45 protein-coding genes (1 of these 45 running past the window's edge) are annotated in these 57,671 nt (G+C 71.9%); 17 read left to right on the forward strand and 28 right to left on the reverse strand.

Annotated elements, in window-relative coordinates; genetic code table 11:
* Positions 1 to 140 precede the first annotated feature (140 nt).
* Positions 141 to 878, forward strand: a complete 738-nt coding sequence (locus ACFFR3_RS31960) for a FadR/GntR family transcriptional regulator (protein ID WP_345408956.1) — start codon at positions 141 to 143, stop codon at positions 876 to 878.
* 17 nt (positions 879 to 895) lie between these two features.
* Here the strand turns inward: ACFFR3_RS31960 and ACFFR3_RS31965 are convergent, their stop codons facing one another.
* Positions 896 to 3,676: a glycosyl hydrolase family 95 catalytic domain-containing protein gene (locus ACFFR3_RS31965; protein ID WP_345408958.1), complete on the reverse strand. Its 2,781-nt coding sequence runs from the start codon at positions 3,674 to 3,676 to the stop codon at positions 896 to 898.
* A gap of 653 nt (positions 3,677 to 4,329) precedes the next feature.
* On the opposite strand from ACFFR3_RS31965, the gene ACFFR3_RS31970 reads away from it, so the two are divergent.
* From ACFFR3_RS31970 to ACFFR3_RS31980, 3 genes are read left to right on the forward strand one after another with little or no spacing between them, the layout of a single operon-like run.
* A complete protein-coding gene (locus ACFFR3_RS31970) occupies positions 4,330 to 7,050 on the forward strand; it encodes a beta-L-arabinofuranosidase domain-containing protein (protein WP_364380768.1) in 2,721 nt (906 codons plus the stop codon).
* 26 nt (positions 7,051 to 7,076) lie between these two features.
* Entirely contained in the window at positions 7,077 to 8,891 is a 1,815-nt protein-coding gene (locus ACFFR3_RS31975; RefSeq protein WP_379484350.1) for a family 43 glycosylhydrolase, read from the forward strand.
* Between the two features lie 30 nt (positions 8,892 to 8,921).
* A complete protein-coding gene (locus ACFFR3_RS31980; protein WP_364380774.1) occupies positions 8,922 to 10,544 on the forward strand; it encodes a glycoside hydrolase family 27 protein in 1,623 nt (540 codons plus the stop codon).
* A gap of 45 nt (positions 10,545 to 10,589) precedes the next feature.
* Here the strand turns inward: ACFFR3_RS31980 and ACFFR3_RS31985 are convergent, their stop codons facing one another.
* Both ACFFR3_RS31985 and ACFFR3_RS31990 read right to left on the reverse strand, forming a co-directional pair.
* The gene (locus ACFFR3_RS31985; RefSeq protein ID WP_379484351.1) at positions 10,590 to 11,786 is read right to left on the reverse strand and encodes an NAD(P)/FAD-dependent oxidoreductase; all 1,197 of its coding nucleotides are present in this window, start codon (positions 11,784 to 11,786) and stop codon (positions 10,590 to 10,592) included.
* Positions 11,787 to 12,176: 390 nt separating this feature from the next.
* A complete protein-coding gene (locus ACFFR3_RS31990) occupies positions 12,177 to 13,313 on the reverse strand; it encodes a winged helix DNA-binding domain-containing protein (RefSeq protein ID WP_364380780.1) in 1,137 nt (378 codons plus the stop codon).
* Positions 13,314 to 13,345: 32 nt separating this feature from the next.
* Here ACFFR3_RS31990 and ACFFR3_RS31995 point away from each other — a divergent pair, with 32 nt between their 5' ends.
* On the forward strand, positions 13,346 to 13,738 hold the full coding sequence (locus tag ACFFR3_RS31995; protein ID WP_345408970.1) for a hypothetical protein: 393 nt from the start codon (positions 13,346 to 13,348) through the stop codon (positions 13,736 to 13,738).
* On the opposite strand, the gene ACFFR3_RS32000 is transcribed toward ACFFR3_RS31995, so the two are convergent.
* From ACFFR3_RS32000 to ACFFR3_RS32010, 3 genes are read right to left on the reverse strand one after another with little or no spacing between them, the layout of a single operon-like run.
* The gene (locus tag ACFFR3_RS32000; protein ID WP_345408972.1) at positions 13,665 to 14,540 is read right to left on the reverse strand and encodes a pentapeptide repeat-containing protein; all 876 of its coding nucleotides are present in this window, start codon (positions 14,538 to 14,540) and stop codon (positions 13,665 to 13,667) included. The two genes, ACFFR3_RS31995 and ACFFR3_RS32000, sit on opposite strands and share 74 nt — an antisense overlap.
* 16 nt (positions 14,541 to 14,556) lie before the next feature.
* The gene (locus tag ACFFR3_RS32005; protein ID WP_345408974.1) at positions 14,557 to 15,171 is read right to left on the reverse strand and encodes a class I SAM-dependent methyltransferase; all 615 of its coding nucleotides are present in this window, start codon (positions 15,169 to 15,171) and stop codon (positions 14,557 to 14,559) included.
* Between the two features lie 27 nt (positions 15,172 to 15,198).
* Entirely contained in the window at positions 15,199 to 15,909 is a 711-nt protein-coding gene (locus tag ACFFR3_RS32010) for a TetR/AcrR family transcriptional regulator (protein WP_345408976.1), read from the reverse strand.
* A 190-nt stretch (positions 15,910 to 16,099) separates the two neighbouring features.
* Here ACFFR3_RS32010 and ACFFR3_RS32015 point away from each other — a divergent pair, with 190 nt between their 5' ends.
* Entirely contained in the window at positions 16,100 to 16,840 is a 741-nt protein-coding gene (locus ACFFR3_RS32015; protein WP_364380791.1) for a siderophore-interacting protein, read from the forward strand.
* A gap of 17 nt (positions 16,841 to 16,857) precedes the next feature.
* Positions 16,858 to 17,100: a hypothetical protein gene (locus tag ACFFR3_RS32020; protein WP_379484352.1), complete on the forward strand. Its 243-nt coding sequence runs from the start codon at positions 16,858 to 16,860 to the stop codon at positions 17,098 to 17,100.
* A gap of 61 nt (positions 17,101 to 17,161) precedes the next feature.
* Here ACFFR3_RS32020 and ACFFR3_RS32025 read toward each other — a convergent pair whose 3' ends face one another.
* Complete coding sequence (locus ACFFR3_RS32025; RefSeq protein ID WP_345408984.1) at positions 17,162 to 19,015, reverse strand: extracellular catalytic domain type 1 short-chain-length polyhydroxyalkanoate depolymerase; 1,854 nt, start codon at positions 19,013 to 19,015, stop codon at positions 17,162 to 17,164.
* A gap of 188 nt (positions 19,016 to 19,203) precedes the next feature.
* Between ACFFR3_RS32025 and ACFFR3_RS32030 the strand changes: the two genes are divergently transcribed.
* On the forward strand, positions 19,204 to 19,677 hold the full coding sequence (locus tag ACFFR3_RS32030) for a MarR family winged helix-turn-helix transcriptional regulator (protein WP_364380797.1): 474 nt from the start codon (positions 19,204 to 19,206) through the stop codon (positions 19,675 to 19,677).
* Here the strand turns inward: ACFFR3_RS32030 and ACFFR3_RS32035 are convergent.
* Positions 19,658 to 20,731 (reverse strand): zinc-binding dehydrogenase, encoded by a 1,074-nt coding sequence (locus ACFFR3_RS32035; RefSeq protein WP_379484353.1) that lies wholly within the window; start codon positions 20,729 to 20,731, stop codon positions 19,658 to 19,660. The genes ACFFR3_RS32030 and ACFFR3_RS32035 overlap by 20 nt on opposite strands.
* A gap of 114 nt (positions 20,732 to 20,845) precedes the next feature.
* Here ACFFR3_RS32035 and ACFFR3_RS32040 point away from each other — a divergent pair, with 114 nt between their 5' ends.
* On the forward strand, positions 20,846 to 21,607 hold the full coding sequence (locus ACFFR3_RS32040; RefSeq protein ID WP_345408986.1) for a helix-turn-helix transcriptional regulator: 762 nt from the start codon (positions 20,846 to 20,848) through the stop codon (positions 21,605 to 21,607).
* A 49-nt stretch (positions 21,608 to 21,656) separates the two neighbouring features.
* Here the strand turns inward: ACFFR3_RS32040 and ACFFR3_RS32045 are convergent, their stop codons facing one another.
* Positions 21,657 to 22,250, reverse strand: a complete 594-nt coding sequence (locus tag ACFFR3_RS32045) for a TetR/AcrR family transcriptional regulator (RefSeq protein WP_379484354.1) — start codon at positions 22,248 to 22,250, stop codon at positions 21,657 to 21,659.
* A gap of 101 nt (positions 22,251 to 22,351) precedes the next feature.
* Between ACFFR3_RS32045 and ACFFR3_RS32050 the strand changes: the two genes are divergently transcribed.
* Complete coding sequence (locus ACFFR3_RS32050) at positions 22,352 to 23,101, forward strand: SDR family oxidoreductase (RefSeq protein WP_345408990.1); 750 nt, start codon at positions 22,352 to 22,354, stop codon at positions 23,099 to 23,101.
* 11 nt (positions 23,102 to 23,112) lie between these two features.
* Here the strand turns inward: ACFFR3_RS32050 and ACFFR3_RS32055 are convergent, their stop codons facing one another.
* The 3 genes from ACFFR3_RS32055 to ACFFR3_RS32065 form a co-directional block, all read right to left on the reverse strand.
* On the reverse strand, positions 23,113 to 24,144 hold the full coding sequence (locus ACFFR3_RS32055) for a hypothetical protein (RefSeq protein WP_345408992.1): 1,032 nt from the start codon (positions 24,142 to 24,144) through the stop codon (positions 23,113 to 23,115).
* Positions 24,141 to 24,977, reverse strand: a complete 837-nt coding sequence (locus ACFFR3_RS32060) for a hypothetical protein (protein ID WP_345408994.1) — start codon at positions 24,975 to 24,977, stop codon at positions 24,141 to 24,143. Before ACFFR3_RS32060 ends, ACFFR3_RS32055 begins: the two co-directional genes overlap by 4 nt.
* A gap of 79 nt (positions 24,978 to 25,056) precedes the next feature.
* Positions 25,057 to 25,695 carry a TetR/AcrR family transcriptional regulator gene (locus ACFFR3_RS32065; protein ID WP_379484355.1) on the reverse strand — a complete coding sequence of 213 codons (639 nt, stop codon included), beginning with the start codon at positions 25,693 to 25,695 and terminating at the stop codon, positions 25,057 to 25,059.
* 24 nt (positions 25,696 to 25,719) lie between these two features.
* On the opposite strand from ACFFR3_RS32065, the gene ACFFR3_RS32070 reads away from it, so the two are divergent.
* The 3 genes from ACFFR3_RS32070 (at position 25,720) to msrA (ending at position 29,331) form a co-directional block, all read left to right on the forward strand.
* Positions 25,720 to 27,186 carry an FAD-dependent monooxygenase gene (locus ACFFR3_RS32070; RefSeq protein WP_379484356.1) on the forward strand — a complete coding sequence of 489 codons (1,467 nt, stop codon included), beginning with the start codon at positions 25,720 to 25,722 and terminating at the stop codon, positions 27,184 to 27,186.
* Positions 27,187 to 27,306: 120 nt separating this feature from the next.
* A complete protein-coding gene (locus ACFFR3_RS32075; RefSeq protein ID WP_345409001.1) occupies positions 27,307 to 28,815 on the forward strand; it encodes a sensor histidine kinase in 1,509 nt (502 codons plus the stop codon).
* Positions 28,816 to 28,824: 9 nt separating this feature from the next.
* Entirely contained in the window at positions 28,825 to 29,331 is a 507-nt protein-coding gene (msrA, locus tag ACFFR3_RS32080) for a peptide-methionine (S)-S-oxide reductase MsrA (protein WP_364380827.1), read from the forward strand.
* 51 nt (positions 29,332 to 29,382) lie between these two features.
* On the opposite strand, the gene ACFFR3_RS32085 is transcribed toward msrA, so the two are convergent.
* On the reverse strand, positions 29,383 to 30,012 hold the full coding sequence (locus ACFFR3_RS32085; protein WP_345409003.1) for a TetR/AcrR family transcriptional regulator: 630 nt from the start codon (positions 30,010 to 30,012) through the stop codon (positions 29,383 to 29,385).
* Positions 30,013 to 30,214: 202 nt separating this feature from the next.
* Here ACFFR3_RS32085 and ACFFR3_RS32090 point away from each other — a divergent pair, with 202 nt between their 5' ends.
* Complete coding sequence (locus tag ACFFR3_RS32090; RefSeq protein ID WP_345409005.1) at positions 30,215 to 31,132, forward strand: NADP-dependent oxidoreductase; 918 nt, start codon at positions 30,215 to 30,217, stop codon at positions 31,130 to 31,132.
* A 122-nt stretch (positions 31,133 to 31,254) separates the two neighbouring features.
* Here ACFFR3_RS32090 and ACFFR3_RS32095 read toward each other — a convergent pair whose 3' ends face one another.
* Entirely contained in the window at positions 31,255 to 31,779 is a 525-nt protein-coding gene (locus ACFFR3_RS32095; protein WP_345409007.1) for an MFS transporter, read from the reverse strand.
* Positions 31,779 to 32,237, reverse strand: a complete 459-nt coding sequence (locus ACFFR3_RS32100) for an MFS transporter (protein ID WP_345409009.1) — start codon at positions 32,235 to 32,237, stop codon at positions 31,779 to 31,781. Before ACFFR3_RS32100 ends, ACFFR3_RS32095 begins: the two co-directional genes overlap by 1 nt.
* Before the next feature lie 223 nt (positions 32,238 to 32,460).
* Between ACFFR3_RS32100 and ACFFR3_RS32105 the strand changes: the two genes are divergently transcribed.
* Together ACFFR3_RS32105 and ACFFR3_RS32110 are read left to right on the forward strand one after the other, a co-directional pair.
* Positions 32,461 to 33,087, forward strand: a complete 627-nt coding sequence (locus tag ACFFR3_RS32105; protein ID WP_345409011.1) for a ClpP family protease — start codon at positions 32,461 to 32,463, stop codon at positions 33,085 to 33,087.
* Positions 33,084 to 33,674, forward strand: coding sequence for a ClpP family protease (locus ACFFR3_RS32110; protein ID WP_355425154.1), 591 nt, complete (start codon positions 33,084 to 33,086; stop codon positions 33,672 to 33,674). Before ACFFR3_RS32105 ends, ACFFR3_RS32110 begins: the two co-directional genes overlap by 4 nt.
* A 7-nt stretch (positions 33,675 to 33,681) precedes the next feature.
* Here the strand turns inward: ACFFR3_RS32110 and ACFFR3_RS32115 are convergent, their stop codons facing one another.
* Entirely contained in the window at positions 33,682 to 34,044 is a 363-nt protein-coding gene (locus tag ACFFR3_RS32115) for a helix-turn-helix domain-containing protein (protein ID WP_345409013.1), read from the reverse strand.
* 225 nt (positions 34,045 to 34,269) lie between these two features.
* Positions 34,270 to 35,394: an ROK family transcriptional regulator gene (locus ACFFR3_RS32120; RefSeq protein WP_345409015.1), complete on the reverse strand. Its 1,125-nt coding sequence runs from the start codon at positions 35,392 to 35,394 to the stop codon at positions 34,270 to 34,272.
* 72 nt (positions 35,395 to 35,466) lie between these two features.
* On the opposite strand from ACFFR3_RS32120, the gene ACFFR3_RS32125 reads away from it, so the two are divergent.
* Positions 35,467 to 36,687, forward strand: coding sequence for a Gfo/Idh/MocA family protein (locus ACFFR3_RS32125; protein WP_345409017.1), 1,221 nt, complete (start codon positions 35,467 to 35,469; stop codon positions 36,685 to 36,687).
* A gap of 11 nt (positions 36,688 to 36,698) precedes the next feature.
* On the opposite strand, the gene ACFFR3_RS32130 is transcribed toward ACFFR3_RS32125, so the two are convergent.
* The 11 genes from ACFFR3_RS32130 to ACFFR3_RS32180 all read right to left on the reverse strand — a co-directional run.
* Entirely contained in the window at positions 36,699 to 37,391 is a 693-nt protein-coding gene (locus ACFFR3_RS32130; RefSeq protein ID WP_379484357.1) for a hypothetical protein, read from the reverse strand.
* Positions 37,388 to 37,921, reverse strand: a complete 534-nt coding sequence (locus tag ACFFR3_RS32135) for a hypothetical protein (protein WP_345409019.1) — start codon at positions 37,919 to 37,921, stop codon at positions 37,388 to 37,390. The genes ACFFR3_RS32130 and ACFFR3_RS32135 overlap by 4 nt, the downstream gene beginning before the upstream one ends.
* Before the next feature lies 1 nt (position 37,922).
* Complete coding sequence (locus tag ACFFR3_RS32140; RefSeq protein WP_345409021.1) at positions 37,923 to 39,239, reverse strand: hypothetical protein; 1,317 nt, start codon at positions 39,237 to 39,239, stop codon at positions 37,923 to 37,925.
* A 79-nt stretch (positions 39,240 to 39,318) separates the two neighbouring features.
* Complete coding sequence (locus tag ACFFR3_RS32145; protein ID WP_379484358.1) at positions 39,319 to 40,290, reverse strand: AraC-like ligand-binding domain-containing protein; 972 nt, start codon at positions 40,288 to 40,290, stop codon at positions 39,319 to 39,321.
* A complete protein-coding gene (locus tag ACFFR3_RS32150) occupies positions 40,287 to 41,693 on the reverse strand; it encodes a condensation domain-containing protein (RefSeq protein ID WP_379484359.1) in 1,407 nt (468 codons plus the stop codon). Before ACFFR3_RS32150 ends, ACFFR3_RS32145 begins: the two co-directional genes overlap by 4 nt.
* Complete coding sequence (locus ACFFR3_RS32155; protein WP_345409029.1) at positions 41,690 to 41,944, reverse strand: acyl carrier protein; 255 nt, start codon at positions 41,942 to 41,944, stop codon at positions 41,690 to 41,692. The genes ACFFR3_RS32150 and ACFFR3_RS32155 overlap by 4 nt, the downstream gene beginning before the upstream one ends.
* On the reverse strand, positions 41,941 to 42,144 hold the full coding sequence (locus tag ACFFR3_RS32160) for an MbtH family protein (protein WP_364380867.1): 204 nt from the start codon (positions 42,142 to 42,144) through the stop codon (positions 41,941 to 41,943). The genes ACFFR3_RS32155 and ACFFR3_RS32160 overlap by 4 nt, the downstream gene beginning before the upstream one ends.
* 1 nt (position 42,145) lies before the next feature.
* Complete coding sequence (locus tag ACFFR3_RS32165) at positions 42,146 to 47,698, reverse strand: non-ribosomal peptide synthetase/MFS transporter (protein ID WP_379484360.1); 5,553 nt, start codon at positions 47,696 to 47,698, stop codon at positions 42,146 to 42,148.
* A gap of 76 nt (positions 47,699 to 47,774) precedes the next feature.
* Positions 47,775 to 53,903, reverse strand: coding sequence for a non-ribosomal peptide synthetase (locus ACFFR3_RS32170; protein ID WP_379484361.1), 6,129 nt, complete (start codon positions 53,901 to 53,903; stop codon positions 47,775 to 47,777).
* 23 nt (positions 53,904 to 53,926) lie between these two features.
* Entirely contained in the window at positions 53,927 to 55,411 is a 1,485-nt protein-coding gene (locus tag ACFFR3_RS32175) for a class I adenylate-forming enzyme family protein (RefSeq protein WP_379484362.1), read from the reverse strand.
* Between the two features lie 237 nt (positions 55,412 to 55,648).
* A protein-coding gene (locus ACFFR3_RS32180) for a hypothetical protein (protein WP_379484363.1) crosses the window boundary here: on the reverse strand, positions 55,649 to 57,671 show its 3' portion. Its footprint extends 53 nt past the window's final position; the window shows 2,023 of its 2,076 coding nt (coding positions 54-2,076); its start codon lies off the right edge, out of view — the gene reads right to left on this strand; it ends in the stop codon at positions 55,649 to 55,651.

Genomic DNA, 57,671 nt, shown 5'->3' on the forward strand with positions numbered 1-57,671 from the left:
GCGGGCCTATTCACGTCGGTCGCTCAGCTGTAGTGCGTTCACCTGCGCGGATTTCACCGGCTCCGCAATGAACGTTTCATATGTGTCGTACTTATCCGGCATCGGTCATACTCAGGCAGAAGCGGCGAGGAAGGAGCACGGTGACCGACACCCCCCGCGAGAGCGGATACCGGCCGGGCTACGAGGTGGCGGCCGAGCAGGTGCTGGAGCTGATCGTCCGGCTCGGCCTGCGTCCGGGCGACCGCATGCCGACCGAGCACGAGCTGGCCGGGCAGCTCGGCACCAGCCGGACCGTGGTGCGCGAGGCGGTGAAGATCCTCTCCGCGCTCGGCCGCGTACGCGCCCAGAAGGGCCGCGGCCTGTACGTGGCCGACGACGAGGGCATGCTCGGCACCGGCCGCTGGGGCTCCTTCTTCCTGCCGACCGACCTCGACCACGTCTACAGCCTGTTCGAGTTCCGCCGGGCGCAGGAGATGGAGACCAGCCGGCTGGCCGCCCGCCGGGCCACCCCGGCCGAGCTGCGGGCCATCGAAGAGGCGGCCGGCCGCTGCCGCGAGGGCTTCGAGACGGGGCGCGAGGAGCTGTTCAACGAGGGCGACGACGCCTTCCACACCGCCCTCGCCGCCGCGTCGCACAACATGTTCCTGCAGGTGGCCGTGCGTGAGGCGCGCCGGCTGCAGGCGCAGTCGAGCCTGATCGGCCTGCGCGGCTCGGTGGGCGGGCACGCCGCGAAGGCCGTCGAGGAGCACGACGCGATCTGGCAGGCCATCCGCGCCGGCGATCCCGAGGCGGCCGCGCAGGCCGCGGCCGCCCACATCGACAACACGCTCGACGACTACCGCAGGGAGATCCAGCAGCGCCTGTTCTCCTCCCGCTGAGCTCGCCCGGCCGGGGGTCACACCGGGGTGATGGTCCACTGGTTGTTGGTGCTGCCGTTCGGGGCCCACATCCCCACGGTGGAGCCGACGGTGGCGTTGCCCATGCCGTCGAGAGCGGTCCCGGTGCTCCGGTTGATGATCTGGTGACGGCCGCCGGACACCGCGTTGAGGCGCCACTGCTGGGCGGCGCCGCCGTTCCAGGGCGCCTGCCGCGCGTTCGCGCCGTTGGCGGCGTCGCCCCGGCTGTCGATGACCATGCCGTTGGTGCGGTTGACGATGCGGTACCAGCCACCGCCCAGGTCGATGAGCCGCCACTGCAGGTTGGTGCTGCCGTCGTAGGACCACTGCTTGACCACCGAGCCGGAGGGGACGTTGCCGCCACTGTCCAGGACGAGGCCGGTGGTGGCGTTGGCGATGCGGACGTAGGTGACAGGCGCGGCGGTCACCGTGACGCGGTAGGTGCAGCCGGCCTGGCCGGTCAGGGTGATGACGTCCTGCTCCGGCTTCGTGACGGTGACGGTGCCGCCGGTCGTGGTGTCGGTCACCTGGAGGGCGCCGGCGAACGAGCGGTTGCGGACGTTCACCGTCGCGTCGCGGTCGAAGCCGACGAGGACCTCGGTGGCCGCGCCGGATCGCCAGGTCGCGCCCACGGTGTGGCCGCCGCGGCCCCGCAGGCCCTGCACGGCGCCGCTCTGCCAGGCCGACGGCAGGGCGGGCAGCACGTGCAGCTCGCCGGCGTGGCTCTGCAGCAGCATCTCGGCGATGCCGGACGTGGCGCCGAAGTTGCCGTCGATCTGGAACGGGGGATGCAGGTCGAACATGTTGGGCGCGAGCCGGTCCGTACGGACGAGGAGGCCGAGCAGCTGGTGGGCCCGGCCGCCCTCCTCCAGGCGCGCCCAGTAATTGATCTTCCAGGCGAGCGACCAGCCGGTGCCGTCGTCGCCGCGCAGCTCCAGGGTGCGCCGGGCGGCGGTGTGCAGCGACGGGGTGCCGCGCTTGGTGATCTGGTTGCTCGGGTGCAGGCCGTACAGGTGGGAGACGTGCCGGTGGGCTCGCTCTGGCTCGATCCAGTCGTACAGCCATTCCTGGATGTTGCCGCGCGAGCCGATCTTCATCGGCGGCAGCTGGTCGCGGGCGGCGAGGACCTGCGTCCTGAAGCCGGCGTCGGTGCCGAGCTCCTGCGCGGCCTTGGCGACGCCGTCGAACAGGTCGCGCAGGATCTGGTTGTCCATCGTGGGGCCCGCGCAGACGCTGGCGTCGCTGTGGTGGGCCAGCTCCGGGGAGTTCGACGGGTTCGTGACGAGGTGGCCGAGGGCCGGCTCGCGGACGAGGGTGTCGAGGAAGAACTGCGCGGCGCCCTTCATGGCCGGGTAGTGCCGCTCCAGGAACTCCTTGTCGCCGGTGAAGGTGTAGTGGTCCCAGATGAGGGTGGCCAGCCAGGCGCCGCCGGTCTGCCACATGCCCCAGAACGCGCCGTCCACGACCGACGTCCCGCGCCAGGCGTCGGTGTTGTGGTGGGTCACCCAGCCGCCGGCGCCGTACTGGACCTGGGCCGTGCGGGCGCCGGTGACCGTGAGGTCGTCGATCATCGCGAAGACCGGTTCGTAGCATTCGGCGAGGTTCGTGGTGTCGGCCGGCCAGTAGTTCATCGGCAGGTTGGCGTTGATGGTGTATTTGGAGTCCCACGCCGGGGTCAGCGAGTCGTTCCAGATGCCCTGCAGGTTGGCCGGTTGGGTGCCCGGCCTGGAGGAGGAGATCAGCAGGTAGCGGCCGTACTGGAAGAGCAGCGTGGCGAACTGCGGGTCGTCGGTGCTCGCGTACTGCGCGATCCGCACGTCGGTCGGCTGGTCGGCGGCGGCGGTGCGGCCGAGGTCGAGGGTGGTGCGCCCGAACAGCCGCTGGTAGTCGGCGACGTGCCGGCTGCGCAGCTCGTCGTACGTCCGCCCGGCCGCGGCGTCGAGATGGCGCCGGGCGATGCCCTGGTGGTCGCCGCCGACGTCGCGGAAGCTGACGTAACCGGAGCCGATGGAGATCAGTAAGGTCACGCTGTCGGCGCCGCGGACCTGCAGCGTGCCGCCCGAGCTGGTCACGCTGCCGCCCTCGGCGACAGCCCTGGCCAGGGCGCGGAACTTGACCGAGCCCGGCACGCCCTCCATGTCGCCGGAGACGCCGTCGAGCGCCACGGTGGTCCCGTCCGGGCTGCTGCGCGTCGTCCGCTGGGGGCTGTCGAACGTCGCGGAGAACGTGATCGAGCCCGGCCTGTCAGCGGTCAGGCGGAGGGCGATCACCTGGTCGGGGGCGCTGGCGAACGCCTCGCGCGTGTACCGTACGCCGTTGCGCACATAAGAGACGGCGGTGGTGGCCGTGGTGAGGTCGAGGTGGCGCTGGTACTCCGAGACGCCGCCGCTGCCGACGCTGAGGCGCAGGTCGCCCACGGTCTGGTACGCGAGCTGGCCGGCCGGGGAGCCGAGCATGGTCTGGTCGATCAGGGCCTGGGCCTGGCCCCACTGGTTCTGGAAGACCAGCTGCCTGATCTGCCCCAGCGCCGCCGCCCCTCGGGGGTTGCTCTGGTCGTAGGGGCCGCCGGCCCAGACGGTGTCCTCGTTGAGCTGCAGCCGCTCGTTGTCGGTGTTGCCGAACACCATGGCGCCCAGGCGGCCGTTGCCGATCGGCAGGGCGCGCAGCCAGTCGGTGCCGGCGCTCTCGTCGTACCAGAGGGCCAGGTCGTTCGCGGCGCGCACCTCTGGAGGGGGCGCCGAGGCGGCTCGGGCGGTGGCCGTCCAGGACAGCGGCAGCATCGCGGCTCCGGCACCGGCCGCGCCGAATCTTAAGACTTGTCTTCGCGATAGGTCGGACATCTCGCTTCTCGTTCCCTTGCGGGTCGCGGGCGTGCGGGAGCGTGGACCGGCCATCCGGGCACTGCCTGCGGGCACGCTCGCGCCGGCGTCCGGCGCGGGGAGCGCTGCCGCCCTGGTACGGCTCAGGTCCGGTCGTCTGGGACGGGGAAGTAGTGGTGATCGGTGGTTCTGGAGGAACGTAAAGGCCCCTGACACGGCTCGTCAACCGTCGGCAGGCAGAAACTTGATCCGGCGCCACCGCCCCCATGGCCTGCTGCGCCCGCTCACCGGCCGCGCTGAGGGAGCGATTTCGCGCGGCAACTTAACATCGGATCTCTGTCACGTTACTGCTTGCCAAGCGGGTGCATCTGTGAAACTTTCACAGGCACGGGCACCGCGTCGTGATCTCGCCCAGAGGCGAAACTCCAGGCGAGATGGCGTTCCCGCGGCAGCGCCCGGGTCGGCAGGGGCTCCCCCTCGTTGACGCCAGGTCGGACCGTCGGATGTACTCCGCGACAACGCCTCCACGAAGGAGACCCGCACCCTCCCCCAATTGTTAGCGCTAACAGGCGGCCCCGCTGTTAACGCTAACATCCGAAGCCGAGGAGTCCCGTATGTCCTTGAGCCGTCGCCAGCTCCTCCAGGCCGCGGGCGCGACCGCCGCGCTCTCGGTCGCCGGCCAGGTGGCCGGCGCCTCCCCCGCCCAGGCGGCAGTCCCCTGGGCCAGGCCCGACATCGGCGTGTCGGCCTACGCCTTCGACCTCGGCGAGGTCCGGCTGACCTCGGGCCGCTGGCTGGACAACCAGAACCGCACGCTCAGCTACCTGCGCTTCGTCGATGTCGACCGGCTCCTGTACGTCTTCCGTGCCAACCACCGGCTGTCCACCGGCGGCGCGGCGGCCAACGGCGGCTGGGACGCGCCCAGCTTCCCGTTCCGCTCCCACATGCAGGGCCACTTCCTGACGGCGTGGGCACACGCCTACGCCGTGCTCGGCGACACCGTCTGCCGGGACAAGGCCGCGTACATGGTGGCCGAGCTGGCCCGCTGCCAGGCCAACAACGCCGCCGCCGGCTTCACCTCCGGCTACCTGTCCGGTTTCCCCGAGTCCGACATCACGGCCGTGGAGAACCGCACACTCAGCAACGGCAACGTCCCGTACTACTGCATCCACAAGACCATGGCCGGGCTGCTCGATGTCTGGCGGCTGACCGAGAACACGCAGGCCAGGACCGTGCTGCTGGCTTTGGCCGGGTGGGTGGACGCGCGGACGTCGCGGCTGTCGTACGCCCAGACGCAGGCCATGCTCGGCACCGAGTTCGGCGGCATGAACGCCGTGCTGACGGACCTGTACCAGCTCACCGGCGAGGCCCGCTGGCTGGCCACGGCCCAGCGCTTCGACCACGCGGCCGTCTTCGACCCGCTGGCCGCCGGCCAGGACCGGCTCAACGGGCTGCACGCCAACACCCAGGTTCCCAAGTGGGTCGGGGCGGCCCGCGAGTACAAGGCGACGGGCACGACCCGCTACCGCGACATCGCCGCCAACGCCTGGGCCTTCACGGTCGGCGCGCACACGTACGTGAACGGCTCCAACAGCCAGGCCGAGCACTTCCGCGCGCCCAACGCGATCGCCGCCCACCTGACCAGGGACACCGGCGAGGCGTGCAACACCTACAACATGCTCAAGCTCACGCGGGAGCTGTGGCTGCTGTCGCCGTCCCGGGCCGACTACTTCGACTACTACGAGAACGCCCTGATGAACCACCTGATCGGGCAGCAGAACCCGGCCGACGGGCACGGGCACGTCACCTACTTCACCCCGCTCAACCCCGGCGGGCGGCGCGGGGTCGGCCCGGCCTGGGGCGGCGGCACCTGGAGCACGGACTACGCCTCGTTCTGGTGCTGCCAGGGCACCGGGATCGAGACCAACAGCAAGCTGATGGACTCGATCTACTTCCACGACGGCAACACCCTGTACGTGAACCTGTTCGTCCCCTCCACGCTCGACTGGACCCGGCGCGGCATCACGGTCACCCAGACGACTTCGTACCCGGCGAGCGACACCACGTCGTTACGGGTCACCGGCGAGGTGGCGGGCACGTGGACGATGCGCATCCGCATCCCGGGCTGGACCCAGGGCGCGACGATCAGCGTCAACGGAGCCCAGCAGGACGTCACCACCACCCCGGGCACCTACGCCGCCCTCACCCGCTCATGGGCGTCCGGCGACACCGTGACCGTGCGGCTGCCCATGCGGGTGGTCATGAAGGCCGCCAACGACGACCCCGGCCTGCAGGCCGTCACCTACGGCCCGGTCGTGCTGTCGGGCGACTACGGCAGCACGAGCCTGTCGGCCGCGCCGGTCCTCGACCCCTCCTCGATCACCCGGACCAGCACCTCCGCCCTGGCGTTCACCGCCTCGGCCGGCGGGGCGGCGGTGCGGCTGGGGCCGTTCCACGACGCCCACGGCCACAACTACGTCGTGTACTGGAACACCGGCGGCGGAGGAGGCGGCGGCGCGAGTTTCCGGCTGGTCAACGCGGCCAGCGGGCTGGTGCTCGGCATCCAGAACATGTCCACCGCCGACGGCGGCCTGGCGCTGCAGTGGACCGACAGCGGCACCGCCGACCACGACTGGGTCCCGATCGTCGACGGCGCCGCCCTGCGCTTCCGCAACGCGCACAGCGGCAAGGTGCTCGGCGTCGAGAACATGTCCACCGCCGACGACGCCCGGGTGCTGCAGTGGAGCGACAACGGCACCGCCGACCACCGCTGGACGATCACCGACGCCGGCGACGGGTCCGTCACGATCCGCAACGCGCACAGCGGCAAGCTGCTCGGGATCAGGAACGGCTCGACGGCCAACGGCGCGCAGGCCGTCCAGGACTCCGACAACGGCAGCCGGGACAACCAGTGGCGGTTCGTGCCGAACGGGGCGCGGCGCATCCAGAACGTCGGCACCGGGATGGTGCTCGGCGTCACCGGCATGTCCACCGCCGACGGCGCACTCGTCCTGCAGTGGGGCGACACGGGCACCGCCGACCACCTGTGGACGGCGATCACCGACAGCGGCGGCTGGCTGCGGCTGCGCAACTCCCACAGCCAGAAGGTGCTGGGCGTGGAGAACATGGGCACCGCCGCCGGGTCGCGGGTCGTGCAGTGGGCCGACAACGGCACCGCCGACCACCGCTGGCGGCTGCGTCACGGGTCGGGCGCCACGTTCCGCATCCAGTGCGCCAACGGCGGCCGCGTCCTCGGACTCTCCGGCACCGCACAGGGCGCTCAGGTCGTGCTCGCCGACGACGGCGCGTCCGGCACCCTCTGGAGATTCCTGTGAACCGCTTTCCCCCAAGGAGACCTCTGGTGAGATCCGTCCTGCGTACCGTCTTATGCGTCGTGAGCCTGCTGCTCGCGGCCGTGGTGGTCCCGTCGGCGGCCCGCGCCGACAACCCGATCGTGCAGACGATCTACACGGCCGACCCGGCGCCGCTCGTGCACAACGGCCGCCTCTACCTCTACACCGGCCACGACGAGGACGGCTCCACGTACTTCACCATGCGCGACTGGCGCGTCTACTCCACCACGGACATGGCCAACTGGACCGACCACGGCTCCCCCATGAGCCTGGCCACGTTCGCCTGGGCCGACGCCGACGCCTGGGCCGGGCACGTCGCGTACCGCAACGGCCGCTTCTACTGGTACGTCCCGGTCCGTCAGCGCTCCACCGGCTCGAAGGTCATCGGTGTCGCGGTGTCCGACAGCCCGACCGGACCGTTCCGTGACGCGCTCGGCCGCCCGCTGGTCGGCAACGGCGAGATCGACCCGAACGTGTTCATCGACGACGACGGCCAGGCCTACCTGTACTGGGGCAACCCTCGCCTCTGGTACGTCCGGCTGAACCAGGACATGATCTCCTACTCCGGCAGCCCGACCCAGATTCCGCTCACCACCGCGGGCTTCGGCACCCGCCCGGGCAATACCAGCCGCCCGACCCTGTACGAGGAAGGCCCGTGGGTCTTCAAGCGCAACGGCCTGTACTACAACGTCTTCGCCGCGGAGTGCTGCTCGGAGTTCATCGGCTATTCGACGGCGCCAGGACCCACGGGCCCGTGGACGTACCGGGGGACGATCATGCCGCGCCAGGGCGGCAGCTTCACCAACCACGCCGGGGTGATCGACTACAAGGGCGGCTCGTACTTCTTCTACCACAACGGCGCTCTGCCGGGCGGGGGCGGTTTCACCAGGTCGGTGGCCGTGGAGAAGTTCACGTACAACGGCGACGGCACGTTCCCCACGATCAACATGACCGCCGCGGGGCCGCCCCAGGTCGGCACGCTCGACCCGTACGTCCGCCAGGAGGCCGAGACGACCGCCTGGGCCTCCGGGGTCGAGACAGAGCCGTCCGGTGAGGGCGGCATGAACGTCGGCTTCATCGAGAACGGCGACCACCTCAAGGTCAAGGGCGTCGCCTTCGGCGGCGGTGCCTCCTCCTTCACCGCCCGCGCGGCATCGGCGACCAGCGGCGGCCGCATCGAGCTGCGGCTCGGCAGCGCCACCGGCACCCTCGTCGGCACCTGCACCGTCGGCGGCACCGGCGGCTGGCAGACCTGGACCTCGGTCACCTGCCCGGTCTCCGGCGCGACCGGCACGCACGACCTCTACCTCCGCTTCACCGGCGGCAGCGGCTACCTGCTCAACCTCGACTGGTGGCGGTTCACGTCAGGCGGCGGCAGCGGCGGTGGCGAACTGCTGACCAACGGCGGCATGGAGGACGGCACGACCGGCTGGACCACCTCAGGCGGCACCCTGTCCGCCGCAACCGGCGTCGCCCACGCGGGCAGCCGATCCCTGCTCAACTCCGGGCGTACCGCGGCCTGGAACGGCCCTCACCAGAACGTGACCGCCAAACTCACCAACGGCCGGAGCTACACCACAAGCGTCTGGGTGCGCTCGCAGAGCGGCTCCCCCAGCGCGAAGGCGACCCTGACGATCACGGCGGACGGCACGACGAGCTACCACCAGCTCACCCCGGCGCGCACGGTGGGCACGAACGGCTGGACCGAGCTGACCGGCACCGCGACCGTGTCGTGGACGGGAACGCTGACCAACGCCTCCTTCTACGTCGAGACGGCCGCCGGCACCGACGGCCTCTACGTCGATGACGCTTCCTTCCGCTGACCCGTTCACACGGACCCCATGAGGAGCGAGATGAAACGCACCCGGTTATCCCTTGTCCTGTCCCTGCTGCTGACCCTGACGGCGGGCGCCGTCGTGACCGGCCCGGCGCAGGCGCTGGACAACGGCGTCGGCCGCACCCCGCCGATGGGCTGGAACACCTGGAACACCTTCGGCTGCAACATCAACGAGACGCTGATCAAGCAGACGGCCGACGCGATGGTCAGCAACGGCATGCGCGACCTCGGCTACGAGTACGTCGTGGTCGACGACTGCTGGTTCGACCCCAACCGCGACTCCGCTGGCAACCTGCAGGCGAACCTGTCGCGCTTCCCCAGCGGCATGAAGGCGCTCGGCGACTACCTGCACGCCAGGAACCTCAAGTTCGGCCTCTACCAGGCGCCGCTGGACAAGACCTGCGCCCAGTACTTCAACAGCTATCCGGGCGCGACCGGCAGCCTCGGCCACGAGGAGCAGGACGCCCGGCAGTTCGCCGCCTGGGGCGTCGACTACCTCAAGTACGACTGGTGCTCCCCCACCGGCAGCATCGACGACCAGGTGCGCACGTTCGCGAAGATGCGCGACGCGCTGGCCGCCACCGGCCGGCCGATCCTCTACAGCATCAACCCCAACAGCATCCACGAGAAGACAGGGCCGCAGCGCAACTGGGGCGACGTCGCCAACATCTGGCGCACCACCGAGGACATCACCAACGCCTGGAACACGGGGCAGACCAACGGCTACCCGATGGGCATCCAGAACATCGTCAACGTGACCGTCCCCCTCGCGGGCTACGCCCGGCCGGGGCAGTTCAACGACCCGGACATGATGGTCGTCGGCCGGGGCGGCATGAACGACACCGAGATGCGCAGCCACTTCGCCCTGTGGGCGATCATGGCCTCGCCGCTGATCGCCGGGAACGACGTCAGGAACATGAACGCGGCGACCTCCACGATCCTCAAGAACGCGAACCTCATCGCCATCAACCAGGACCCGCTCGGCCTCCAGGCCACCCAGGTCAGCAATGACGGCACCCGCCGCGTCCTGGCCAAGCGGCTCAGCAACGGCGACGTCGCGGTCGCGCTGTTCAACCAGGGCGGCGGCACCACCACGGTCAGCACCACCGCCGCCGCCATCGGCCTGACCGGCGGCCCGTTCACCCTGCGTGACGCCTGGACGAACGCCGTCACCACGACGACCGGCACCATCTCGGCGAGCGTCCCCGCCCACGGCACCGCCGTCTTCCGCGTCAGCGGCGGCACGGCCCTGCCCGCCAACCGCATCCAGGGCGTGGGCTCCGGCCGCTGCCTGGACGTGAACGGCGCCTCCCAGACGAGCGGCACCGCCGTGATCATCTGGGACTGCCACCAGCAGCCCAACCAGCAGTGGACCGCCACCCCCAGCGGTGAGCTGCGCGTCTACGGCAGCAAGTGCCTGGACGTCGACAACGCCGGCACCGCCGACGGCACCGGCGTCATCATCTGGGACTGCAACGGCCAGAGCAACCAGCAGTGGCGCTTCAACAGCGACGGCAGCATCACCGCCGTCGGCGCGAACAAGTGCCTGGACGTCGCTGGCAACGCCACGGCGAACGGCAGCCGGCTGCAGATCTGGTCCTGCACGGGCGGCGCCAACCAGCGCTGGTCCCGCATCTAGGGGCGCGGCATCCAGGGCGGCGTCCAGGGGCGGCGAGCGGGCCGGTCATCCGGTTGCGACCGGACGGCCGGCCCGCGCGCCGGTGCGCGACAGCATCCTGGCCGGGATGGTCAGCCACCGCGACACCCGGTAGATCGTGGCCGGGCTCGACGTCACCGCCTCCTTGTACGCCACCGCCGCCCGTCCCGTGAGAAACCACCGGCCCGGCGTGTCGTCGGGCCGGGTGAACTGGATGACCGCGTCCCGGCGGCCCAGGCTGACGGGCTGATGCAGGTAGCCGAACCGGAACGGCCTGGGCCTCCTGCCGCGCAGCCGGCGGGCGATCGCGTCGGCGGCGTGCGCGCCGGTCGGGATGCCGCTCTGGCACGTGCCGTGGATCTCGCCCCACGGCTGCCGGACGGCCGCGGCGTCGCCCACGGCGTACACCGTCGGGTGCGAGACCGACGCGAGGCTCGCGTCCACCACGACCCGGCCGGCGCCGTCAACCTCCAGCCCCGCCTCCCGCGCCAGCGGATGGGCCACCACCCCGGCGGTCCACAGCAGCACGTCCACCGCCATCGACTCGCCGCCGTCCAGCTCCACCGCGTCCGGCAGCACCTTGGTCACCCGGACCCCGGCACGCACGTGCACACCGAGCCGATCCAGCGCCCGGCACAGATGGCGGCGCGCCTTCGGCCCCATCGTGGAACCGGGCTCATCGCGGCCGAGCAGCACCACCCGCAGGTCCGGATGGCTTTCCGCGATCTCGGCCGCCGCCTCGACACCGGTGAGCCCGGACCCCGCCACCGCGACCATGCCGCCGCCCTGGCGGCTCAGCTCCGACAGCCGCGCGGCGAGCCCGGCCGCCGTGGCCGCGCTGTCCAGCGTGCATGCGTGCGCCTCCACTCCCGGCACGGTGGTGGCGGTGACACCGCCGAGGGCGTACACCAGATAGTCGTAGCGCAACTGCCGCTCACCACCCGTGCCCGCGACACGGACGGTACACCCTTCCGGATCGAGCCGGACGGCCCGTCCGCGAACGAACTCGACACCACTGCCCTTCACCAGCTCCGGAATCCGATAATCCACCGGCTCCTGCCCGGCCGCCCGCTGATGCAGCCGCAGCCGCTCGGTGAACCGGTCGGTCGGATTGACGAGTATCACCTGGGCGGCGGTCCTGCGAGCCAGCCGGACCGCGCTCATGACGCCGGTATAGCCGCCACCGAGCACCACAATCGTCGGGGTTTCTCGTGTCACTCTCATGCACCTCCGCCACACGGACGTGCCGAGCGACTCCCCGCGTGACACCGTCCCGCTGTGAGACCGGTCACCCTCCTCCGGGGACGTGGACGGCGAGCGCGGCGGCTGCTGGGGGTCGGCCGCTATGCGCGGCTACTGGCTTCGCCGCGCCCGAAGAACGATGAAAGTGGCCGCCACGCCGATGACCACGCCAATCGCCACTCCTGCCAGAACGGGCAGCCACTCCACCAACCGCACTGCGAAGGTGGGGTCGTCGGCAGGGTCAACAGACGGCGGCAGGGGGAAGAGCTCTTCCGGGACGGCCGCTCCGTATGAGTCGCCGTCCTGTAACGCGCCGGGGGTCGGAGTCACGACCCCATGATGGCGTAGCCTCGGGCGGCCCGCCAGCGTCCCCTAGCCCGGAAGCAGCATGGTCTTCAGGTCGGGGAGTTTGTGCCACCAACGGTCGTAGCGGCGGTAGGGGTGTGGGTCGCGGTCAGCCAGCCAGGTCACCAAGGCTTTCGCCTCGGTGGCGAGTGCGTCCCATGTCTCGTCGGGCAGCGGGTGGAAGGGAGCAGCCTCGATTCCGCTGTCCGTTGGACGCCACACGCCGGCGACGTGGCCGTCCACGAGTAGCGTCGGGAGGACGTCGCCGTTGGCGCGGATGACGAGTTTGCGGTAGGCGGGTGGGAGGAGGCGGTCGCGGGCGGTGTGGGCGAGCAGGGTGTTGTCCCACATGGCCATCAGGCGCGGCGGCGCCGGGGTGTCCTCGGGCGGGCGGGACGCGTCCCGCAGGTCCCACAGCGGCCTGCCGTCCGGGCCTTCGAGCTGCTCGACCTCGCCGTCCATGGCGCGCAGCACCTTCTTGACGCGCGCCTGCTGCACCAGCGCGAACTGCGCGACGTCCGCCACCGTGGCCGGGCCGAACGCCTGCAGATAGCGTCGGGTCAGCACCCCCAGGGCCTCGGCCGAGGCGTTGAGGTCGAGCGTGGGCCTGGGTGAGGAGGCGACGCAGGACACGCGGGTGGTGAACGACCACGGCCCGCCGGTCGGCACCCGCACCATCGGCGTGTACGAGCGGAGGACCGCCCACACACCCGCCGCCGGCAGCCCGCCGAGGCGCGGCTCCAGCCAGTCCTTCATCTCCTGCACCGTCCGCGGCTCAGCCGTGAACGCCATCAACCCCTCGACCAGCGCCTGCCCCGCTTCGACGGTGAGCCCCGGCGGGGTGAAGCGGCCGTCGAGGTGGGTGGCGTACATGGTCGGCTCGATGGCGTCGCGGAGGGCCGGGTAGTCGTCGGGGTGCACGGCGTGCAGCGTCATCCGCATCGTCGTCCCCCGTACGACCCGACGGCCCGCGAAGGCGGTGTCGAGGTCGGCGGCTTCCAGGTCCGCGACGCGGTTCCAGAGCGCGATGTACGGCGAGGCCGCCTCCTGGGCCTGTAACGCCATCACCCGCCGCACCGCCTCGGCGACGTCCAGCGGCTCCCTGCGCAGCAGGAGCTGCCGATCCAAGGTGGCCCGGTTGAGCGCCCGCGCGGAGAGCTTCATACCAGACTCCTCTTTCGATAAGGTGTTCGGCCATGGGCGTTTTAGTGGACTATTTCACGGCTGAGTCGGACCAGTCAGCCGAGCGGGCCATGTCCGGCGGGCCGGCGCAGCTGGACCTCCCGTACGTCGACTGCAAGGGGTGGATCGACGACCTCAGCTACCTGGTGGCGGAGCTCAGCGAGCGGGACGCGAGCGAGTTCGGCGACAGCCAGGGCGTCGTGGACGACGGCGAGGCGTCGGGCGTCGATCGGGTGATGCCGGAGACGGTCGTCGCGCTCGCCGCCGTGGACGACGCACGTGTGCGCAAGTACGCCGACGACGAGTTGCTCGACGCGTACGAGGTCGAGCGCATCACCGAGCTGCGGGATCTGGCCCGGGAGGCGCTGCGGCTCGGCCACGGGATGTATCGCTGGTCGTGCGTCTGAGCGCGGCGAACAGCTCTTCGCGCAGGGCGGGCGGCAGCTTGCGGCCCAGGTCCGCCGGGCTCACCAGCGCCACGTCGTCGATCCTTTCCGGCGCGTCGGCGATGAGGAACTCCAACGTCAGTCGGGCCATGTCGCGATGCTCGGCATCCGGCCAGCGGTCGATCAACGGCAGCACGGCTTTCGCGCGTTCGGTGAACCGGTCGAGAAGGGCGTGGCCGGAGAAGCGCTGAGCGCGCACGTCGATGTGGTGGAAGGCGACGTCGTCGAGGCGGGCGGCGGTGAAGTCGTTGCCGCTGAAGTCGTTGTGGTCTCTGCCCAGTGCGGCCTGGTCGAAATCGTACGGGCGGCCCCAGAAGTTGACGCCGCGGATCGGGCCGGCGAAGACGCAGTCGACGAACTCCGCCTCATGGGTGTTCGTCTGCAGCCGGAGGCGGGACCGCTCGAACGTGCACCCCTCGAACCTGACATTGCCGAAGGCGGTCAGCGTCGGAAACTGCGTACGGCGGAACACGCACCCGCGAAAGACGCTCTGCGGCCGCACCGCACCGTCCCCGGGAGCGCCCAGCAGCAGCTGGTCGAAGGCGGTTCCGGAGAAGTCGCAGCCGTCGAACTCGCTGCCACGAGAGAGGAAGCAGACGAACCGCATCGCGCTGAAGTCCACGTCGACCAGCCGCATGCGGTCGAACACCGTGTTGTCCGGGCCGGCGGGTAACGGGAACCGCTGATCGCGCATTTCGCCGCGAACGATCTGAGTACGGAGAAAGCCCTCCTGAACGGGCTCGACGGTGAAGTCGGCATTCATGCGCGGAGTCTGGCATTCAGCTCCGACAATCTCTGGCGGCGATGATGCTCAGCCAGGTGCGGTGGGTGGAGGTCACGGCGTGTTCGCGTACCTCGAAGCCGATCTCCGTGAGGGCGGCGAGCAAGGGCTGCGGGTCGCGGTGGACGAACCAGCGGACGAGCCCCTCATGGTGCGGCACCGGCTCCCAGTCCGCGCCGTCGCCGGCCGAGGTGCTCAGCCCGAGCACGCCTCCTGGGCGCAGCGCCGCGTGAAAGGCGCGTAGCGTGGGGACGGTCTCGTCGGCCGGTACGTGCAGGAGTGCCGCCGCCGACCACAGCCCGGCCAGCGAGCCGGCGACCAGTGGCGGGTGACGCAGGTCTCCCAGGGCCACCGGGACACCCCGGGCGGCGGCCAGCGCGGCCATGGCGGCCGACCGGTCCACGCCGATCGTGTGGAATCCCTGTTCGCGGAACCAGGCGGCGTCTCTGCCCGGGCCGCAGCCGAGGTCGGCGACACGGCCACCGGCGGGCAGGGCGGCGGCGAAGCGGGCGCGGAAGGCGAGGAACGTGGCGTCGGGGTTCTCGGAGCGGACGGCGAACTCGGGGGCTATGCGGTCGTACGTGGCGGTGGTCCGGGCGGTGGGATCGTCCATGGCGTGGATCTTGCCATGTCCTGGAGGTCAGGCCGGGTAGTCGATGGCGAGGGCGGCGGCCAGGTCGCGCAGGCATTCCTCGTAGAGGGGCGCGGCGTCGGTGAAGGCGAAGTCGAGCTGGTGCAGGACCTCCATGCAGAGCAGCCCGTACAGCCTGATCCAGCAGGACAGGAAGACGTGGGCGGCCTCCAGGGGCAGGCGTCCTTCGATGGCGGCCGAGTACGCGGAGAGCTGATCGCGCAGGGAGGCGGGCAGGCTGCCGGGGTCGGGCACCGGGAACGGGCGGGTCTGCCACAGCTCGACCACCAGGTCAAGGAAGACCTGCTCGAAGCGTACGGCGGCCTCGTAGCGCACCGAGTCGGGGCGGCGGTTCGGCGGGGCTATGGGGCTGGCGAAGATCCAGCCGAACTCGGCGGGATGCGCGACGGCCCAGGTCCGCATGGCGCGGCAGGCGGCCAGCAGGCGCTCACCGACAGGCGCGTCGGCGCGGGCGTCGCGGGCCTGCTCCATGGTGGCGGCCAGTTCGCGGTAGAAGTCGGCGGTCACCGCGCCGATCAGCTCGTCGTGCCCTGCGTAGTAGTGGTACAGGGCCGGGCCGCTCATGCCCACCTGCCGGGCGACGGCGTTGATGGTCACCGCGGCCGACCCCTGCTCGACCAGCAGCTTGCGCGCCGCCGCGTGAATCTCCTCCAGCGTGACCCTGCGCAACCGTTCGCGCCTGCTGGTCTGTCCGGACATCAGTACCTCTCTTGTCGTCGCCGTTGACATCTTAGGGCATCTATGTTTCCTTAATGGCTCTAACCAAACTTAGATCCATTAAGGAGTCTTTCGATGTGGTGGATTCTTCTCGCGGTGCCGGTGCTGGTCACGGCCGTCTGGTGGCGGATGTCGAGGTCCGCGCACCTGCGGCGGCGGAAGGAGTCCTGACGTGGCCCGCACAGTGCGCGACCGCCTCTTCGGCAAGTACGCCATGGACGCGACGATCACCGTCGCCGAGCAGATCAACCCGGCCATCCGGCGCATCAGGCTGGAGACCGACCAGCCCGTCGCCTTCTCCTACACCCCCGGCCAGCACATCAGGATCCAGCTCAAGGACCCGCTGTCGGTGGCGGGCATCCTGCGTCCCGGCGAGACGCTGCGCACGTACACGATCTGGGAGCTCGCCCCCGGCAGGAGGGCGATCGAGCTGCGCGTCCACCTGTACGAGGGCGACGGCATCGGCCTCGCGTGGGCCAGGGACACCAGGCCGGGCGAGCGGGTGACGTTCTGGTGGCCGCAGGGCGACTTCTTCACCCGCGAGGCCGACTTCCACGTGTTCATCGGCGAGGAGACGGCCGGCGCCGCCTTCGGACCGATGATCAGGGCGCTGGGAGACGCGGCCGAGGTGCACGGCGTCGTGGAGAGCGAGGCCCCCGAACACGACCTGCCCCTGCCGGGAAGGCCGCTACGGCGCGTGCACCGCCACGGCTCCCCGGCCGTGGCCTCGCGGGTGCTGCTCGACGCCGTCGCCGGGCTGGACCTGCCGGGCAACACCGGCGCCGCCTACGTGGCCGGCGAGGCGCGGACGTGCCAGCTGGTCCGCGACTTCCTCGTCCGCGAACGCAACTGGCCACGGACGTCCATCAAGGTCAAACCCTTCTGGGCCCCGGGCAAGCGCGGCCTGCACTGACCGACCCTGGAGATGGAATGCGACTTCCCCGGATTCTGATCATCGCCGTCGCGGCGATCACGACGGTCGGCGCCGTGCTGGCCACGCCGTGGCTGGGCATGGTCGGCGCGCTGCTGTTCCCCGGCACCGCCACGTACGACCCGGAGTTCGCCGGCCGGACCGTTTTCGTTCTCGGCCTGCACGGGCAGGTCTTCATGGCGATCGTCCTGCTGCTGGCCCTGCTCGTCGCCACGGCGGCGGTTCTGCGGTCCGCCGCGTGACGGTGCGGGCGGTGCTGAGCCCTCGATCCGAGGGCTCAGCGGTGCGCGCGTCCGCCGGCGGTCAGGCGCAGGTGTAGCCGGAGGGCAGGGCGGTGTCGCCGTTCGGCCTGGTCGCCTGGAAGCCGAAGCTCCCGGTGCTCGCTCCCGGCGCGAGCGTGCCGTTGTGGCCGACGTTCCTTACGGTGACGGTCCCGCCGCTGGTGGAGACGGTGCCGTTCCAGGAGCCGGTCAGGGTGTGGCCGGGCGGCAGGGTGAACGTGACCGTCCAGCCGGTCATGGTCGAGGTGCCGGTGTTCGTGATGGTCAGGGGCTGGATCACGTACCCGTTGCCCCATTGGGACTGCACGGTCGGGGTGGCCGAGCACCCGCCGGTCGTGCCCCCCGGAGCGGTGGTGATCTGGACGGTACCGGAGACCGGAGAGACGTTGCCGGCGGCGTCGTACGCCCGGACCTGGTAGCGGTAGGTGGTGTTCGCGGTCAGGCCCGTGTCGGCGTACGAGGTGGTGGCCGAGGTGCCGACCTGGGTAAACGTGCCGCCCGACGCGCCGGGAGCGCGCAGGACGTGGTAACCGCTCACGCCGGTGTCGTCGGTGGCGGCCGTCCAGGTCAGGGTGGTGCCGCTCGCGGTGGTGCCCGACGCGGCCAGGCCGGACGGGGCGGTCGGCGGCGTCGTGTCGCCTCCCGTGGAGGTCGTGGTGAAGGTGACCGTCGCGGAGTTGCCCGACAGGTTGCCCGCGCCGTCACGCGCCCGTACGTACACCTGATACTGGGTGCCGGCGCTCAGCCCGGTGAGGGTGATCGAGTTCGTGGTGGACTGGCCGAGCTGCTGGTCGGTGGCGCCCTGCTCGCGGTAGACGGTGTACCCGGCCAGGCCGGAGCCGCCCTGGTCGGTGGAGGCCGTCCAGGTCAGCGTGGCGCCGGTGGCGGTCACGCCGGACGCGACGGGGGTGCCCGGCGTGGTCGGCGGCGTGGTGTCGGCCGCGCTGGTCAGGCCGAAGAACTGGATGGCGTACAGGGCCATGCCGCCTTGCGGCAGCGCGTGGCCGGCGCCCTGGATGCTGTACGACTCCACCTGCACGGTGCCGGAGGAGTCGGCGTAGCGGCTGCGGTTCCAGCCTGCCTGCGGGGTGTCGGTGCTGGTCGGGGTCTGGCTCAGCCCGAACACGTTGGTCCACTGCTCGACCGACTCGCGCAGCAGCGAGTACGGCACCAGGGTGTCGGCGGTGCCGTGCCAGAGCTGCATGCGCGGGCGGACGCCGGAGAAGCCCGGGTACGCCTGGCGTACCGCGTCGCCCCACTGCTGCGGCGTGCGGTCCATGCTGCCGCCGGTGCACCTGCTGCTGCCCGGCGGGTAGTCGGAGGCGCCGGCGAAGCAGTTGAACGGCACGCCCATGAAGGAGGCGCCGGCTTTGAACACGTCCGGGTGGACGGCGAGCATGTGCTGGGTCATCATGCCGCCGGACGAGCTGCCGGTGGCGTAGACGCGGTTCCGGTCTCCGCCGTAGGTCCGCTCGACGTAGCCGATCATCGACAGGATCGAGTCGGGGTCGCTGCCGCCGCCGCGCCGTTTGGCCGCGTCCGACCAGGTGTCGAAGCAGTTGCCGAACCCCGCCGACTGCGTGGCGCTCGGGTAGATGACGATGAAGCCGTAGCGGTCGGCCAGCGAGGCGAACTCGCTGCTCTGGTGGAAGCCGGGGCCTGAGCCGCCGCAGCCGTGCATGGCGACCACGATGGCCGGCGCGGCGGGGCGTGTGTCCGGTACGTAGACGTGCATGCGCATGTTGCCCGGGTTGCTGCCGAAGGTGGTCACCTCGACCAGGCTGGCGGCGGCGGCCGGCGAGCCGAGCACCACGGACATGACGGCGAAGAGCGCCGCCGCGCAGGCACCGGCCAGCATCTTCGTTAATCGTGTCATGCGCGATTCCTCCTCTCGATGGTGTCGTTCGCTGGACCGTAAAAGGGCCGCGGTGCAGCGTCAATGCGGGCCCGATCAAGATCATTTGACTGCGGGCCGTTTCCGCTGGTTATCAAGTAGCTTGTTATCAAGGACCTTGATAACGGCGTGAAACTTACATGCCGGACAGAGCGCGATATCGTCTCCTGGTGACCGATCCGGGTACCCCCTCGGCCGCCGCGCCGGACCCGCCGCCGCCCCACGTGAGCTATCTGGTGTTCCGCTTGGAGCGCCTCGTTCGCGCCTGCCTGGACGAGGCGCTGGCTCGCCACGGCGTGACCACGACCGCGTACATGGCGCTCAGCGAGCTGCGCCTGCGCGACGCCCCGTCCTCGGCCGACCTGGCCCGCATCGCCTTCGTCACCCCGCAGGCGATGAACCTGGTCATCCGCGACCTCGAACAACGCGGCCTGATCCGCCGCGACCCCCATCCCCGGGGCGGCCGCGCGTTGCGCACCCGCCTCACCCCCGAGGGCCTGCGCGTGCTGCGCCGCTGCGACCGCTCCCTGGACGCGATCGAGGCGGTCATGCTCGCCGACATCGACGACAAGGACCGGGCGACGCTCGCGGAGACGCTCACCTCGTGCGCCCGCGCCCTCCGGGTCAGGGACGGAGCACGGTGAGCCGGAAGGGGGCGGCCTTGTCGGCGGCGTGGGTCACCGCCTCCACGGCGTCGTCGAGCGGGAACTCCGTGACCTCCCACTGACGCAGGTCGAGCAGGCCGGAGCGGGCCAGCGCGACCAGCCGCAGCGGGGCGTCGCGCCGGTACATCCACTGCCCCCGCACTGTCACGTTGTTGCGCATCAGCCACCGGTACGGCAGCGCCAGCTCCGCGCCGTCCAGCATGCCGACGCCGCCCATGAGCACGACCCTGCCGCCCTCGCGCACCGTCATGGCGGCGGCCCGTACGGGAGCCGGCCCCGCCGCTGGCGGCAGGATGTCGAGCACCAGGTCCACGGGGCCGCCCGCCGCCGTGATCATGCGCTCGGTGTCCCCTTCTCCGGTGAGCCGTACGGGGGTGACGCGGTCGCCGAAGCGGCGTACCAGCTCGGCCAGCGCGCCCTCGTTGCGTCCCGGCGCGACGACGCGGGCCGCCCCCATGGCCAGCGCGACGGCGACCGCGGCGCCGCCGAAGTTGCCGGTCGCCCCGCTGACCAGCACCGTCTCCCCCGGCTCCAGCCCGCCCGCGAGGAAACCGCCGTACGGGACGAGGGCCGGCGTCAGCGCGCTCCACACCCCGGCGTCGGCGGGCTCGACGGGGCCGAGCGGCACCGCGTTCTCGGTGGGGATCAGCAGGCGCTCGGCGAACGAGCCCTGACCGAAGTGCCGCTGCAGGAGCAACCCGCCCTCGCCGCGCGCGCTCAGCCCCTGCAACGTCATGTCGGGGGTCAGGACGTCGTCGCGGGAGCGGATGGCGGGGTCGCACAGCACCCAGTCGCCCGGGGCGAGCCGGGTGGCGTCGGGGCCGCACGCGCGTACCCGGCCGATCGCCCCCGCGCCGGGTGTCACCGGCAGCGTCAGCGCGTACTGCCGCTCGCCGCTGAACACCTCCGTCGCGTACGGCAGCACCGGCGCCGCCACGACGTCCACCACCACCTCGCCGGTGCCCAGCACCGGGTCCGCCACCTGCTCCACCGCCAGCGGTGAGCCGAACTCCTTCAGCACGGCAGCCTTCATGATCATGCTCCTTTCCGCAGAACCGACCACATCCTGGCCGCCCGCCCAGGGTCGTGACCAGGACCGGTATCGTCCTGGGATTGCCCGATACCACCCTGCGGAAAGGCGGCGATCATGCCCGAGCCCACCGGCCGCGCGCTCGGCGACTTCCTGCGTTCGCGGCGGGAGCGCCTGACCCCTGAGGCGGTCGGGCTGCCGCCGCGTCAGCGCCGCCGCGCCCCCGGCCTGCGGCGCGAGGACGTCGCCGAGCGGGCGGGCATCGGCATCGACTGGTACGTACGCCTCGAACAGGGCCGTGCCGTCAGCCCCTCCCCCGCCACCATCGACGCCCTGGCCGGCGCGCTCTGCCTCGACGAGACCGAGCACGCCCACCTGCGCACGCTGGCTCACCGGCCCGCGCTGCCGGCGTTCACCAGGGAGCGCGCCCCCGAGGGCTCGGTCCGCCTGCTGCGCGGCCTCGGCCGGCCCGCCTACCTGACCGGCCGCCGCTGGGACGTCCTGGCCGCCAACGACGCCGCCGAGGAGTTGTTCACCGGCCTCGACCGGCTGCCGCCCGGCGACCGCAACGTGCTGGTCTACCTGCTGCTCACGCCGATGGCCCGCGACGTGTTCGGCGCCGGCTGGGCCGCGCAGGCGCGGCACGCCACGGCCCAGTTCCGCGCCGCCTACGATCTGTGGGCTCCTGACGCCGCCTTCACCGCCCTGGCCGATCGCCTGCGGCGCGGCTGCCCGGAGTTCGGCCGCTGGTGGACGCGGCACGACGTCGCGCGGGGCGGCGCGGGCGGCAAGGTGCTGCACGGCCGCGCCTTCGACTACGCGACCTTCCAGGCCAACGAGGACCCCGGCCTCCGCCTCACCGTCTACACCCCCCGCTGACGCAGGGGGGAAGGCGCGGAGCGCGCCGGCCGGCGCCTGATGCGGAGAGTCAGGCGCGGAGCGCGTCGATCAGGGCGTCGGCGGCGGCCAGTGCGGCGGCCTGGTCGACCCCCGCGCGGGAGACCAGGGAGAGGCCCTGCACGGTGAAGAGCAGGAGCTGCGCCTGGGCCTCGGGGGTGGCGGCCGTGGTGACCTCGCCCTCGGCCTGCGCGCGCCGCAGGGCGCCGGCGACGATCTCGATGAACCGCGCGTGCGCGCGGGCCACGACCTCGCGGGCCTCGTCGTCCTGCGGGACGAGCTCGGCGGTGGTGTTGCCGATCATGCATCCATGGGGGGCGTCGGGGGTGTCCTCCGGCGTGCGGGCCGGGGTCACGAGCACCTCGCGCAGCGCCGGCAGCGCCGGGCCCTCCCGCAGTGCCGCGGTCAGGCTTCGCTCGTAGGTGTCCCAGTAGAGCCGGACCGCGGCCAGGTAGAAGCTCCGCTTGTCGCCGAAGGCGCCGTACAGGCTGCCCCGCTCCAGGGAGAGTGCCTCGACGAGGTCCTGCACGGAGGTCGCTCCGTAGCCGCGGGACCAGAAGAGCATGAGCGCGCGCTCCAGCGCCTGGCTCTCGTCGAATGCGCGGGGGCGCCCGGTACGTGCCATGGCCTGAGGTTATGACTTTTTGACCGCTTGCACAAAACGGCGTACGGTGGCGCCTGGCCGACTTTTTGAACGGCTGCACAGAACTATGTGAGGAGAGCTCCATGAGTCGTCTTGCCGGGAAGTACGCACTGATCACGGGAGGGACGAGCGGCATCGGGCTGGAGACGGCCCGCCAGTTCCTCGCCGAGGGAGCGGCCGTCGCGATCACCGGCCGCTCGCAGAAGCGGCTGGAGGAGGCCGCCCGGCATCTGGACGGCCCGCTGCTCACCGTCGTCAGCGACGCCGGCGACGTACCCGGGCAGGCGGCGCTCGCGGCGCGGCTGCGCGAGGAGTGGCCGCGGCTCGACATCGTGATGAGCAACGCCGCCGACGTCACCCACCTGCCGATCGAGGAGTGGACGGAAGACGCCTTCGACAGGCTCGTCGCCACCGACCTCAAGGGCCCGTTCTTCCTGATCAAGGCGCTGCTGCCGCTTCTGTCGCGGCAGGCGTCGATCATCCTGATCGGCTCGGTCTCCGCCTTCGTCGGGCACGAGAACGCGGCCGTCTACGGCGCCGCGAAGGCGGGTCTGCTGTCGTTCGCGCGCGGGCTGACGTACGAGCTGAAGGAACGCGGCGTCCGGGTCAACGGCCTGAGCCCCGGTCCCACCCGCACGGACGTCTTCGCCTCGCTCGGGCCGGAACGGCAGGCCGCCATCTACGACGAGTTCCGCCGCGTCGTCCCCCTCCACCGCATCGGCACCGCCACCGAGCTGGCCAAGGCCGCCGTCTACCTCGCCTCCGACGAGTCCGCCTACACCGCCGGCACCGTCCTGCGCGTCGACGGCGGCATCGGCGAGCTCGCCTACTGACCTCACGGCGGTCAGGGCTGCGAGATGAGCCGGATGCGGACGCCGTTGTCGTACGGGAGCACGATCGTCTGGTCGCGGCCCAGTCTCCACCGCGGGTTGACCAGGAACAGCCGTCCGCCGGAGGCGAGGAGGAGGCGGAAGCCGCGGTAGCGGTGCTCGTAGCCGGGGTCCTTGCCGGTCGTGCGGAGCCGGGTGTGGGTGATGCCTGAAGGCACGTCGTGCAGCTCCTGCTTCACGTCGATGACCACTTCGGCGCGCTGCGGCAGCTCGGCGGCGTCCTGCTCGCCGAGGCCGATGCCGTACGCCCAGGCGACCGTGGTGGACGCCCAGAACAGGCCGGCGACGGCCAGGCCCGCCACGCTCAGCACGCCGTTCCTGGCCAGCCGTGGTGACAGGAGCGGGCGGCCGCGGTTCCTGCCGTGGACGTGGATCCCGTACGCCAGCGCGGCCGGGCCGGACGCGAGTGCCAGGGGTGTCGTGCCGATGACGACGCTGGTCTGGGCGTCCTGGAGGAACATGCCGATCAGCGCGCGGGCGACCAGCAGCACCCCGACCAGCGCGATGCCGGCCGCCATGAACGTGTTGAGCGGGTCGCCCGGGCGGCGGGCCAGTTGCCTGGACACGGCGGCGTGGACGGCGATGACCAGGAGCGCGCCGAGGCACATCAGGGCCGCCGGGACGTACACGACCTCGAGGCCGTAGAGGAGCAGGCTCTGGTTGGACAGCTCCGCCATCTCCAGGGAGACGCCGAAGTAGTCGAAGCGGGCGCGGGTCGCCACATAGCCGAAGTAGATGAGCACCGCGGTGGCCAGCGTCGTGGGGCCGACGGCCTCGGCGAACTGCCGCATCCGCGCCGAAATCGGCTCCTGCCCGCCGTCCGCCGGCTGCTCGGACGCGGTCCGCACGGCCGGCCGCCGAGGCGTGGCCTCCTCGACCGGCTGCTCGGGCGCGGGCTCCGTCGCCCGCGCGGTCCGGCGGGAGGCCGGCTCTTCGCCTGTCGGCTGCGGCTTCCGCGCGTCCGCCTGTTCGACGTCGCTCGTCATTCTCCCTCCGGCGTCGTGGCCACGGTTTCGCCAGGTGTGGCCTCACCCGAAGTGTCCGGGGTTTCGGTGATCTCCAGGGAGGGTTCCGGGGAGGTGGCCGGGTCGTCCTCGTCGCCGGAGGTGTCCGTGCCGCCGATGTAGTAGTCGAACTGCGGGACGTTATTGGCGGTCGCACCCCTGATCTCCACCGGCCGCTGCTCTGTCGGCGGCCGGCCACCCCAGTCCTGGACCTCGTCGCAGGGCGAGTCTTCGACGTTGACGCACCTGTACCGGAAATGGACCACGGCCTGGATGACATACGGGCTGTCGGAGGGCTCTCCCGTGATGACCGCGCCGGCCAGGCACTGGGAGCCGGGCCGCAGCGTGACGCCCTGGCACAGCGGGTCGCCGGTGGGTTCGCAGCGGCCGGGAGCCGAGCGGGCGCCGGCGCGGCCGGGAGCCGAGCGGGCGCCGGCGCGGCCGGGGCCGGAGCGCACCTCGAAGGAGACCGACTCGATCGTCCCGGCGGTCGAGGTCTTGTTGATGATGGTGACGCACCCGTCGTCACCGGGAGAACCGTCCAGGCGCACGCCGTTCCAGCGGACGCTCCTGCGGTTGTTGCGGGACTTCTCCTGCGACCTCTCCTGAGACGTCGGCTCGCCGGCGGGTGGTGGCACGTCGTCAACGTCCTGCTCGGGTACGTCCTCGTCGTCCACGGGCAGGTTCACCCCGGCACCGGTCGGCGACCCTCCCGGATCGCCGGTGGCGACGCCGACCAGCCAGACGATCCCGGCCACCGCCACGAGGCCGAGCACGCCGGCCATGATGATCACGCGCACTCGCGATGACGCCATGGCTCCCCCTGTGGACGCCGCTCACTTCTCCTGATCACTCAGGATCGGCCGCCCGCGCCGGGGAACGCATGAGTACCCTCTACTCAATTGGGGGCAAGAGCGCGCGGGCGGCCTGCTCGGCGAGCCAGTCCGCCGACTCCTTCCAGCTCCAGCCGAAGTCGCGTACGGTCCGCCACGCCTCGAAGCCGAAGTAGAACCACAACGTCTGCTCGATCTGCGTGCCGGTGAGCCCCTCGCGCAGGCCGCCGACGGCGATCAGGCGGGCGGTCACGGCCTTGAACCTGTCGCGCACGGCCCGGATCGCCACGTCGGCGGCCGCGGCGACGTCGGGATCGGCGTACTTGTTGTTCAGCAGGATCGCCAGCACGTCGTGGCGGCGCCTGCGCACCTGCCCGGTGCCGTCGGCCAGGATGCGCAGGATCTCGCGCGGGTCGGAGCACTCCTCGATCCTGCGCAGGGTCTCGACCGCCGCATCGTCGCCCGCGCCGTCCTCGGACAGCGCCATGATCAGGGCGGGCTTGTTGCCGACGCTGGTGTAGACGGTGTTGACGGCGACGCCGGCCGCTGCGGCGACGGCGGCGACACTCGTCCTGGGGTAACCCTGCTCGGCGAACAGGGTGGCCGCCGCCTCGATGATGGACCGCCGCGTGTCCTCGGCGTGCCTGGCCCGCACCGGTGACCGATAGCCGCGCTCAACCATGCCCCTGATCTTAGCCACTCAATTCAATGTAGAGTCACTACTATGAATAGTAGCTCCATCCAATCAATCGAGGACGTCGTCGTGGTCGGCGCGGGTCCCGTCGGGCTGTGGGCCGCGGCGGAGCTGGCGCTGGCCGGGGTGCCAGTCGTGGTCCTGGAACGGGCGGCGGAGCGCAGCCCGCACTCGAAGGCGCTGGGTGTCCATCCGCGCACGATCGAGGTGCTGGCCATGCGCGGCCTGGCCGGGCTGTTCCTCGACGAGGGGACGCCGGTGCCGCGGTGGCACTTCGGGATGCTGGAGAGCCGGCTCGACTTCAGCGTGCTCGACACGCCGTACCCGTTCATGCTGGCCATTCCCCAGGTCCGCACCGAGGAGCTGCTTGAGGAGCACGCGCGCGCGAAGGGCGCGGTGATCCTGCGCGGTCACACCGTCACCGGGCTCGGCCAGGACGGCGAGCGGGTGACCCTGCACGTGGACGGCCCTGACGGCGCGTACACCCGATCGGCCGGTTACGTCGTGGGGGCCGACGGCGCGGGCAGCACCGTGCGCAAGGCGGCGGGCATCGCGTTCCCCGGGACCGACACGACGTCCTACGGCTACGTCGCCGAGGTGCGGCTCAGCGAACCCGCCGTGGCCAGCGCGCACAACGAGCACGGGGCCCTCATCAGCGTCCCCGTGCGCGACGGGAGGCACCGGATCGCCGGCGTGGACGCGCACCACAACGGCGCGGCGGACCCGTTCACGCTGGAGGCACTGCGGGAGACCACGATCCGGGTGGCGGGCAGCGACTTCGGGATGCACGACCCGGGCTGGTTGTCCCGGTTCGGGAACGCGACGAGGGTCGCGGAGACGTACCGCAAGGGGCGGGTCCTGCTCGCGGGCGACGCGGCGCACATGCACCTGCCGGCGGGCGGAGTCGGCCTGAACGTCGGCGTGCAGGACGCGATGAACCTCGGCTGGCGGCTCGCCGCCGTGGCGCGCGGCGAGGCGGACCCCGCGCTGCTGGACGGCTACCACGACGAACGCCACCCGATCGGCGAGCAGCTCGCGGAGCACACGCTGGCCCAGTCGTCGCTGATCACCGCGACCTCACCGGACGGCGCCGCGTTGCGGTCGCTGCTGAACGGCCTGCTCGCGACGGTGCCCGAGCTCTCTCTGGCGCTGGCCCGCAAGCTGTCGGCGCTGGACGTGGCGTACCCGTCGGACGGGCATCCCCTCACCGGTGCCCGGGTGCCCGGCCGCTTCGAGCTGCTGGAGTCCGGCCGGCCCGTCCTGCTGCACCGGCCCGGCGCGCTGGGCGCTGAAGCGGCCGCGCTCGCGACGGCGATGGGGATCGACGTGGTCGCCGGAGAGCCGGCGTGGACCACCGCCGCGGGAGTGGTCGTGCGTCCTGACGGGCACGTGTGGTGGGCCTCCGACACCGCGGACGGCGCGGAGGTCATGACGGCGCTGAGGGGACTCGGCGCGACCTTCAGCCGGGCCATTTGTGAAAGGACCGGCAGGTCCTAGACCTCGGCTCGGCGCGATTTGGCTGATCTGAAACGGGACTATATAGTCCAAATCCTATGCCGAGACGGCGCCCACGGCACTCCAGTCATGGGCCGCTGCCGGCGAAGGAGCGACATCGTCATGAGCCATGCCACCGTTGGAGCCGTCCCCGGGCGGTCGGCGAAGAGCCCCCGGCGGCTGCTCACCCGTCCGCAGGGTGTGCCGTGCCGGCCCGTGTGCTCCGTCCGCGCCTGGTGCACCGTCATCGCGGCGCTGCTCACGACCAGCGCCTTCGTGGTGCTCGGCGTGACCCTGGATCTGGCGATCCGCTCCCACGTCGAGTCCACCTCCTTCCGCCTGTCAGAACGGGTGGCGAGCAAGTGGAGCCCGGTCGTCCGGCGCGGCGCGCTGCCCAGGACGATCCCCGCCGACCCGCACCTCGGCCTCATCCAGCTCGTGGACACCCAGGGCCGGGTGATGAACGCCAGCAGGGCGGCCTCGTCGAGCGTGCCGCTGAGCCGGCACCGGCCGCCGCCGGACGCGCGCTTCCAGCCGTACCGTGAGTGCCGGCCGGACGGCGGATGCGTCCTGCTGGAGGCCATCCGCCTGACGCCGGCGCGAGACGCGAAGGTCCTGTACGCCGGCATCCCCGAGCCCGACCTGCTGGCCACCCACAAGCTCGAGTACGCCATCGCGGCCGGGATCGTCGCGGTCACGGGGGCCGCGGCCTGGACCGCATGGGTGCTGGTGGGGCGCGCGCTGCGTCCCGTCGAAGCGATCAGGGCGCGGATCGCGCAGATCACGGTCAGCGACCTCAGCCTGCGCGTCCCCGAGCCGCGGGGCAACGACGAGATCCACCGGCTCGCCACCACCGCCAACCAGACCCTCGACCGGCTGGAGGACGCGGTGGGGCAGCTGCGCCGCTTCGCATCCACGACGAGCCACGAGCTGCGCACCCCGATCTCCGGGCTGCGCACACAGCTGGAGGAGGCGCTGCTCTACCCGGACGACGTCAACGCCCAGGACGCGCTGCGCAGCGCGTTGACCACGGTCGACCGGCTGGAGGCGATCGTCGACGACCTGCTGCTGCTCGCCCGGCTCAGGTCGGCCGGCCCGCTGCCTCCCGCGACCCTCGATCTCGGCCGGCTCGTGGCCGAGGAGGTGAGCGCGCATTCCTCGTCCGTGCCGGTCAGCGTCGACGCGCCGGCCGGGCTGGAGGTCTCCGGCTCCCGGATGCAACTGATCCGCGTACTGGACAATCTCCTGGCCAACGCTCTGCGGCACACCGCGTCCCGGGTGGAGGTCGGCGTCGCGCGGGCCGGCGACGGGGTCGCGCTCACCGTGGCCGACGACGGGCCCGGCATTCCGCCTCACCAGCGCGAACGCGTCTTCGACCGGTTCGTCCGCCTGGACGACGGCCGGCGGCGCGACCCCGGCGGGAGCGGTCTGGGCCTGGCCATCTCGCGCGACATCGCGCACGCCCACCACGGCACGCTCACGGTCGAGGACTCGCGGCGCGGGGCCAGGTTCGTCATGTGGCTGCCGCTCGCGGGCAGCGGGAATAGAACCGGCGTGCCCGCTCGCTGCATGGGGACGACCGGGCCGGCCGATCAGGGGACCCTGTTCTCCGGCGACACCGACGACTCATAGGGAGACGACATGACCACCGAAAAGGCGATTCTCGCCGGCGGCTGCTTCTGGGGCATGGAGGAGTTGTTCCGCCACCAGCCCGGCGTCGTGTCGACGCGCGTCGGCTACAGCGGCGGCGACGTCCCCAACGCCACCTACCGCAACCACGGCACTCACGCGGAGTCCATCGAGGTCGTCTACGACACCGACAAGACCGACTTCCGCGCGCTGCTCGAGTTCTTCTTCCAGATCCACGACCCGTCGACGAAGGACCGCCAGGGCAACGACATCGGCCTCAGCTACCGTTCTGCGATCTTCTACACCAGCGACGAGCAGAAGCGGATCGCCGAGGACACGATCGCCGACGTCGACGCCTCGGGCCTGTGGCCGGGCAAGGTCGTCACCGAGGTCACCCCTGCGGGCGACTTCTGGGAGGCCGAGCCTGAGCACCAGGACTACCTGCAGAAGTACCCCAACGGCTACACCTGCCACTTCCCCCGTCCCGGGTGGAAGCTGCCGAAGCGGGCGTCGGCCTGACCTCATCGGTGCGCGGACCTCGCTCCGCGCACCGGAGCCCTGCCCTCGCCGTCACCCGGCGAGGAACGACTTCACGTGGTCGAGCGCCATGTCGAGGGCGACCTCCATGGGCTTGATGTCGTGCGCGGCCTCGGCCAGCAGATAGCCGCCCTGGAGGGCGGCCAGCAGACCCGTGGCGAGTCTCTCCGGGTCGGCCTGCGGCCTGAGCACGCCGTTCTCGCGCATCCGCCGCAGGCCGGCGGCCAGCAGCCCTTCCCACTCCGCGAACGAGGCGGCGAGCGTGGTGCGGGCCTGGTCGTCCTGGTCGGCCAGCTCGCTCGCCAGCGAGCCGAGCGCGCAGCCGTAGGCGCCGTTCTGCAGCGCGTTACGCTGCACCAGCGCGTTACGCCAGCGGACCAGGCCGTTGAACGACTTCAGCCGCTCCAGATTCCCGCGCTCCCGCTCGAGGACCTGCGCGGCGCGTGCCTCGACGACGGCGCGGACCAGCGCCTCCTTGTCGGGGAAGTGGTTGTAGAGCTGCGACTTGCTGGTGTTGCTCGCGGCCCGCACGTCGTCGAGCGTGGTCGCGTTGACGCCCTTCATGTACATCAGCTCGAGAGCGGCCGCGACGATGCGCGCGCGGGTCGTGGCGCCACGGGAGGTCAGCCTGCGTCCCGTCGGTGCGTTCTCCGGCTTGCCCACCCGTCCAGCCTACCCCGGCTGATCTCTTCTCCATGGACCCGAGAGTCCGCCCCAGCACACCCCCATCTCTGCGGAACGACCCCGCAAAGGGCCGCCATATCCCCTGGCCGCCATCGCTCAGGTGGTATCGTTGTGGACGAAATAGTCCAAACATGCGGCTCGCGGCTACGGCGGCGAGCACCCGGACGCAGGGAGGCGTCGCATGAAGGCGATCGTGGCGACGGACGAGGCCGCAGGAACGGCCGGAATGACTCTGACCGAGCGGCCCAAGCCCGAGCCGGGGCTGAACGACGTGCTGGTGGAGGTGCGCGCGGCGGGGTTCACCTCGGGAGAGCTGACGTGGCCATCGACGTGGGTCGACCGGTCCGGCCATGACAGGACGCCATTGATCCCCGGGCACGATCTGGCCGGCGTGGTCGTCGCGCTCGGCTACGGCACGACGGGGCTGTCGGTGGGCCAGCGGGTGTTCGGCATCACCGACTGGTACCGCGACGGCGCGCTCGCCGAGTACGTGGCCGTCGAAGCGCGCAACCTCGCCCCGCTGCCGGGCGACATCGACTTCACGCTGGGCGCGAGCCTGCCGATCTCGGGCCTGACCGCGTGGCAGGGGCTGTTCGATCACGGGCGCGTCCGGGCGGGGCAGAGCGTCCTCGTCCACGGCGCGGCGGGCGCGGTCGGCTCCATGGCGGCGCAGCTCGCCCGCGAGGCCGGCGCCCACGTCATCGGCACCGGGCGCGCCGGCTCCCGGCAGACGGCGCTCGGCTTCGGCGCGCACGAGTTCGTCGACCTGGAGAACGACGCGCTGGAGGACGTCGGACAGGTCGACCTGGTCTTCGACGTCCTCGGCGGCGACATCGGACGCCGCTCCGCCGCCCTGGTGCGCCCCGGCGGCACCCTGGTGTCCGTCACCGGCCCCGTGGAGGCGCGCCCCGCCGACGGCCTGGCGATCGACTTCGTCGTCGTGTCCGACCCTGCCCAGCTGAGCGAGCTCGCCCGGCGCGTGCGCGACGGACGGCTGCGGATGGCCATCGGCAACGTCGCCACCCTGGACGACGCCGTCGCCGCCCTCAACCCGACCGAGCACGTCAAGGGCAAGACCATCATCAGCGTCCATCCGTGAGAACCCGGCGCCACGATCGCCTCACCCGCAGCCGGGCACCTCGCCGTGGTTCAGCGAGACGGACCTCGGCCGGCCCCTCAAGGGCCAAACTTGCTACAGGGCACTCACCGGAGGGCCGGTCTTCATGGACTTCTTCGGGCGCGGGGGATGAGGGGCAGGGTGGCCGCCATGAGGACGGCGGTGATCAGCAGGGCCGGCGGGTAGCCGGTGAGCGGGGCCAGGAGGCCGACGGCGAAGGCGCCCGCGGCCATGCCGCTGTCGTAGGCGGCGTTCCATAGAGCGCTGACGGTGCTGAACTGTTCGGGGCGGACGCGGGCGTACATGACGGTCATGGTGGCGTTCTGCAGGACGCCGAACCCGGTGCCGAACACCGCCGCCCCGGCCAGCACGCTCGCGCTGGAGGAGGTCACCGACACGGCGGCCAGCCCGGCCGCCGACATCAACAGCCCCGGCAGCAGCAGCCGTTCGTGCCCGCGCCGGTCACCCGCGCGGCCCGCGACCCAGCGGGCGAGCGCGGCGGTGGCCGACTGGGCCAGCAGCGCGGCGGGCGCGAGCCAGACGGGCCCGCCGCGCACCGCCAGCGGCACGAACGTGGCCAGGACGCCGGTCCCCGCCGCCGACGCGGCGAAGATCGCCGCCGGCCACATCAGGGCCGGCGTACGCAGCCCGGCCAACACCCCTGCGGCCCGCCCCGCCCCTGCGGCCCGCGCCGCTCGGCGGGGACCAGTTCCGCGGTGAGCGCGCCGCCCGCCACGACGGTGATCGCGAAACCCACGCCGCGCAGGGCGCTGACGGCGATGACGACCGCGGCGTCGGAGGAGGCGAGGAGGACGAGGGTGGGCGCGCCCAGGGCGAGCAGGCCGAGGCCGAGCGCCCAGCGGTAACCGATCCTGGCGACCAGCGCGGGCGCGGCGAGTTCGACGGCGACAGTGGTCACGAGCAGGGCGGCGTTCGCGGCGCCGGCCACGGCAGGGCCGGCGGAGCGCTCGGCGTACTCGGGGACGACGGAGAACGGCAGGAAGAACCCGATCGACGAGGCCACCACCGTGGCCATCCGCACCAGCAACGCCCCGGTGACGATCGGCGGACGGGCGACGACGCTCATCGGCGCGGCCCCGTCTTCAGGGGCGTCGACTCGCCGCGTTCGATCATGGGAACCCTCCAGTGGCCGGGGGAAGAGTGACCGGAACATCCGTAGAGACCGTCCGGCCGCCGCGAACTCACCGCGGATCCGCCACCGCCTTTCCGGCCGGCCACGCTGCTCACAGCAGATCTGCCGCAGGCAGATCCAGGCGACTCCGCTCCGAAGGGCCGCACATGATGGACGCATGAGCGAAGAAGAGAAAGTTCCGCTGTTCGACCGGCGAATGCGACGTGAGCTTTACGAGCGGCGCATTCTCGTTCTCGACGGCCCGCTCGACGACGACAACGGCACTTTGCTGGCGACGCAGCTGATGGCACTCGCCACTCAGGAGCCGTCGGCCGACATCGCCTTGTGGATTCATTCGCCGGGCGGCTCGGTGCCGGCGATGCTGGCCATTCGCGACGTCATGCGTCTCATTCCCTGTGACGTTTCGACGCTCGTGCTGGGCATCGCCTACAGCGCCGGTCAGTTCCTGCTGTCGTCGGGGACCAAGGGCAAGCGCCGCGCCCTGCCGCACTCCCGCGTCCTGATGCACCAGGGCTCGGCGGGCATCGGCGGCACCGCCGTCGACATCGAACTGCAGGCCAACGACCTGCGGCACACCCGTGACACGGTGCTCGGGCTCATCGCCGAGGACACCGGCCAGCCCGTCGAGCGCATCTTCGAGGATTCGCTGCACGACCGTTGGTACACCGCGCAGGAGGCGCGCGAATACGGGTTCATCGACGCGATCGTGCAGTCCTTTGACGAAATAGCCCCGCACGCTCGTCCGCGACCCGGATTCGGCGTGGCAGAAGGAGACGCCAAGTGAGTTCCTACACGATTCCGAACGTCATCGCGCAGAATCCCCGTGGCGAGCGGATCATGGATGTCTATTCGCATCTGCTCACCGAGCGCATCGTTTATCTCGGCACCGCGATCGACGCGGGGGTCGCCAATGCCCTCATCGCGCAGCTGATTTTCCTGGAGTCGGACAACCCCGACGGAGAAATCCAGTTCTACATCAACTGCGAGGGCGGGGATCCGAGCGCGATGCTCGCGATCTACGACACCATGCGCCACATCCGGCCGCGGGTCTCGACGACCTGCGTCGGGCAGGCCGTCGCGGTCGGCGCCGTCCTCCTCGCCGCGGGGGCCGAGGGGAAACGCGCCGCTCTCCCCCACGCCCGCGTGATCCTGCACCAGCCGGCCGCTCAGGGCCGCGGCACGATCCCCGATCTCATCCTGCAGGCCGACGAGGTCGTACGGGTGCGGGCCGACATCGAGCGCATCCTGTCACGGCACACCGGCCAGAGCATCGAGACCCTGCGCGCCGACACCGACCACGACCGCGTGTTCACCGCGGCCGCGGCCATGGAATATGGGCTCATCGACCAGATCATCGAGGAGCACCGCTAGGCCCGTGCTACGCGGCCAGGCAGACGGCGCCCTGCGACGTGCTCGGCTGTGCGGACCGCACGCGGTCGGCGACGGCGAGCGTCAGATCGACCAGGGTCACATCGAGCGCGCCGGCGACCGCCGCGATCATCTCACTCGACGGCTCCTTGACGCCTCGTTCCATCTCGGAGAGATATTGCGGCGAGACTCCGGCGCGCCCGGCCGTGTCGCTCAGCTTCTCGCCCCGCTCCTGCCGCATGCTCCGCAGGCACTCGCCGAGCGCCTCCCGCCACAGCGGCTCGCGCGCGGCCGGGGCGGGCTTGAGCGCGGTGCGCTCGACGGCGGGGCGGAGCGGCGTGACGGAGGCTGACTGCTGGAAAGAGGAGACCATACCCCACACGATAGGGAGATGACGGGCCGCCGTCCCGCCTGCTTCGCGCACAGCGGAACCAGCGGGTTGACGTGAAGCCGTGGCGCGGCTTCAGGCGTTCGAGGAGTTCGTGCGACGGTTCAGGAGTTCGTGCGCCGGCTCAACGGCTCCGGCTCCCACGCGGTCGCCGTTCCGCGTGCACATCGGGGAGACGATCGACACCAGGCGGCCGGGGGGACGAGGTGCTCATCGTGTACGACGGCGGGACGCGGTTCCTTCGTAAGGATCCATGAGTTCCTGATCGACGTGATCGAGCGCCATGCGTACGGCGCCGTACGCGATGCTCTCCTCGCCGAACGTGGACGGCGCGATCTCGGGCGGGTTGAGACACATGTCGGCCAGGTGCGCGCGCATGCGTTCCAGCAGCACCCCGCCGCCGCGGGCGAGCACGCCGCCCACGACGACCAGTTCGGGGTCCACGGCGACCACGAGCACGGACGCGCCCCGCGCGAGCCCGCGGGCGAGCCTGTCCACCAGCGCGAGCGCCTGCGCTTCGCCCGCCCGCGCCGCCTGGAAGAGCTCGTCCGCGTCCCGTCCCGTCCCGGCGAGCACGGCGGACGCGTCCTCCCAGCCGGTGAGCGGCAGCCTGCCCAGCTCGCCGGCGCTGCCGGTGCGGCCCGTACGCAGGCGGCCGTCGAGCAGCAGCCCGTGGCCGGACCGGTAGCCGGTGAGCACGTAGACGACGTCGTCGACGTGGCGGGCGCTGCCCCGCCAGTGCTCGGCGACGGCGGCGAGGTTGGCGTCGTTCGCCGCGAAGCCGGGGCAGCCGAACCATCGGCCGACCTGCGCGGCGAGGTCGAGCCCCGTCCAGCCGGGGATGAGGGTCGAGACCGACACCCGGCCCGAGCGGTCCACGACGCCCGAGGTGCCCGCCGTGGCCGCCCAGACGTCCCCGCGCGCCGGCCCGGCGGCCTCGACGCAGGCGGTGGCGGCTTGCTCGGCCAGCGTGAGGCGTTCGGCGGCGGGCAGGTGTTCGTCGGTGTCGAGCCGGTGTTCGCCGATCACGTCGCCGTTGAGGTCGGCCAGCATGGCGAGGATGCGGCGCGGCCCCACGTCGAGGCCGACGACGTGACCCGCCTCCGCCCTGAACGCGAAGCGCCGGGCCGGCCGTCCCGTGCCGCCCTCGGCCGGCGCGACCTCCCGCGCGAGCCCGCGCGCGGTCAGGTCGGCGAGCGCCACCTCGGCGGTCTGCCGCGACAGGCCGGCGGCGCGCGCGAGCCCGCTCAGCGTCTGCGGCCCGCCCCTGCGCAGGGCGTGCAGGATGGCGCGGGTGTTGAGGCGGCGCAGCAGCGCGGTGTCATGAGTCGTCATAAAGCCCCTTGACCATAGGACTGGGGCAACTCTAGCTTTATGTCGCGTCTTTACATAACTGGAGCTGAGAGCATGCCGCACATCGAGCTGGCCCTGGTCGGGGCGGGCGACCGGGGGACGAAGTACACGAGGTACGCGACGATGGACGGCCGTGCCAGGCTCACCGCCGTAGCGGAGCCCGATCAACGGCGCAGGGACGCCCTGCTCGCCGAGCACCCGGACGCCCTGAGCTTCGGCGACTGGCGCGACCTCGCCGAGCGGCCCAGGATCGCGGACGCCGTGGTGATCGCGACGCTGGACGCCGACCACGTGGAGCCGGCGGTGCGCTTCGCCGAGCTGGGCTACCACGTGCTGCTGGAGAAGCCGATGGCCATCGACCTGGAGGACTGCCGGCGGATCGTCGCGGCGGCCGAGCGGTCCGGCGTGGTGTTCGCGGTCTGTCACGTGCTGCGCTACACCACCTACACGCAGCAGGTGAAGGAGGTGCTCGACAGCGGACGGCTGGGGGAGATCGTCACCATCGAGCACCTGGAGCCCGTCGGCTGGTGGCACCACGCCCACTCCTACGTGCGGGGCAACTGGCGCCGTACGGACGAGGCCACGTTCATGCTGCTCGCCAAGTCGTGCCACGACCTCGACTGGCTGACGTACGTGATGGGCCGCCGCGTCACGCGGGTGTCGTCGTTCGGCGGCCTGAAGCACTTCACGGCCGAGAACCGGCCCGCGGGCGCCGCCGACCGCTGCCTCGACTGCGCCGTCGCGGCCGATTGTCCCTACGACGCCAGGCGCATCTACCAGCCCTACGTGGGCGAGGAGAAGCGCTGGCCCCTGGCCGTCCTGACCGACGACCCGTCGGAGGCGGGCCTGCTGCGGGCGCTGCGCGAGGGCCCGTACGGCAGGTGCGTGTACGCGTGCGACAACGACGTCGTGGACCACCAGGTGGTGAACCTCGACTTCGACGGCGGCGCGACGGCCTCGTTCACCATGACCGCCTTCTCACCGGCGGCCCTGCGCAAGACCCGCATCTTCGGCACGCACGGCTTCCTGGAGGGCGACGGCGCCCGGCTCACCGTGACGGACTTCGTGACCGGCGAGACCGAGGTCATCGACACGAACCCGCCCACGGACGGCCACGGCGGCGGCGACCAGGGCCTGATCACCGCCTTCCTGGACGCCCTCGACCGCGACGACCCGGCCGCGATCCTCTCGGCCCCGAGGGAGAGCCTGCATAGCCACGAGATCGCCTGGGCGGCGGAGGAGTCCCGCCTGACCGGCACCGTCGTCACCTTGTAGGCGATCCACGGTCACGACTCCGGGGTGAGGCGGAGGCTGTGGGGGGACAGGTCGGCCTGGAGGCGGATGCCGCCGATGATCGTGCCGCGGTCGCCGGCGGCGTTCTTCGTGGCCCAGTCCATCGCGCGTTTGCGCAGCTCCGGCTGCGGGACCAGCGCGGTGTCGGCCATGGTGGCGAACAGTGTCGTGCAGGCCTCCGCGCGGGTGCCGAGGTGGCAGGTGGCCTTCAGGACTCTGATCCTGCGGGCGGCGTCGTACTCGATGTCGACGTACCTGTTCTCCTGGCCGTCCGGCGGCAGGCAGCGCATCCACTGCTTGGCCTTGCTCCACGTGTCCGGGTCGCCGGGTTTGTTGGTGCAGGTGTAGGAGTTGGCCTTCTCCATCCACTCGTCGACGATCAAGGTGAGGGTGACGCCGGGCAGGTACTGGTCGTCCACGTCGGGGAAGTCGTCGGCGAAGGTGAGCGCGGCGGTGCCCGCCCTGGGCTCGGTGGTCAGCCAGCCGGCGCCGCCGCCCAGGACGATGCCCAGCACCAGGGCCGCGGCCGTCACGGCGGCGAGTGGAAGGACGAGACCCTTCTTCGCCGGAGGCCGGGGTGCCGGGGGGCGGTAGGGGTACGGGGGCGGCGGGGCGGTCTGGACGGGCTGCCAGGCGGAGCCGTCCCACCAGAAGCGGCCGTCGGGAGAGCGCTGGCCTGCGGTCATGTGGGAATCCTGATGTCGAGCTGCACGGCGTCGTCCTTGGACGTCACCAGCACGTACGCGTAGTCGAGGATCGTGGCCTGGGTGTCCTTGTCGGCCTCGATCATCGTGGTCAGCCAGTCGCGGATCTGGGCGGTGGCGGCCGGGTCGTCGCGGTACGGCAGGACGGCGAACCAGGTCAGATAGGCCAGCCCCGCCTCGGTCAGCGGGTCGCCGTCGGCGTGGAAGACGGTGCCGGTCAGCCGGTGCACGCCGCCGTCGGAGACGTTCACCCGCGCCTGGAAGCCGATCGAGCCGACCACCATCTCGCACAGCCAGACGCCCGAGGCGTCCTCGCACTCGTGGCCGCGGCCCTTGAGCGCGTCGAGCAGCGCGGGCGCCTTGACCCCGGGGATGCAGGCGCGGGCGCCGCACGACTGCGTCACCTGGCCGGCGCGCAGGTCGTGGGCGTACAGGTACGAGCCCGTGCCCGCCGCGAGGAAGGCGGCCAGGCCGGCCGCGAGGATCACGAGCCAGCGGGAGCGTCCGGTCACGTCATGCACCGTTCCGTACGTACTGGTTCCACCGGCTGCGGAACGCGGCCGCGGACAGGCCGAGCACGTCCCGCGCCATCCTGTCGAAGATCGGCAGCTCGAAGAAGGAGGCGCCGGCGCTGACGCGCTCGATCACCCGCGCGTACAGCTCGACCGCCGCGTCCCGGCCCTTGAGCCGCTCGGCCAGGCTGAACACGGTCGAGCCGAGGGCGTAGTCGAAGTGGATGCCGTCCTTGCCGTAGAAGTCCTCGTTGGACGGCGGCGTGCCACGGAACAGGCCACCCCGCACCCCGGCGGCCACCTGTGACCGGATCTCGGCGGCCCGCGCCGCGTCGCCGACCGTCTCGGTGTAGCGGGCGAAGCCCTCGATCGCCCAGGTGGGCGGGCCCAGCTCGCCCACGTTGGCCATGGTGGCCCGCGCGGTGACCGCGTGCGTCAGCTCGTGGCGGATCGTGCTCGCCGGGTCGGCGTCGCCGTGGCCGCTCAGGTTGACCACGATGCGCGAGGCGGCGTACTCGCCCTGGTGGAGCTTGCCGTTCCTGCCCACGCCGAGCTCCCGGTACTGCACGCCCAGGGCGTTGGCGATGTTCGGGCTGCCGAACCACTGGCGGAAGTTGCCCGCGTCGCGGGTGAAGAACAGGACGTGACCCGGGTACGTGAGCCGGTCGCCCCACAGCCGCTCGACGATGCCCAGCTCCCGCTCGGTGACGGCGGCGTAGCGGTCGAGGTCGGTGACGCTGCGGTCGCCCGCCAGCCACACCTTCTCCCCCACCTGCACCACCTTGAGCCGGTCGGTGTGCCAGGGCGCCTCGGCCGCCGGCGCGCTGCCGCTCTGCGCCGGCCGGTTCTTGAGCGTGACCCGGGTGATGCCGGTGATCACGTCGTCCTTCATCCGGTAGACGAATGACTCGGCGGGCGCGATGTCACCGGGACCGGCGTCCGCGGTCAGCTTCACCACCCGGATGACCGGCCCGAGGCTGCTCTCGCCGCCGGACCCGGGCCGCTCGGTGGTGTACGCGGTGCTGTGCCTGACCTCGGCCAGCTCGAACTGCCGCAGGTTCGCGAAGACCAGCTTCTCGTACCGCATGAGCTCGTCGTTGGAGTCGTCCAGATCGGCCAGGTACGCGCTCTCGTCGCCGCTCATCAGGGCCGCGGCCCGGCGCTCCAGGATCTTGCGCAGCCGCTGCCTGCCCGAGGCGCCGGTGTCGTAGTCCTCGCTCTGGATGAACGGCCGCGGCGGCCCCCCACACCCGGCGACCAGCAGCCCTCCGGCCACCAGCACCGACCGCCTCGACCACATCCCCTTCGCCTCCGGCATCTCCGCATCCCCCTTGTGCGGGATGAGAATCTAACGAGGCTGCGGACGGCGGTCATTGGCGGTGAGTGCACAGTGGTTGTCACCGGGCGCGATCCAGGTGCCGGCGGTACTCGCCGGGCGGCATGCCGTACGCCCGCCTGAAGGCGCGGCTGAAGGCGGCGGCGTCGGGCATGCCCCAGCGCCGCGCGATCTCGGCGACGCCGCGCCGGCCGAGGCGGGGGTCGGCCAGGTCGGCGCGGCAGCGTTCCAGGCGTTGCGTCCTGACGTACTCGCTGACGGTCTGCCGCTCGTCCTCGAAGACGTTGTGCAGGTAGCGCACGGAGATGTTGTGCGCGGCGGCGATCCGCGCGGGGCTCAGCGTGCCGTCGCCGAGATGCTCGCGGACGTACGCCTTGATCTGCCGCGCGAGCGTCTGCCTGCGGGTCTCCTCGGGCAGCAGGCGGGTCACGTCCGCCTGCTCGGCGAGGAACGCGGCGGTCAGCTCGATCGCCGCCCTGCCCAGCGCGTCGCTCTCGGCGTCGCCCAGCGCGCGCCCTTCCCGCACCAGGCCGCGCAGGAACTGGGCCAGCAGCGCCCCCGAGCCCCGGGCGGACGGCAGCGGCCTGGCGACGTGCCGGCGCAGCTTCTGCTCGGGGACGGGCAGCGCGGCGCGCGGCACCTGCAGCGAGATGATCCCGGCCAGGCCGGCGTCGCGGCAGTGCACCCGGCTGTCGTACGGCTGCGAGGTGTCCATCAGCATCAGGTCGCCCGCCGCGAGGTCGGCGCGCCGGCCGCCCTGCTCGATCGACATCGACCCGGAGCAGGTCAGCGTCATCCACCACTGGTCGGGGTCCCCCTGGCGGATCAGCCGGGCGGTGCGCACCGTGTGCAGGTCGGGGTAGCGGGGCGCCGACACGGTGGCCTGCCCCAGGCTCAGCACCTTCAGCGAGGCCCGATAGTCGTCCTCGTGCTCGCTGCTGATCCGCAGCGGCATCATGTGCCGCCCGATGAGCCCGCACCACCAGTCGAAACGTTCGGCGGGCGGCACGTCCGCGCTACGCCACTCGATCACCTGCGTGATCTTAGAGCAATGTCCGCTTCGGCCGGGGGGACGAGGTCCTTGACGGCGGCGATGGGGACGTCCTCGGTGCAGGTGCGGACCAGCAGGGTCTCGACGGCGCGGAGCATGGCCGTCGCCGTCTGCCTGGTCAGGTACGCGGTGTCGATGATGAGGCTGAGCCGGCCGGTGTCGGGGGCGGTGCCGAGGGTGAAGAACGCCTTGAACCGGACCCCTGGCCAGGCGTTCGTCACGTAGGTACGGGTCTTCGCCGTGAGCGGGGTCAGATCCTCGCCGGTGACGCGGGGCAGGTTCGGCCAGGTGCCGTCGCCGCGCCGGTCGTTGAAGAAGGCGTCGAGGTCGGGCTCGCTGCCCCTGATGCGGCCGATCTCCTCGCGCATGGCACGCATCTCGAACGGGTCGTAGTGGGCGTTGCGATAGGCCATGAGGGCGCTGTGGTGGGCGGCCAGGCAGGTGTCGGTGAAGCCGGTCTCGGGCAGGTCGAGCACGAGCAGGGCGTCCTGGCCCACGGTGGCGACCAGCGGACGGGTACGCGGGTCACGCCGGTTGCTGTGGACGAGCTGCATGACCGCCCGCGGCCGGTCGCTCGCGACGGCGAGGACGGTGGCGCAGGCGGCGATGAGCACGCTCGTCGTACTGATCGTCAGCCGCTCGGCCAGCCGCACGGCCGCCACGGCGAGCGCCACCGACTCCATGCCGACCTCGATGAACCGGGGCTCCTCCGGCTCCCCCGGCGGATGGTCGAACACCTCGAGCGGGACGGTTTCGAGCACCTTGCGCCAGTAGCGGATCGACCGCCGCGAGCGGGCCAGGAACGGCTCCTCGCGTTCCAGCGCCGCCTGCTCCATCGGCTGCCACGGCGGCGGCGGCAGGGCGTCGCCGCGCAGCAGCGCCCGCCACTCGGCCGACAGCAGGCTGAGCGCCTGGAAGTCCACCGCCAGGTGTGAAAAGGCGAAGGCCAGGGCTCGCGGCCTGCCGTCGGCGAGCACGATGACGCAGCGCAGCGGCAGGTCCGCCCCGTGCTCGAAGACGGTGGTGCCCAGCTCGTCGGCGATGCGCGCGGCGGTGCCCAGCGGTCCTTCCGGGCCGCTCCGCACCAGCTCGACGGTCAGTTCGCCGGTGCTCGCCACGCGCTGCACCGGGCCGTCAGGGGTGTCGACGAACGTGGTGCGCAGGCTCTCGTGACGTTCGAGCATCCGGCGCAGCGCGCCCAGCACGGTCGGCAGGTCGCGCCTGCCGTGCACCGGCAGCACCCAGGGGCAGTTGAGGAACGACTGGCTGGGACCCATCAGGTGCACGGCCCGCCACATCAGCCGCTGCCCCCAGGTCAGCGGCGCCTCGCCGTCCCTGGTCCCGCTGAACCGGACCGAGGCGGTCGCCATGGGCGGGGTGGTCATCGGGCGTCCAGCAGGCCCGACACGTGGGCGGCGAGCGCGTCAACGCGGTCGAAGGCGGACAGGTCGCCGCCGAGGTCGACGTCCACGCCGAAGACGTCCTCGATCGCGTCGATGAGCCTGATCCACGCCAGCGAGGTCAGGCCCAGCGCCGACAGCGAGTGGTCGCCGGCGAGCGCCTGCTCGGCGCTGATCTCGCCGTCGGACACGGCGGCCACCAGGTCCGCGAGCCTGCGTTCCACGTCGCCGCTCACCGCGCGCTCCCTTCCGCCTCCTGGCGCAGCCGTACGCTGCGGGGGCGCATGTCCGTCCAGATCTCGTCGATGTGGTCCAGGCACTCCTGCCGGTCGCCGGTGAAGCCCGTGGCCCGCCAGCCGTCCGGGAGCGGCCGGTCGAGGGGCAGCAGCGAGTACTGGTCCTCGTCGTTGACGACCACCTGGTGTCGTCCCGTCACGTCATTCCTCCTTCTGTCGCAGGGCTTGTACGCCGACCAGGTCGTCGGCGACGGCGTCGGGAACCTCGTGGTCGAAGCGGGCCAGCGCCGGGACCCTCATGGCGGCCAGTGTGATCGCCAGGATGGCGAGGCCGAAGAGCACGTACATGAGGCCGATGCCGCGGCCTGGGCCGACGCCGATGACCGCACCCACCGTCGAGGCGAGCGCGCCGCCGTCCAGCAGCAGCGGGTCGAGGAGCCCGGCGGCGTACGGCGCGACGAGCCCGTAGCCGATGGGCAGCGTGGACCAGGCGATGAGCGTGTTCATCGCGAACACCCGGCCGTGGAACCGCTGCGGCACCTTGACCTGCACGATCGTGGTGTAGATGCCGTTCAGCAGGGTGATCCAGAGGGTGATGCCGCACACGCCGACGGCGATCACGGCCAGGTCGGCGCGCAGGCCGGTGAGCATGCAGAAGCAGCCGAGCACGAGGCTGCACAGCAGCACGCCGCGCAGGCGCATGCGGCGCGGGCCGCCCCAGGCGACCATGACGAGCGCGCCCGCGAACGTCCCGACCCCGGCCAGGAAGGAGATCCTGCCGACGTCGGCCAGTTCGGCGAAGGCCAGCACCAGCGGCGAGAACATCAGCAGCAGCGGCGCGAGGAACACGTTCAGCACGACGAAGAACAGCAGCATGGCGACGAACCCGCGGTGGCCGAGCGAGTAGCGCAGGCCGCCGAGGATCTCGTTCTTGATCGACTCGCGGCGCCGCCAGGGCATGCTGTCGGGGAAGCGCACCGCCAGCAGCACGGCGATGGCGACCGCGTAGCCGGCGATGTCGAGCAGGAGGATGCCGCCGAGCCCGATCGCCGACATCAGGCCGACGGCGAAGATGGGCACCAGGAGCTGGGCGGTGCCGGTGCCGAGCTGCGTGATGCCGACCGCGTGCCCGAGGTAGTGCTTGGGGACGAGCTGCGGGACGGCCGAGAAGTACGCCAGGCGCTGGAAGGTGAGCGCGACGGACAGGCAGCCGAGCAGCGGGTAGATCATTTCGACGGACAGGTTCCCCGTCCAGAGCAGCACGCCGAACGCGAGCTGGATCGTGAACGCGGCGACGTCTCCGGCCAGCATCACCCGGCGGCGGCTCGTCCTGTCGATGATCGCGCCGGCGACCGGCGCCACCAGCATGCCCGGCACCAGGCCGACGACCGCCATCAGCGCGAACTTCGCCACCGACCCGGTCGTCGTGTAGATCCAGAGGGGGACGGCGAACTCCGTCAGCGCCGAGCCCGTCATGGAGACGAGCTGGCTGAGCGCGACGGCGAGGAAGCGCGGGATGCCGGGCCTGACGCCGGTCGGTGCGGGCATCGTGTCGGCGTGCGACACGTCGTGCAACCACCAGGTGCGGCCACCGCTTCGCGGCGGTCCGGCCGGGCGGGGGCGCTCCGGCTCGGTCAGGACCGGTCCCGCCGCGCCCGCTCCCACCACGGCCGGTTCCGCCGTGTGGGCCGGTTCCTCCAGGTCCTGGTGGACGGTGGTGACGATCTCGGCGAGCTCTTGTGCCCGATATTTCAGGAAAAAGTGGCCTGCCTCTGCGAGCACGACCACCGCCGACGCCGAGGTGAGGAAGTGCCATTCGCGGAAGCGTTCCTGGTAGTAGTCCGTCGCCGGATCCTCGGTCCCCACGACGCTGATCACCGGAGCGCGCAGCCGCTGCGTGCCGGACTCGAACAGCCGGGTGTAGTAGTCCTCGGCCTCCCGCGAGTCGCGGCGCATGTTCCGTACGATGCGGCGGGCCTGCGCGGGGTCGAGGTCGCTCATGTCCACGCCCTGCGAGATCAGCCAGTTGACGTAGCGCTGGTCGCTGCGCAGCCGCTCGGCCTCCGCGATCTTGGCGATGCGCGACATGACCCGGCCGCGCGGGCGGGCGAACGGGAAGATGCCGCCGATGTAGACGCCGTCGAGCTCACGTCCGGCGGCCTCGAGCCGGCGGGCGATCTCCACGGTCAGCGCCGAGCCCACGCCGCAGTGCCCGTACAGGACGATCGGGCCCTCGACCTTCTCCAGGATCTCGCGCACGCACCCGGCCGCCAGCTCGTCGAACGGCAGCCTGTCCTCGTCCATGCCCACGTCGTGGCCGGGGATCGCGACCGACCAGAGCGCGTGCCCGTCCGGCAGGGCGTCGGCGAGGGGCTGGTAGACGACGGCGCTGCCGCCGCCGTACGGGACGCACACGTAGCTGAGGACCGGGCTGGTGCTGCCCGCGGAGGTCAGCCGGTGCAGCAGCGCGCGGGGGCCGCGCCGGTCCTGCGGGGTGTCGGCGAGCGCGGCCAGCTCGCGGACGGTGCGGTGCTTGAAGACGTCCATGACGCTGACCACGGCGCCCACCTCCTGGCGCAGCCTGGCCACCACCTGGGTCGCGAGCAGGGAGTGGCCGCCGAGGTCGAAGAAATCGTCGTCCACGCCGACCGCCTCGACGCCCAGCAGCTCGCTCCAGATGGCGGCGAGCGTGCGTTCCGTGGGGGTGTCGGGCGCGATGAACTCGACCGTCGCGTCTCTGGTCGCCACGGGTGCGGGCAGGCGGCGGCGGTCCAGCTTGCCGTTGGGGCTCAGCGGCAGGGCGGCGAGCGTGACGTAGCTCGCGGGGACCATGTAGTCGGGCAGCGTCCGCTTGAGCTCCGCGCGGAGTGCGCCGTGGTCGAGCGCCTGGTCGAGCGCCTGGTCGAGCGCCTGGTCGAGCGCCTGGTCGAGCGCCTGGTCGAGCGCCTGGTCGTGCGCCTGGTCGTGCGCCTGGTCCGGGGCGCCGCCTGTGCCGGGGGTGACGTACGCGACCAGGCGGTCGTCGCGGACGATCACCGCGGCGTCTCCGACGGCGGGCAACGCGCGCAGCGCCGCCTCGATCTCGCCCGGCTCGATGCGCAGGCCGCGCAGCTTGACCTGGGAGTCGAGCCGGCCGAGGAACTCCAGCACCCCGTCGGGGCGGCGCCTGACCAGGTCGCCGGTGCGGTAGAGGCGCGAGCCGGGCGGCCCGTACGGGTCAGGCACGAACCGCTCGGCGGTGAGCGCGGGACGGCCGAGGTAGCCCCTGGCCAGGCCGGCGCCGCCGATGAACAGCTCGCCCGGCACCCCGATCGGCACCGGCGACATGGCGGCGTCCAGGACGTACAGGGTGGTGTTGGCGATCGGGGTGCCGATCGGGACGCGGGCCGCCGAGGCGAGGGTGCCCGGCCGGCAGTGCCAGGCGGAGACGTCCACGGCCGCCTCGGTGGGTCCGTACAGGTTGTGCAGCTCGGTGGCGGGCAGCGTGGCGACGCAGCGGCGGGCCAGGTCGGCGGGCAGCTCCTCGCCCGAGCAGATCACCCGCCGCAGCGACCCGCACCCCGCGCCGCCGTTCTCGGCGAGGAAGACGCCCAGCATCGACGGGACGAAGTGGGCGGTGGTCACGCCTTCCGTGGTGATCAGTTTGCGCAGGTACGCGGCGTCCTTGTGGCCGCCCGGCGTCGCGAGCACCAGCCTGGCCCCGCAGCGCAGCGGCCAGAACAGCTCCCACACCGACACGTCGAAGCTGAGCGGCGTCTTCTGCGCCACGACGTCCGCGTCGCCGAGCCGGAAGCGGTCCTGCATCCAGTCGAGCCGGTTGGCGATGGCGCCGTGGGTGTTCGGCACGCCTTTGGGGCGGCCGGTGGAGCCGGAGGTGTAGATGACGTAGGCGACGTCGTCGGGACGCACGTCGGGTAGCGGGCCTTCCGCGCCGGTCCAGACGTCAGGGTCGTCCAGGTCGAGGACGGTCGCGCCGGTGTCCGGCAGGTCAGGGCGGATGCTCCGCTGGGTGAGCAGCACGGCCGGTGCGGCGTCCGCCAGCATGAACGCCACCCGCTCCGGCGGATACTCGGGGTCGATCGGCAGGTACGCGGCCCCCGCCTTGAGCACGCCGAGCAGGCCGGGCAGCAGCTCCAGCGAGCGTTCCGCGCACACGGCGACCACCGTCCCGGGGCCCGCGCCGAGGTCGCGCAGCGTCCGGGCGACCCGGTCCGCCGCCGCGTCCAGCTCGCCGTAGGTCAGTGACCGCCCTTCGAAGCGCACCGCGACCGCGTGGGGGGTGCGGGCCGCCTGGGCCTCGATGGGGCCGTGCAGGGTGGCGGGGCCGGGGAAGTCCGTGGCGGTGTCGTTCCAGGTGTGCAGGACCTGGCGGCGTTCGTCCTCGGTGAGCAGGTCGATGCGCGAAAGCGGGGTGCCGGGGTCGGCCGCGACCCGCTCCAGCAGCGTGCACAGGTGGCCGGCGAGGCGTTCGACGGTGTCCGGCTCGAACAGGTCGGTGTTGTAGACGAACATGCCGCCCGAGTCGTCGCCGGCGTACAGCTCCAGGTCGTACCGGGTGGCCCAGGCGTCCACCGGGAAGTCGGTGACGGTCAGCCCGGCGGGCGGGTCGATGGCCTCGTGGCGGTAGTTCTGCATCGCGAACATGACGCCGAACAGCGGTGACCTGGACACGTCGCGCGGCACGCCCAGCTCGGAGACGAGCTGCTCGAACGGCAGGTCCTGGTGGGCGAAGGCGTCCAGGACGAGGTCGCGCACCCGGCCGACCAGCTCGGCGAACGTCGGGTCGCCGGTCAGGTCCACCCGCATGGTCAGCATGTTCACGAAACAGCCGATCACGCCGTCCAGCTCGGGGACCTGGCGGCCGGCCACCGGCGATCCCACGGCGACGTCCTCGGCGCCCGCGTACCGGCCGAGCAGCGCGGCGAGCGCGGCCAGCATGACCATGTACGGCGTGGCCCGGTGCGCGCGCCCGAGCCCGGCCAGCCCGGCGGCCACCTCGGGGTCCAGGGTGAACGGGTGCGCGGCGCCGGTGTAGGTGCGTTCGGGCGGGCGGGGCCGGTCCGCCGGCAGGTCCAGCGGTTCCAGGCCGGCCAGTCTGTCGCGCCAGAAGTCCAGGTCGCGCTCGGACGGGGGCAGACCGCGCTGCCAGGCGGCGTAGTCGGCGTACCCGACCTGCGGGGCGGGCGGTGTGCGGCCGTCGTAGCGGGCGAAGACCTCGCGCAGCAGCACGTCGGCCGACCAGCCGTCGGCGGCGATGTGGTGCACCGCGATCACCAGCACGTGGTCGTCGTCGCGCAGCCTGATCAGCAGCGCCCGTGCGATGGGGCCCGCCGCCAGGTCGAACGGCACCGCCAGGAACCGCTCGACCTGCTCCTTGGCGGCCGCCTCGTCCGGCGCGTCGCGGACGGTGAGCGGGAGCGTGGCGTCCGCGGCGAGCGTCACGCGCGGGCGGCCGTCCTCGGTGGCGGGGAAGCGCATGCGCAGCGCGTCGTGCCCGGCCACGACGGCGTCCAGCGCGGCGGCCAGGGCTCCTGCGTCGAGCGTGCCGCGCAGCCGCAGCCTGATCGGGATCGTGAGCTGGGCGGTGCCCGGCGCGAACTGCTCCAGGAACCACAGCCGCTCCTGCGCGTGCGACAGCGGCGGCGGCTCGCCGTCGGGGCGCGCGGGAATCGTACGGCGCGGCGCCGCCCCGCGCCGCAACCGCTGCGCCAGCAACGCCTGCTTGGCCGCCGACAGCTCGTTCGAGCCCGTCACTCCGCCACCTCCCACAGCCCTGCCACCTCCCACGGCCCTGCCACCTCGTAACCGCTCGCTCCCGCCTCAGGGCCGGTCACTCCCCCACCTCCAGCAGTTCCGCGGCCTCGGCGTCGGTGAGCGCCGAGAGCTGCTCGATCACCAGCCGCTCGACGGCGGTCGCGAGCCCGGCGACGGTCGGATGGTCGAACACCGTGCGGATCGGCACCTCCGTCTCGACCGCGTTGCGCAAGAGCGCCGCGACCCGAGTGGCGAGCAGGGAGTGCCCGCCCAGGGCGAAGAAGTCGTCGTGGACCCCGACCGTCTCGAGGCCGAGCAGCTCACTCCAGACCTCGGCCACGAGCACCTCGGCGTCCGTGCGCGGAGCCACGAACTCCGCGGCGGGTCCTGGCTCCGGCGCGGGCAGGGCGGCCACGTCCACCTTGCCGGTGATCGTGAGCGGCAGCGCCGGCAGGCTCACCCAGACCGTGGGCACGAGATGCGCCGGCAGGGCCGCGGCCAGGCGCGCCCGCAGCTCGTCCGGCTCGGCCGGCCCGACCACGTACGCGGCCAGCCGCTCCCCGTCCGCCGTCACCACCGCCTGCCGGACACCCGGCTGGGCCAGCAGGACGGCCTCCACCTCGCCCGGCTCCACCCGGAAGCCGCGCACCTTCACCTGGGCGTCGAACCGGCCGAGGAACTCCAGCGTCCCGTCCCGCCGCCACCGCGCCCGGTCGCCGGTCCGGTAGAGCCGGGAGCCGGGCGGGCCGAAAGGATCGGGGACGAACCGGTCGGCCGTCAGCGCCGGACGTCCGAGGTAGCCTCGCGCCAGCCCTGCCCCGCCGAGGCACAGCTCGCCGGGGAAGCCGGGCGGCACGGGCTCACCGTACGGGCCGAGGACGTGCGCGGTCGTGCCGCCGATCGGCCGGCCGATGGGCGGGCGGCCCACGGTGTCGGCCGCGCCGAGGTCGGCGGCCGTGGCGATGACGGTGGCCTCGGTCGGCCCGTACGTGTTGACCAGGCGCACCCGGTCGCCGAACCGCTCCCGCCACCTGGCCACCGCCGCCCCGTGCACCTGCTCGCCGCCGAGGATCACCAGCCGCAGCGGCTCCGGCCAGGTCACGTCGCCGAGCGCCTCGGTGAGCCGGTGCCAGTAGGCGGTCGGCAGGTCCAGCACGGTCACCTGCCGGCCGGCCGGTGTGCGCAGCACGTCGGGCAGGGACGCGGCGCCGTCGGGCAGGAGCAGCACGCCCGCGCCCGCCGTCAGCGCCGGGTAGAGCTCCTCGGCGTGGGCGTCGAAGCTGAGCGAGGCGAACTGCGCAACCCGGTCGTCCGGCCCGATCCCGTACGACTCGCGCATCCACCGCACGCGCCCCGCCAGGCTGCCGTGCTCGACCAGCACCCCCTTCGGCCGGCCCGTCGATCCCGAGGTGTAGATCACGTACGCGGGATCGTCCGGCTCGACCGGGTCCCAGTCGCCGTACCAGCGGGGGTCGCCCGGCCCTGCCTCGTCCTCGGCGACGAGCACGACCGTCTCCCCCGGCAACCGGGACGCGAGCCCGGCGTCGGTCACCACCAGCCGGGCGGCGCTGTCCTCGATCAGGAACGCGAGCCGCTCGTCCGGGTAGGCGGGGTCCAGCGGCAGGTACGCGCCCCCGGCCCGCCACACGGCCAGCAGCGCCACGACGGCCTCGGCCGACCGCTCCAGGCAGACGCCGACCACGCACCCACCCGCGACGCCGCGCCGCCGCAGGGCCGCCGCGAGCCGCGCGACCTTGGTGTCGAGCTGCGCGTAGCTCATCGTCTCGCCGCCCCACAGCAGCGCCGTGGCGTCGGGGTGCGCGGCGACGGCCCGCCGGATGAGCGCGGGCACGCTCTCCCCATCGCTCGGGGCGGCCGACCCTGACGCCGTGAGCATGGCCGTGTCGTCGGCCGTCAGCAGGGGCAACCGGGAGATCGGGGTCTCGGGGGCGTCCGCGATGCCCTGGAGCAGGGTCTCGAACCGGGCGGCCAGCCCTTCCACGGTGTCCGCCCGATACCGGGTGACGTCGTAGCCGAACACCGCGAGCAGCCCTTGCTCGTTGCGCCACGTCTCCAGCGACAGCTCGAACTTGGCCTGCCGGTACCCGCCGTCGAACAGCTCCACCCCGAGGTCGCCGACCCGCTCGGGCGGGGTCCCCTCCCCCGCCTGGCTGTGCAGGATGATCATGGTGCTGAGCAGCGGATTGCGGTGCAGGTCGCGGGGCACGCCCAGCTCGCCGATGAGCCGTTCGAAGGGGACGGTCCTGTGGGCGTGCGCGTCGAGCACCGTACGCCGGGTCGCGTCGAGCAGGTCGGCGAAGAGCGGATCATCTGCGAGGTCGCCGCGCAGGACCAGCGTGTCGGTGAGGTAGCCGATGACCGGCTCCAGCTCCATCCGGTCCCTGGTCGCCCACGGGGTGCCGACCAGGATGTCGTCCTGCCCGGTGTGCCGGGCCAGCAGCACCTGGTAGGCGGCGACCAGCACCATGAACAGCGACGCGTTGTGCTCCTGCGCGACCCTTTCCAGCCGGGACACCAGCTCGGCGGGCACCGTGAAGGTGTGGAACGCGCCCTCGGGCCGCTCGCCTCGCGGCAGGCCGGCGGGCAGATCGGCGGGCGGGTCGGCGGGCAGGTCCAGCACGGGCGGGTCGGCGAGCTGGTCGCGCCAGTAGGCCAGCGACTCCTCGGAGTCCTGTTCCCGCTGCCACAGGGCGACGTCGCCGTACTGGATCCTCAGCGGCGTGAGCTCCGCGTCCCTGTCCTGGTAGAGGGCGAACAGGTCGTCGAACAGGATCCCGAGCGACGTCCCGTCCGCGATGACGTGGTGCAGCACGAAGCAGAGCACGTGATCGTCCGGCCCGAGCCTGAGCAGGCTGATCCGCAGCGGCGGCGCCCCTGCCAGGTCGAAGGGCGCGTTGGTGCGGTCGGAGACGAGCCGCAGCGCCTCGGATTCCGCGCCGGGCGTGCCCGCGAGGTCGATGCGCTCGACGGTCACGGGGCCTGGCGGGTGGATGACCGTGGTCGGCGCGCCGTCCACGTCGGCGAACGACGTGCGCAGGCTCTCGTGCCTGGCCACCACCGCGTCCAGCGCCTCCTGCAGCGCGCCGGTGTCCAGCTCGCCCCGCAGCCGCAGCACCAGATACATGTTGTACGAGGCGTCGTCCGGGTCGAACTTCTGCAGGAACCACAGCCGTTCCTGGACGAACGACAGCGGCGGCACGACCCCCTCGGGACGCGGCTCGATCTCCGCCGACGGGCCGTCCCCCTGCAGCCGGACGATCTCCTCGACGACCCCCTGGATGGTCGGATCGTCGAAGAAGGCGTCCAGCGACACGTCCACGCCCAGGCTCTCCCTGATCCTGGCCGTGATCTGGGTGATGGTGAGCGAGTGCCCGCCGAGGTCGAACAGGTCGTCGTCGGTGCCGACGTCGTCCAGTTCCAGCACCTCGCACCAGATCCGCCGCACCTCCTCGACCAGCGCCCCGCCCTCGGAGCGCGGAGCCGCGGCCTTCTGCGGCGGCTCGGGGAGCGCGGCGCGGTCCAGCTTGCCGATCGGGTTGAGCGGGAGGGCGTCCAGCACCACGTACGCGCTCGGGAGCGTGGCGGCGGGCAGCGTCCTGGCCAGATGGGCGGCCAGATCGCCGGGGTCGGGGGCGCTCTCGGCGGGGACGACGTAGGCGATCAGGCGGTGGTCGTCCGTTCCCTCGCCACGGACGACCACCGCGGCCTCACCCACGTGGGGATGCTCCAGCAGCCTGGCCTCGATCTCGCCCAACTCGACCCGGTGGCCGAGCAGCTTGATCTGCCCGTCCCTGCGGCCGAGGAATTCGATCTCGCCGTCGTCCCGGTAGCGGGCCAGGTCGCCGGTGCGGTAGAGCCGTGCCCCTGGAGGGCCGAAGGGGTCGGGGACGAAACGATCCGCCGTGAGCGCCGGCCTGTCCCGGTAGCCGCGCGCCACCCCGGCCCCGGCGATGCACAGCTCGCCCGCGACGCCCTGGGGAACCGGCCGCAGCTGCTCGTCGAGCAGGTAGATCCGGGTGTTGGCGAGGGGCCGGCCGATGGTGACCGGTTCGCCGTCGCCCGGCTCGCCGTATGTGCTCCAGATGGTGGTCTCGGTGGGGCCGTACACGTTGACCACGCGGTCGCAGCGCGCGCGCAGCTCCTGCGCGAGCCGGGGCGGCAGCGCCTCTCCCCCGGCCAGCGCGGTCACCCCGGCCAGGCCGCCGGGCAGCAGCAGCCGCCACACCGACGGCGTGGCCTGGACGTGCGTGACGCCCTGCTCGGCGACCAGCCGGGCCAGCGCCTCCGGCTGCCGTACCGCGCCGTGCGGCGCGACGACGACCCGGCCGCCGGTGACGAGCGGCAGGTACAGCTCCAGTGCGCTGATGTCGAACGCGGGCGAGGTGAGCGCGAGCCAGGCGTCGCCGGGTCCCGACCCGAGCCGGTCGCGCATGGCGAGCAGCAGGTTGGTCAGGTTGCCGTGGCCGACCTCGACGCCCTTGGGCCGGCCCGTCGAGCCCGAGGTGTAGATCACGTAGGCCGGGTCGCCGGGGCGTACCGGCTCCGCGAGCCGCTCCCCTGCCTCCAGGGAGGCGCGATCCACCAGGAGCACCGGCCAGGACGGCACGTCCGTCTCGGACAGCACCAGCCGGGGACGGGCGTCGTCCACGATCATGGCGAGCCGTTCCTCCGGGTGGTCGGGGTCGAGCGGCAGGTACGCGGCCCCCGCCCTGTGCACGGCGAGCAGGCTCACCAGGAGCAGGTCGGAGCGCCGCAGGTGCACGGCGACCAGCTCGTCACGCCCGACCCCGGCCTGCCTGATCCGGGCGGCCAGCCGCCCGGCCGCCGCGTCCAGCTCCGCATACGTCAGCGTCCTGTCCCCGAACGTGACGGCGGACGCGTCGGGACGCGTCCGCACCTGCTCGGCGAGCAGGCTCGGCAACGTCGCCTCGGCGGGGTAGGCGACCTCGGTGTCGTTCCACTCGACGAGCATCCGCCGCGCCTGCGCCGCCGGCATGACGTCCAGGTCGGCCAGGCGGGTGCCGGGATCGTCGGCGGCGTGGCGCAGCAGGGTGCGCAGGCCGTCGGCGAAGCGGGCCGCGACCTCGCGGTCCACGGCCGCCGGGTCGTAGCGCACGCTCAGGGCCAGCCCGCCGGGGCCGTCCACGATCTGCAGGTGCAGCGGGTTCCGCGCGCCGCCCGCGAACATCATGCGGTCCACGACGACCCTCAGGCCGGGGAAGACCGGGTCGGGCTCCTGCCTGCGGTAACTGATCGACACGGGGAGTGCCGCTCGCCTCGGCGGCGCCGCGCGGAACCGGTACACCCCGCGCAGCTCGTCGCGCAGCTCGCTGACGAACGCGCGGAAGGTCCGCCCCGGCTCCGGCCGGGACAGCACGGGCAGCTCGTTGACGAACGCGCCGATGTGGTCGCGGGTCTCAGGGCCGCGGGTGGTGACGTCGACGGCGACCGCCACGTTCTCCGTGCCGTACCTGAACAGCAGCGCGTGCACGCCGGCCAGCAGCACCTCGAAGGTCGACGCGCCGGTCGCCGCCGCGGCCTTCCGCGCGGAGCGGGTCAGCTCGTGGTCGAGCCCGGCGTCGATCTGCTCGCCAGGGCCGTATCTTCTCTCGGTACGCCGCTGCCCCGGCAGCACGATCTCGGCCGGCTCGCGCCCGGCCCAGAACTCCCGTGCCGCCGCCAGCACGTCCTCACCGGGCTCCTGCCAGGTGAACGGCAACGGCCTCAGGGACTCGGATCCGTAGGCCGCGGCGAGGTCGCGTACCAGGATGTCCTTGGAGATGCCGTCGAAGACCAGATGGTGGGCGACGACCAGCAGCAGATGCCGCCCCTCGCCCGCCGGCGCGAGCGTGAACCTGGCGAGCGGCCCCTTCTCCAGGTCGAACGGCCGCGCGCTCTCCTCCCTGATCAGCCGGTCGGGATCATCGAGGTCGGCGACCGTCACGGACGGTTCCGCGGCCGGAACCAGCCGCAGCCCGTCGCCGCTCTCCGCGACGGCGGTGGCGAGCACCGGGTGCCGGGCGGCCATCGCTTCGCACGCGCCGAGCAGCGCGGGCACGTCGAGGTCGCCGTCGAACCACAGGGCGAGCGGCATGTGGTACGCCGGTCCCGCCCCCATGCGCTCGCCGACCCACATGTCCTGCTGGACGTACGAGGCCGGCACGCTCTCCTGGCAGTGCGTCATGTGCGTTCTTCCTGTGATCGTTATCAGGTGGCGTCTGGCCGGAGCATGTCGAGCAGCCGCGACTTCACCACCTTGCCGAGGTGGTTCTTCGGCAGTTCGGAGACGAACAGCAGCCGGCTCGGCAGCTCGTGCCTGGCCAGCCGGTCCATCAGGAACGTCCGCAGGTCGGCGAGGCTGACCGGCGACCTGGTCACGACGGCGGCCGCGGTGACCCGGCCCAGCACCGGATGCGGCACCCCGACCACGGCGGCCTCGGCGACCGACGGATGCTCGTACAGCGCGGCCTCCACCTGCAGCGTGGACACCTTGTGCGCGCCGGACTTGATGACGTCGCTCTCGCGGTCGACGAGGTAGAGGTAGCCGTCCGCGTCGAGGTAGCCGACGTCGCCCATGCGCACCCAGCCGTCGCGGAAGACGGTCTCGCTCAGCCCGCGGTCGCGGTAGTAGGAGCGGGTGCCGACGGGTGAGCGCAGCCAGACCTCGCCCTGCTCCCCGGTCTTCGCGGGCCGCCCGTCCGGGCCGACGATCTTGAGGTCGCCGCCCGAGTGGGGCCGTCCCACCGAGGCCGGACGCGTGGGGTCCACGATCATCACGGTCTGCGCCGGAGCCGCCTCGGTCGAGGTGTAGTAGTTGACGATCGTCGCCTTCGGGAACGCCTTCGCCATCCCGGCCGCGACGGCGGGCGGCAGGCTCGCCGCGGTGGATCCCAGCAGCCGCACGCTCGACAGGTCGTGCCGCTCGTGGACGCCGGCGTTGAGCAGTTCGATGGCCATGGCGGGCACCACGAAGACCGTCCCCACCCGGTACGACTCGATCAGCCGGGCGAAGCGGGCGGGCGTGAAGCGCGGCATGGTCAGCGCGGCCGGGCGGGCGCCCAGGGAGTTGACCAGCATGGTCTGGCCGGCGTTGCTGCCGATGGGGAAGGCGTGCAGGAAGTGCCGGGAGTGCAGGAGGCTGCGGCGCTTGGGGTCGGCGGACAGGCCGTGGGCGAGGTTGGCGTGGGTGGCGCCGACGCCCTTGGCCTTGCCGGTGGTGCCGGAGGTGTAGATGATCTGCGCCAGCGCCTTCGGAGCCAGTGCGACGTCCCGCCGGTTCACCGGACCTTCGGATTCCAGTTCCGTCACCGTCGCCCGCCACGCCCCTCCGTCCGGCGGATCGATCCCTGGCCCGTGCAGGACGGCGCTCACGGAGCAGTCGGTCAGCGCGTGGCGCACCTCGGCGGGGGCCAGCCGCGCGGACAGCGGCACGGCGACGCAGCCCGCCCGCATCACCCCGCACCAGGCGACGGCGAGGTCGATCCAGTCCCGCTCGTCGAACACCAGCCCGACCCGCTGCCCGTCCGCCAGGCCGCGTTCGATCAGGGCGTTGGCGACCGCGCCGGAGCGCCGGTCCCACGCGCCGAACGTGAGCGTCCCTACCTCGGCCACCACGAGCGCCGGGCTCTCGGGCTGCTCTTGGGCGCGACGCGCGAGCAGATCCGGCACCAGCAGCCCAGCGTCACCCTTCACCACGGTAAGTGACAGAAATGTTTCGTTACCATGGCCTACTTCCTTGACTCGTATCCCATGCAGATCACGCCATATACGGGCGCACCGAAACCCGCATGGTCGGAAGAATAGGCAATCCGCGCGACCGGCAACAGAGGGAAACTTTATTAACTTGTTCGAAAGTTTCGATCCCCGTCGCAGAAGTTGCGGCCAAGGCCCAGCGAGTCGCCTGGGAGATCGGCCGGCGTACGCCTGGGATCAAGCCGACGGCGGCGGTGCGGAGTCAAGAGGCTCCGAAGGCTCGGGAAGAGCCAGCATCGCGGCAGGGCCGATGGCGCCTGGGATCTTCTGGCTTGCTCTGAAGTCGCGCAGCCTTCGCTGCCGTCGCGCGCGTTCGTGAGCGAGCCACTCCCGCCCCTCCGCCGACACCGCCTCCAGAATCCTGAGTGCTCCCGTCACGCCGGAAGTGTCGAGTGCGAGGGCGGTCAGGAAGGTGATGTCTTCTCGCGCCCGGTCGATCAGCCCCTGCTCATAGCTGTCGACGAGGACGTCGATGTGCTGGCCGTTGACGAGCGAAAGCCTGAAGGCGCGGCTCAGGATCAGCGTCTGCTGGACATGGGGCTGGATCTCCTCGCGCGCCATGACGTGTCGGTGCCCATGCTCGAAACGTACGGCCACCTCGGCGACCCGCGCCGAGGCGATCATCTCGTACCTGAACGTGGTCCGGCGCTCATCATGAATGGCTCCGGAGAAGAAGTCGAGATCGACGGTGACCTGACGGACGCCGCCCTCGGTGAGCAAGAAGAGCAGCACCACGTAGGCGGAGTAGCGCAGCGGACCGTACAGCACACGGGCACGCCGGCAGCGCGGCGCCCCCTCGGTGAGGGTGAGATGCGCGATGACGTCGCGATTGCTCAGGCCGTAATGCTTGAGCGCCAGCGATTTGATCATCATCTTGTCGTGATCCAGCCACGCGGCCATCTCGGCGTCGCTGGGACGGTCGGCGAGCACCCCGGACCAGCGCTGGTGCTCCTGCTGCTCGGCGGCCCATCGGCGGTCCGCCTCCGACACCGTGCGCGGGTGGTTGAGAGCCGCGGCGAGGTAGTTCAGGGAGTCATTCCACGACATCACGGCGCCGATACCTATGAGCAAGCCCGCACCGAGCATGCCGGGGAAGCTTGCGCTTCCCGCCCCGATGAGGACGATGAACCCGGCGATCAACAGAGCCCCGTTACCCGCCAGAACGGCGATCGGCACATCCTCCCGTCGCAGCGGGACGCCGGAGCCGAACTGCCGTGCGGCATTCTCGGCATGCCACTTGATGAGCCACCTGATCGGTCCCACTCTGCTGTGGTCGCCGCCGTAGAGGTAGACCAGGTCGGCCTTGAGCTTCTCGCGCACCGGCACGCTGTCCCAAGCGAACTGTTGAGCGGCCATAGGACTGGCCGGCCCTGAAACCTGAAACCAGTGATCGACACTTGAGGAGACCGCTGTGCCGAAGGGCTGGTTCCATCCACTCGGCGGACGTCCCATGTCGGCGGACCGGCGCGGTAGGGCGTACATGACGGCGGTGGTCAGCCAGACGCCGGCCAGCGCGAGCACTATGATCACGGCAAGCAGGCTGCTGCTGGCCGTAAGGCTCACGATCCAGACAACTCCGAGGCCAGCGAGGCCGCTCCCGAAGACGGCCTGGAATCTCTTGCCGGCGTCCAGAACCGGCGGGGCGGCGGGGAGCCTCCGAGGTGCTGTGGGGGTGGGTTCGAAGAACTTCCACACCCTGCGCGCCCTGTCACCACTGAAGCGCTTCGCCTGCACATGTTGCGCCTCCAGTTCCTCGACGCGGTCCTGGATCCATCCGTTGAGGATCATCTCAAGGTGGCGATGGATTTCGTCGCGGCGTACCTTCGGCAGCCCGCGATAGGCGTCGAACGCGGCCGAGAAGCGGGCGAGGTCGGGTGCCCCGTGTTCCTCCTCCTCAGTGATGCAGTTGATGAGCTCGATCACCACGTCGAACGCCTGCCGCCACGCGTCGTGCGGAAATTCCGCGGCCATCGCGCTCGCAGCCGACAGGTGAGTGAACTCGTCCGGCCCCAAATGGTCGAACGAGCGGCCGCTCAGAATCGCCAGAGTCCAGTAGTAGGCGACTTCACTGGACCGGCAGCCGAACATCGCGGCATCCCGTATCAGGGTTTCGGCCCGCCGGGGCATGTCGCCTTGGAGATAGTTGAGGCCGACTTGGTATTTTCGATCCGGTTGATCATTGTCCGAGACCGAATAGATG

Source organism: Nonomuraea salmonea (assembly GCF_042428605.1).
GTDB lineage: Bacteria > Actinomycetota > Actinomycetes > Streptosporangiales > Streptosporangiaceae > Nonomuraea > Nonomuraea salmonea.

Excerpts from the sequence above, each read along its gene's own strand:
- ACFFR3_RS31965 (WP_345408958.1), bottom strand. The coding sequence starts at position 3,676 with ATGCTGCCGCTGTCCTGGACGGCCACCGCCCGAGCCGCCTCGGCGCCC.
- ACFFR3_RS31970 (WP_364380768.1), top strand. The coding sequence starts at position 4,330 with ATGTCCTTGAGCCGTCGCCAGCTCCTCCAGGCCGCGGGCGCGACCGCC.
- ACFFR3_RS31980 (WP_364380774.1), top strand. The coding sequence starts at position 8,922 with ATGAAACGCACCCGGTTATCCCTTGTCCTGTCCCTGCTGCTGACCCTG.
- ACFFR3_RS31985 (WP_379484351.1), bottom strand. The coding sequence starts at position 11,786 with ATGAGAGTGACACGAGAAACCCCGACGATTGTGGTGCTCGGTGGCGGC.
- ACFFR3_RS31990 (WP_364380780.1), bottom strand. The coding sequence starts at position 13,313 with ATGAAGCTCTCCGCGCGGGCGCTCAACCGGGCCACCTTGGATCGGCAG.
- ACFFR3_RS31995 (WP_345408970.1), top strand. The coding sequence starts at position 13,346 with ATGGGCGTTTTAGTGGACTATTTCACGGCTGAGTCGGACCAGTCAGCC.
- ACFFR3_RS32000 (WP_345408972.1), bottom strand. The coding sequence starts at position 14,540 with ATGAATGCCGACTTCACCGTCGAGCCCGTTCAGGAGGGCTTTCTCCGT.
- ACFFR3_RS32005 (WP_345408974.1), bottom strand. The coding sequence starts at position 15,171 with ATGGACGATCCCACCGCCCGGACCACCGCCACGTACGACCGCATAGCC.
- ACFFR3_RS32010 (WP_345408976.1), bottom strand. The coding sequence starts at position 15,909 with ATGTCCGGACAGACCAGCAGGCGCGAACGGTTGCGCAGGGTCACGCTG.
- ACFFR3_RS32020 (WP_379484352.1), top strand. The coding sequence starts at position 16,858 with ATGCGACTTCCCCGGATTCTGATCATCGCCGTCGCGGCGATCACGACG.
- ACFFR3_RS32025 (WP_345408984.1), bottom strand. The coding sequence starts at position 19,015 with ATGACACGATTAACGAAGATGCTGGCCGGTGCCTGCGCGGCGGCGCTC.
- ACFFR3_RS32035 (WP_379484353.1), bottom strand. The coding sequence starts at position 20,731 with ATGAAGGCTGCCGTGCTGAAGGAGTTCGGCTCACCGCTGGCGGTGGAG.
- ACFFR3_RS32040 (WP_345408986.1), top strand. The coding sequence starts at position 20,846 with ATGCCCGAGCCCACCGGCCGCGCGCTCGGCGACTTCCTGCGTTCGCGG.
- ACFFR3_RS32045 (WP_379484354.1), bottom strand. The coding sequence starts at position 22,250 with ATGGCACGTACCGGGCGCCCCCGCGCATTCGACGAGAGCCAGGCGCTG.
- ACFFR3_RS32050 (WP_345408990.1), top strand. The coding sequence starts at position 22,352 with ATGAGTCGTCTTGCCGGGAAGTACGCACTGATCACGGGAGGGACGAGC.
- ACFFR3_RS32055 (WP_345408992.1), bottom strand. The coding sequence starts at position 24,144 with ATGACGAGCGACGTCGAACAGGCGGACGCGCGGAAGCCGCAGCCGACA.
- ACFFR3_RS32060 (WP_345408994.1), bottom strand. The coding sequence starts at position 24,977 with ATGGCGTCATCGCGAGTGCGCGTGATCATCATGGCCGGCGTGCTCGGC.
- ACFFR3_RS32070 (WP_379484356.1), top strand. The coding sequence starts at position 25,720 with ATGAATAGTAGCTCCATCCAATCAATCGAGGACGTCGTCGTGGTCGGC.
- ACFFR3_RS32075 (WP_345409001.1), top strand. The coding sequence starts at position 27,307 with ATGAGCCATGCCACCGTTGGAGCCGTCCCCGGGCGGTCGGCGAAGAGC.
- msrA (WP_364380827.1), top strand. The coding sequence starts at position 28,825 with ATGACCACCGAAAAGGCGATTCTCGCCGGCGGCTGCTTCTGGGGCATG.
- ACFFR3_RS32090 (WP_345409005.1), top strand. The coding sequence starts at position 30,215 with ATGAAGGCGATCGTGGCGACGGACGAGGCCGCAGGAACGGCCGGAATG.
- ACFFR3_RS32095 (WP_345409007.1), bottom strand. The coding sequence starts at position 31,779 with ATGTGGCCGGCGGCGATCTTCGCCGCGTCGGCGGCGGGGACCGGCGTC.
- ACFFR3_RS32100 (WP_345409009.1), bottom strand. The coding sequence starts at position 32,237 with ATGAGCGTCGTCGCCCGTCCGCCGATCGTCACCGGGGCGTTGCTGGTG.
- ACFFR3_RS32105 (WP_345409011.1), top strand. The coding sequence starts at position 32,461 with ATGAGCGAAGAAGAGAAAGTTCCGCTGTTCGACCGGCGAATGCGACGT.
- ACFFR3_RS32115 (WP_345409013.1), bottom strand. The coding sequence starts at position 34,044 with ATGGTCTCCTCTTTCCAGCAGTCAGCCTCCGTCACGCCGCTCCGCCCC.
- ACFFR3_RS32120 (WP_345409015.1), bottom strand. The coding sequence starts at position 35,394 with ATGACGACTCATGACACCGCGCTGCTGCGCCGCCTCAACACCCGCGCC.
- ACFFR3_RS32125 (WP_345409017.1), top strand. The coding sequence starts at position 35,467 with ATGCCGCACATCGAGCTGGCCCTGGTCGGGGCGGGCGACCGGGGGACG.
- ACFFR3_RS32130 (WP_379484357.1), bottom strand. The coding sequence starts at position 37,391 with ATGACCGCAGGCCAGCGCTCTCCCGACGGCCGCTTCTGGTGGGACGGC.
- ACFFR3_RS32140 (WP_345409021.1), bottom strand. The coding sequence starts at position 39,239 with ATGCCGGAGGCGAAGGGGATGTGGTCGAGGCGGTCGGTGCTGGTGGCC.
- ACFFR3_RS32150 (WP_379484359.1), bottom strand. The coding sequence starts at position 41,693 with ATGACCACCCCGCCCATGGCGACCGCCTCGGTCCGGTTCAGCGGGACC.
- ACFFR3_RS32170 (WP_379484361.1), bottom strand. The coding sequence starts at position 53,903 with ATGACGCACTGCCAGGAGAGCGTGCCGGCCTCGTACGTCCAGCAGGAC.